The 56,016-nt window shown below is 65.1% G+C and carries 54 protein-coding genes and 1 pseudogene (2 of these 55 cut by a window edge); 27 read left to right on the top strand and 28 right to left on the bottom strand.

Annotated features, from left to right (window positions below):
- The 3 genes from PXJ20_RS24720 to PXJ20_RS24710 all read left to right on the top strand — a co-directional run.
- Positions 1-415, top strand: the end of a protein-coding gene (locus PXJ20_RS24720) for a PDR/VanB family oxidoreductase (protein ID WP_421031793.1). 533 nt of this gene lie to the left of the window's left edge; the window shows 415 of its 948 coding nt (coding positions 534-948); its start codon lies beyond the left edge, outside the window; the stop codon is at positions 413-415.
- 92 nt (positions 416-507) lie between these two features.
- A complete protein-coding gene (locus PXJ20_RS24715; RefSeq protein WP_421031794.1) occupies positions 508-1,569 on the top strand; it encodes a Rieske 2Fe-2S domain-containing protein in 1,062 nt (353 codons plus the stop codon).
- 293 nt (positions 1,570-1,862) lie between these two features.
- Positions 1,863-2,948, top strand: a complete 1,086-nt coding sequence (locus tag PXJ20_RS24710) for a porin (protein ID WP_421031795.1) — start codon at positions 1,863-1,865, stop codon at positions 2,946-2,948.
- A gap of 68 nt (positions 2,949-3,016) precedes the next feature.
- Here PXJ20_RS24710 and PXJ20_RS24705 read toward each other — a convergent pair whose 3' ends face one another.
- The 5 genes from PXJ20_RS24705 to PXJ20_RS24685 all read right to left on the bottom strand — a co-directional run bounded on the left by PXJ20_RS24705 (position 3,017) and on the right by PXJ20_RS24685 (position 9,001).
- Positions 3,017-3,934: a SphA family protein gene (locus PXJ20_RS24705; RefSeq protein WP_421031796.1), complete on the bottom strand. Its 918-nt coding sequence runs from the start codon at positions 3,932-3,934 to the stop codon at positions 3,017-3,019.
- Between the two features lie 80 nt (positions 3,935-4,014).
- Entirely contained in the window at positions 4,015-5,478 is a 1,464-nt protein-coding gene (locus PXJ20_RS24700) for an aldehyde dehydrogenase (protein ID WP_421031797.1), read from the bottom strand.
- A gap of 160 nt (positions 5,479-5,638) precedes the next feature.
- Positions 5,639-7,123, bottom strand: coding sequence for a carotenoid oxygenase family protein (locus tag PXJ20_RS24695; protein WP_421031798.1), 1,485 nt, complete (start codon positions 7,121-7,123; stop codon positions 5,639-5,641).
- Positions 7,124-7,150: 27 nt separating this feature from the next.
- On the bottom strand, positions 7,151-7,810 hold the full coding sequence (locus tag PXJ20_RS24690) for a glutathione S-transferase family protein (protein WP_421031799.1): 660 nt from the start codon (positions 7,808-7,810) through the stop codon (positions 7,151-7,153).
- A gap of 18 nt (positions 7,811-7,828) precedes the next feature.
- Positions 7,829-9,001 carry an MFS transporter gene (locus PXJ20_RS24685; RefSeq protein ID WP_421031800.1) on the bottom strand — a complete coding sequence of 391 codons (1,173 nt, stop codon included), beginning with the start codon at positions 8,999-9,001 and terminating at the stop codon, positions 7,829-7,831.
- A 184-nt stretch (positions 9,002-9,185) separates the two neighbouring features.
- Here PXJ20_RS24685 and PXJ20_RS24680 point away from each other — a divergent pair, with 184 nt between their 5' ends.
- Positions 9,186-10,121 carry a LysR family transcriptional regulator gene (locus PXJ20_RS24680; protein WP_421031801.1) on the top strand — a complete coding sequence of 312 codons (936 nt, stop codon included), beginning with the start codon at positions 9,186-9,188 and terminating at the stop codon, positions 10,119-10,121.
- 392 nt (positions 10,122-10,513) lie between these two features.
- Here PXJ20_RS24680 and PXJ20_RS24675 read toward each other — a convergent pair whose 3' ends face one another.
- The 3 genes from PXJ20_RS24675 to PXJ20_RS24665 all read right to left on the bottom strand — a co-directional run bounded on the left by PXJ20_RS24675 (position 10,514) and on the right by PXJ20_RS24665 (position 13,312).
- Positions 10,514-11,803: an SUMF1/EgtB/PvdO family nonheme iron enzyme gene (locus tag PXJ20_RS24675; protein WP_421031802.1), complete on the bottom strand. Its 1,290-nt coding sequence runs from the start codon at positions 11,801-11,803 to the stop codon at positions 10,514-10,516.
- Between the two features lie 186 nt (positions 11,804-11,989).
- A complete protein-coding gene (gene fnr / locus PXJ20_RS24670; protein ID WP_017774913.1) occupies positions 11,990-12,748 on the bottom strand; it encodes a fumarate/nitrate reduction transcriptional regulator Fnr in 759 nt (252 codons plus the stop codon).
- Between the two features lie 99 nt (positions 12,749-12,847).
- The gene (locus PXJ20_RS24665; RefSeq protein ID WP_017774914.1) at positions 12,848-13,312 is read right to left on the bottom strand and encodes a universal stress protein; all 465 of its coding nucleotides are present in this window, start codon (positions 13,310-13,312) and stop codon (positions 12,848-12,850) included.
- Positions 13,313-13,632: 320 nt separating this feature from the next.
- On the opposite strand from PXJ20_RS24665, the gene PXJ20_RS24660 reads away from it, so the two are divergent.
- A complete protein-coding gene (locus tag PXJ20_RS24660) occupies positions 13,633-14,325 on the top strand; it encodes a FadR/GntR family transcriptional regulator (protein ID WP_033351039.1) in 693 nt (230 codons plus the stop codon).
- 227 nt (positions 14,326-14,552) lie between these two features.
- Complete coding sequence (locus PXJ20_RS24655) at positions 14,553-16,073, top strand: MFS transporter (protein ID WP_421032632.1); 1,521 nt, start codon at positions 14,553-14,555, stop codon at positions 16,071-16,073.
- Positions 16,074-16,136: 63 nt separating this feature from the next.
- Here the strand turns inward: PXJ20_RS24655 and PXJ20_RS24650 are convergent, their stop codons facing one another.
- Positions 16,137-16,727, bottom strand: a complete 591-nt coding sequence (locus tag PXJ20_RS24650) for an acyl-homoserine-lactone synthase (RefSeq protein ID WP_026121461.1) — start codon at positions 16,725-16,727, stop codon at positions 16,137-16,139.
- Positions 16,728-16,889: 162 nt separating this feature from the next.
- On the opposite strand from PXJ20_RS24650, the gene PXJ20_RS24645 reads away from it, so the two are divergent.
- Positions 16,890-17,207 carry a hypothetical protein gene (locus PXJ20_RS24645; RefSeq protein WP_017774918.1) on the top strand — a complete coding sequence of 106 codons (318 nt, stop codon included), beginning with the start codon at positions 16,890-16,892 and terminating at the stop codon, positions 17,205-17,207.
- Here the strand turns inward: PXJ20_RS24645 and PXJ20_RS24640 are convergent.
- Positions 17,191-17,895: a helix-turn-helix transcriptional regulator gene (locus PXJ20_RS24640; RefSeq protein WP_413215849.1), complete on the bottom strand. Its 705-nt coding sequence runs from the start codon at positions 17,893-17,895 to the stop codon at positions 17,191-17,193. The two genes, PXJ20_RS24645 and PXJ20_RS24640, sit on opposite strands and share 17 nt — an antisense overlap.
- Positions 17,896-18,470: 575 nt before the next feature.
- Here PXJ20_RS24640 and PXJ20_RS24635 point away from each other — a divergent pair.
- The 12 genes from PXJ20_RS24635 to PXJ20_RS24580 all read left to right on the top strand — a co-directional run bounded on the left by PXJ20_RS24635 (position 18,471) and on the right by PXJ20_RS24580 (position 32,308).
- On the top strand, positions 18,471-19,424 hold the full coding sequence (locus tag PXJ20_RS24635) for a dihydrodipicolinate synthase family protein (protein ID WP_421031803.1): 954 nt from the start codon (positions 18,471-18,473) through the stop codon (positions 19,422-19,424).
- Between the two features lie 263 nt (positions 19,425-19,687).
- Complete coding sequence (locus tag PXJ20_RS24630) at positions 19,688-21,268, top strand: aldehyde dehydrogenase (NADP(+)) (protein ID WP_199540967.1); 1,581 nt, start codon at positions 19,688-19,690, stop codon at positions 21,266-21,268.
- Between the two features lie 225 nt (positions 21,269-21,493).
- Positions 21,494-22,435, top strand: a complete 942-nt coding sequence (locus tag PXJ20_RS24625; protein WP_421031804.1) for an SMP-30/gluconolactonase/LRE family protein — start codon at positions 21,494-21,496, stop codon at positions 22,433-22,435.
- Between the two features lie 293 nt (positions 22,436-22,728).
- Positions 22,729-23,907 (top strand): extracellular solute-binding protein, encoded by a 1,179-nt coding sequence (locus tag PXJ20_RS24620; protein WP_199540966.1) that lies wholly within the window; start codon positions 22,729-22,731, stop codon positions 23,905-23,907.
- Positions 23,908-24,074: 167 nt separating this feature from the next.
- On the top strand, positions 24,075-25,154 hold the full coding sequence (locus PXJ20_RS24615; protein ID WP_421031805.1) for an ABC transporter ATP-binding protein: 1,080 nt from the start codon (positions 24,075-24,077) through the stop codon (positions 25,152-25,154).
- A complete protein-coding gene (locus tag PXJ20_RS24610; protein WP_126876927.1) occupies positions 25,151-26,038 on the top strand; it encodes an ABC transporter permease in 888 nt (295 codons plus the stop codon). Before PXJ20_RS24615 ends, PXJ20_RS24610 begins: the two co-directional genes overlap by 4 nt.
- Positions 26,038-27,045: an ABC transporter permease gene (locus PXJ20_RS24605; protein ID WP_421031806.1), complete on the top strand. Its 1,008-nt coding sequence runs from the start codon at positions 26,038-26,040 to the stop codon at positions 27,043-27,045. The genes PXJ20_RS24610 and PXJ20_RS24605 overlap by 1 nt, the downstream gene beginning before the upstream one ends.
- Complete coding sequence (gene araD / locus PXJ20_RS24600; protein ID WP_421031807.1) at positions 27,042-28,784, top strand: L-arabinonate dehydratase; 1,743 nt, start codon at positions 27,042-27,044, stop codon at positions 28,782-28,784. Before PXJ20_RS24605 ends, araD begins: the two co-directional genes overlap by 4 nt.
- A gap of 257 nt (positions 28,785-29,041) precedes the next feature.
- Positions 29,042-29,275: a hypothetical protein gene (locus PXJ20_RS24595; protein ID WP_017774928.1), complete on the top strand. Its 234-nt coding sequence runs from the start codon at positions 29,042-29,044 to the stop codon at positions 29,273-29,275.
- 146 nt (positions 29,276-29,421) lie between these two features.
- Positions 29,422-30,351 carry a serine O-acetyltransferase EpsC gene (epsC, locus tag PXJ20_RS24590; RefSeq protein WP_017774929.1) on the top strand — a complete coding sequence of 310 codons (930 nt, stop codon included), beginning with the start codon at positions 29,422-29,424 and terminating at the stop codon, positions 30,349-30,351.
- Positions 30,352-30,370: 19 nt separating this feature from the next.
- The gene (locus PXJ20_RS24585; protein WP_421031808.1) at positions 30,371-31,192 is read left to right on the top strand and encodes an AraC family transcriptional regulator; all 822 of its coding nucleotides are present in this window, start codon (positions 30,371-30,373) and stop codon (positions 31,190-31,192) included.
- A gap of 126 nt (positions 31,193-31,318) precedes the next feature.
- Positions 31,319-32,308 (top strand): DMT family transporter, encoded by a 990-nt coding sequence (locus PXJ20_RS24580; RefSeq protein ID WP_421031809.1) that lies wholly within the window; start codon positions 31,319-31,321, stop codon positions 32,306-32,308.
- Positions 32,309-32,353: 45 nt separating this feature from the next.
- Here the strand turns inward: PXJ20_RS24580 and folE are convergent, their stop codons facing one another.
- A complete protein-coding gene (gene folE / locus PXJ20_RS24575) occupies positions 32,354-33,025 on the bottom strand; it encodes a GTP cyclohydrolase I FolE (RefSeq protein WP_421031810.1) in 672 nt (223 codons plus the stop codon).
- A 115-nt stretch (positions 33,026-33,140) separates the two neighbouring features.
- On the bottom strand, positions 33,141-34,064 hold the full coding sequence (locus PXJ20_RS24570; protein ID WP_421031811.1) for a LysR family transcriptional regulator: 924 nt from the start codon (positions 34,062-34,064) through the stop codon (positions 33,141-33,143).
- Positions 34,065-34,201: 137 nt separating this feature from the next.
- On the opposite strand from PXJ20_RS24570, the gene pobA reads away from it, so the two are divergent.
- The 6 genes and pseudogenes from pobA to pcaC all read left to right on the top strand — a co-directional run bounded on the left by pobA (position 34,202) and on the right by pcaC (position 39,883).
- Positions 34,202-35,392, top strand: coding sequence for a 4-hydroxybenzoate 3-monooxygenase (pobA, locus tag PXJ20_RS24565; protein WP_421031812.1), 1,191 nt, complete (start codon positions 34,202-34,204; stop codon positions 35,390-35,392).
- 323 nt (positions 35,393-35,715) lie between these two features.
- Positions 35,716-36,426: a 3-oxoacid CoA-transferase subunit A gene (locus PXJ20_RS24560; RefSeq protein ID WP_421031813.1), complete on the top strand. Its 711-nt coding sequence runs from the start codon at positions 35,716-35,718 to the stop codon at positions 36,424-36,426.
- A 16-nt stretch (positions 36,427-36,442) separates the two neighbouring features.
- Positions 36,443-37,084, top strand: a pseudogene (locus PXJ20_RS24555) (CoA transferase subunit B); the annotation flags it as partial.
- A 202-nt stretch (positions 37,085-37,286) separates the two neighbouring features.
- Positions 37,287-38,690, top strand: coding sequence for a 3-carboxy-cis,cis-muconate cycloisomerase (locus PXJ20_RS24550; protein WP_421031814.1), 1,404 nt, complete (start codon positions 37,287-37,289; stop codon positions 38,688-38,690).
- 18 nt (positions 38,691-38,708) lie between these two features.
- Positions 38,709-39,497, top strand: a complete 789-nt coding sequence (gene pcaD / locus PXJ20_RS24545) for a 3-oxoadipate enol-lactonase (protein ID WP_421031815.1) — start codon at positions 38,709-38,711, stop codon at positions 39,495-39,497.
- Complete coding sequence (gene pcaC, locus PXJ20_RS24540) at positions 39,494-39,883, top strand: 4-carboxymuconolactone decarboxylase (protein ID WP_042300228.1); 390 nt, start codon at positions 39,494-39,496, stop codon at positions 39,881-39,883. Before pcaD ends, pcaC begins: the two co-directional genes overlap by 4 nt.
- Before the next feature lie 69 nt (positions 39,884-39,952).
- Here the strand turns inward: pcaC and PXJ20_RS24535 are convergent, their stop codons facing one another.
- Positions 39,953-40,201 (bottom strand): hypothetical protein, encoded by a 249-nt coding sequence (locus tag PXJ20_RS24535; protein WP_199540952.1) that lies wholly within the window; start codon positions 40,199-40,201, stop codon positions 39,953-39,955.
- A gap of 171 nt (positions 40,202-40,372) precedes the next feature.
- Between PXJ20_RS24535 and PXJ20_RS24530 the strand changes: the two genes are divergently transcribed.
- The gene (locus PXJ20_RS24530) at positions 40,373-40,900 is read left to right on the top strand and encodes a DUF6496 domain-containing protein (protein WP_017774941.1); all 528 of its coding nucleotides are present in this window, start codon (positions 40,373-40,375) and stop codon (positions 40,898-40,900) included.
- A gap of 90 nt (positions 40,901-40,990) precedes the next feature.
- On the opposite strand, the gene PXJ20_RS24525 is transcribed toward PXJ20_RS24530, so the two are convergent.
- Complete coding sequence (locus tag PXJ20_RS24525; protein WP_421031816.1) at positions 40,991-42,319, bottom strand: aspartate aminotransferase family protein; 1,329 nt, start codon at positions 42,317-42,319, stop codon at positions 40,991-40,993.
- 203 nt (positions 42,320-42,522) lie between these two features.
- Here PXJ20_RS24525 and PXJ20_RS24520 point away from each other — a divergent pair, with 203 nt between their 5' ends.
- Entirely contained in the window at positions 42,523-43,926 is a 1,404-nt protein-coding gene (locus tag PXJ20_RS24520; protein WP_026121466.1) for a PLP-dependent aminotransferase family protein, read from the top strand.
- Here the strand turns inward: PXJ20_RS24520 and PXJ20_RS24515 are convergent.
- The 14 genes from PXJ20_RS24515 to atzF form a co-directional block, all read right to left on the bottom strand.
- Positions 43,907-45,517 (bottom strand): methyl-accepting chemotaxis protein, encoded by a 1,611-nt coding sequence (locus tag PXJ20_RS24515; protein WP_421031817.1) that lies wholly within the window; start codon positions 45,515-45,517, stop codon positions 43,907-43,909. The genes PXJ20_RS24520 and PXJ20_RS24515 overlap by 20 nt on opposite strands.
- Before the next feature lie 321 nt (positions 45,518-45,838).
- Positions 45,839-46,453: a LysE family translocator gene (locus PXJ20_RS24510; protein WP_017774945.1), complete on the bottom strand. Its 615-nt coding sequence runs from the start codon at positions 46,451-46,453 to the stop codon at positions 45,839-45,841.
- 123 nt (positions 46,454-46,576) lie between these two features.
- Positions 46,577-48,340 (bottom strand): arsenical pump-driving ATPase, encoded by a 1,764-nt coding sequence (gene arsA / locus PXJ20_RS24505; protein ID WP_421031818.1) that lies wholly within the window; start codon positions 48,338-48,340, stop codon positions 46,577-46,579.
- Between the two features lie 9 nt (positions 48,341-48,349).
- Positions 48,350-49,195 (bottom strand): arsenite efflux transporter metallochaperone ArsD, encoded by an 846-nt coding sequence (gene arsD / locus PXJ20_RS24500; RefSeq protein WP_421031819.1) that lies wholly within the window; start codon positions 49,193-49,195, stop codon positions 48,350-48,352.
- Positions 49,196-49,213: 18 nt separating this feature from the next.
- The gene (locus PXJ20_RS24495) at positions 49,214-49,744 is read right to left on the bottom strand and encodes an aspartate carbamoyltransferase (RefSeq protein ID WP_421032633.1); all 531 of its coding nucleotides are present in this window, start codon (positions 49,742-49,744) and stop codon (positions 49,214-49,216) included.
- Between the two features lie 19 nt (positions 49,745-49,763).
- The gene (gene arsB / locus PXJ20_RS24490) at positions 49,764-50,858 is read right to left on the bottom strand and encodes an ACR3 family arsenite efflux transporter (protein ID WP_421031820.1); all 1,095 of its coding nucleotides are present in this window, start codon (positions 50,856-50,858) and stop codon (positions 49,764-49,766) included.
- Between the two features lie 22 nt (positions 50,859-50,880).
- The gene (locus tag PXJ20_RS24485; RefSeq protein ID WP_421031821.1) at positions 50,881-51,375 is read right to left on the bottom strand and encodes an arsenate reductase ArsC; all 495 of its coding nucleotides are present in this window, start codon (positions 51,373-51,375) and stop codon (positions 50,881-50,883) included.
- 13 nt (positions 51,376-51,388) lie between these two features.
- The gene (locus tag PXJ20_RS24480) at positions 51,389-51,862 is read right to left on the bottom strand and encodes an ArsI/CadI family heavy metal resistance metalloenzyme (protein WP_421031822.1); all 474 of its coding nucleotides are present in this window, start codon (positions 51,860-51,862) and stop codon (positions 51,389-51,391) included.
- Positions 51,863-51,874: 12 nt separating this feature from the next.
- A complete protein-coding gene (locus PXJ20_RS24475) occupies positions 51,875-52,198 on the bottom strand; it encodes an ArsR/SmtB family transcription factor (RefSeq protein WP_017774952.1) in 324 nt (107 codons plus the stop codon).
- A 139-nt stretch (positions 52,199-52,337) separates the two neighbouring features.
- Positions 52,338-52,529: a Flp family type IVb pilin gene (locus PXJ20_RS24470; RefSeq protein ID WP_026121470.1), complete on the bottom strand. Its 192-nt coding sequence runs from the start codon at positions 52,527-52,529 to the stop codon at positions 52,338-52,340.
- Between the two features lie 222 nt (positions 52,530-52,751).
- Positions 52,752-53,669 carry an ABC transporter ATP-binding protein gene (locus PXJ20_RS24465; RefSeq protein WP_421031823.1) on the bottom strand — a complete coding sequence of 306 codons (918 nt, stop codon included), beginning with the start codon at positions 53,667-53,669 and terminating at the stop codon, positions 52,752-52,754.
- Positions 53,670-53,720: 51 nt separating this feature from the next.
- Positions 53,721-54,692, bottom strand: a complete 972-nt coding sequence (locus PXJ20_RS24460; protein WP_421031824.1) for an ABC transporter permease — start codon at positions 54,690-54,692, stop codon at positions 53,721-53,723.
- A gap of 54 nt (positions 54,693-54,746) precedes the next feature.
- Positions 54,747-55,814 carry an ABC transporter substrate-binding protein gene (locus PXJ20_RS24455; RefSeq protein WP_240658913.1) on the bottom strand — a complete coding sequence of 356 codons (1,068 nt, stop codon included), beginning with the start codon at positions 55,812-55,814 and terminating at the stop codon, positions 54,747-54,749.
- Positions 55,815-55,899: 85 nt separating this feature from the next.
- On the bottom strand, positions 55,900-56,016 hold the 3' portion of the coding sequence (atzF, locus tag PXJ20_RS24450) for an allophanate hydrolase (RefSeq protein WP_421031826.1). Its footprint extends 1,773 nt past the window's final position; 117 of the gene's 1,890 nt are visible here — the last part of the coding sequence; the start codon falls outside the window, past its right edge; the stop codon is at positions 55,900-55,902.

Genomic DNA, 56,016 nt, shown 5'->3' with positions numbered 1-56,016 from the left:
CAAGCCTGGCCCGAAGACACATCTGTACGTCTGCGGACCCGGCGGATTCATAGAAAAAGTCATACAGGAAGCGCAAGCAGCGGGCTGGGACCACGCGAACATACATCGAGAGTACTTCACGTCGACTGAATCCGGCTCCGGGCCGTCAACTGCTTTCAACGTAAAAATCGCAAGCACGGGAAAGGTCGTTCCCGTCTTGCCGGAGCAAAGCATCGTTGAGGCGCTTGCCGCCGAGGGTATCGATATTCCGACTTCATGCGAGCAAGGCATTTGCGGTACATGCCTTACGCGCCTGATTGCCGGTCATCCCGATCATCGTGACATGTACCTCACTGATGACGAGCGCGAGGCAAACGATCGGATTCTGCCGTGTTGTTCCCGCTCGAAGAGCGACCTTCTGATACTGGATCTGTGATGCGTCGACAGGGCGCCAATCTCGTTAGCGAAGAGGGCAGGTAGTCCTTTCTGGCCGTCAACCGTAAAGCGATTGAATTCGGAGAGTGGGATATGAAATTTCTGAAAAACACGTGGTACCCGGCGATGTGGGCAAAGGACCTTGAACCGGGTTCAATGGTCGGCCGAACCATCATCAATGAGCCCGTGCTGTTCGCCCGCAAGCCTGACGGGTCGCTCGCTGCGATGTCGGACGTGTGCCCGCACCGATACGTGCCGTTGTCTCTTGGCAGGATGCTCGAGAACGGAAGGGTTCAATGCGTGTACCACGGGCTTGAGTTCGACTCTTCCGGCCATTGCGTTCGCAATCCGCATGGCGAGGGGAAAATCCCGACCGGGCTGTGCACAAGAACGTATGCCGTTCAGGAGAAGCACACGATTATCTGGATCTGGATGGGCGAGCAGACGCCGGATCTCACGACGATTCCCGATTTCAGTCTCATGGATGACGCGGACGATGGAATGTCGCGCGGGCGAGACAGCATGGTCATCGAGGCCAACTATCTGCTGATCGCAGACAACCTGCTGGACCTGAGTCACGCGAATTTCCTGCATGACGGCATCCTTGGCCTGCCGGAGCATAGCAGCGCGAAGATCACTGTGGACCAGACCGGCAATACCGTGCGAACCGGAAGATGGATGCCAGATGTGCCTGTCGCGCGTCTGCATGATCTTCTGTTCAAGCGCGATGGTAAACGGGTCGATATGTGGAACGATATTCGCTGGGACGCGCCCGGTTGCCTCATTCTTACCCATGGTTTCGCAACGCCGGGTTGCGATCGTGCGGACGCGTTCGAATTTCGGGCCGTGCATCTGCTGACTCCGGAAACCGCGTGCCGCACGCATTACGCGTATGGCATTGTGCGAACGCCAACGGCGGACGAACCGGAGGTGCAGGCAGAGGTCGCGGAGACTCGTCGGTTCGTTTTCGAGCAGCAGGACAAGGTCGTCCTGGAGGCTCAACAGCGTCGACTCGGAAGCCGCTCCTTTTCCGACGCAAAACCGGTGCTGCTCTCGGTCGATGCGGCGTCGGTCAGAATGCGACGGATAGTGGACAAGTTGATCGCCGATGAAGAACGGTTGTCGATCACGGCGGGGGAGAAGACTGCCGTTTAAGGTCGCAGCAGAACGAGCGATTACCGTTGTTGTTGTAGTCGCGCCGGGTCGGAAGACGGCTTGATTGCGCGGCCATGCGGTTCCTGTTAAGCCAGGCGAGAGCCGTCTGGAACTGCAACGGGCCAGGAGCCCGTATTGCGCGCAAAGTCCGTCGCTTCGTTCTGAACGGTGAAAGGAGCGATCGTTCCGATACCCTGCCGCGGCGGCGAAATTGCGTCGGCAGGGCGATGCCCGTGGGCGAGGTGTTTGTTATTTAACTAGTACAACGAAATAAATATATAAATGGAGACAACATGAAAAATTGCGGTATGGCGGGAATCGTGGCCATGGTGATCGGCGTGCCATGTATCGCTCACGCGCAGGGAAGCGTAACCCTGTACGGAATCATCGATACGGGTGTCGAGTACGCCAGCGTCAGTGGGAAATCGACAACGAGGCTCGAAAGCAGTCCGGTGTATCCCACCCGTTGGGGCTTGACAGGTCGGGAAGAGTTGGGCGGCGGGACGGCCCTGATATTCAAGCTCGAAAACGGGTTTAACGTCGACAACGGCACGTCTCTTCAGAACGGCGCGTTGTTCGGCCGGGAGGCATGGATCGGCATCAAGAACAATCTCGGCCAGATACAGTTTGGCGTCAACTACACGCCATTTCATACCACGTTAGTTACCTATTCTCTGGGGGGAATCGATACTTTGGCGTGGGGTAACGCTGCAAACAATTTCGTTCTGCCCGCCACGCTGAGAACCAACAATTCTGTTCGCTACGTTTCACCCGCAATGGCAGGTTTCACGCTGAGAGCAGCGTATGCGCTCGGAAGCAATGGGGCAACAAATCTCCCTCGAACGTTCGGCAACACCATGGCTGTGGGAATCAGCTACTCGCTAAAGAATTTCTCGGCGGACGTTGATTTCATGACACAGGTCTATAGCACGGCCACCACACCAACGGCGGCGTCGCAGACGCAGACTGGAAACTACGCCCTCTTTGCGGCGAAATACGATTTCGGGCTGGTGCAGGCAGCCGTCCTGTTCGAAACGCATCGCGGGGGTTCTGCTCTGGGTTCGGCGGCCAACTACGCCAACGTCAACAACAATTTCTACGAAGTCAGCCTGGTCGTGCCGATCAAACTGAGTGGCTTGATGTTCAGCTTCGGACAATATAAGAATCTGGCCAATAGCGCGGGGAATGCAACGTCGTATGGCGTTCGGTATGACTATCCGCTCTCGAAGCGAACGGCCGTGTATGCCGGGGTGGCAGCGGTTGTGAATGGCAGTGCGGCTTCGTTCACCGTCAACGATTCGGCTGGCGCGGGTGTTTCCGTGGGTGCGCCGGGCCGCAACGTCGTAGCCGGATTGATCGGCATGAGCCATAAGTTTTGAAAGACCCGGGCGTTTCATGGCCGCTTCCCCATGAAGCGGCCTTTTTCAATGCGCAGCCGTAGACGCCGTCATTGAGGATGCGGCGCCCAGAGCGGGAAGGCGAGATTCAGCCAGACGTTGCTGCTTTTCGACGTATTGGCCGCATACACGCCTTGCTGGTAATTCATGCTGATGTTGTACCAGCGGCCGTCGTATGCGATGGACGGGCCGACGGCAAAACTTCGGTACCGGTTGCCGCCCGAGGCGACCGTCACGCCGTTGAGCTCGTCGTCGCCGAACTGGTTCACGTAGGCGCCCACCACCCCCAGCTTCCACTTGCCGAAGTTCCATCCCGCCTGAAACTCGCCGGCATAGCCCGTGCCCGATCGGTAACCGGTGTCGCCGTTTTTCTGGTTGAGCATGAGGCGGCTGGACAGACCGACGTCGATGCCGTTCGGCACGTTGTAGCGGATCGACAGCACGGGCTGTATCGACAGGTATCCCTCGGCCACGCTCGTCTTCGTCGGGCTGTAGGAGCCCGTTTCGAAGGCGAAGTCGAGGCCGGGCGAAATCGCGAAATTGGGCGTGACGTCCCATTTCAGGATCACCGGCGAAACGGTGATGTTGGACAGGCCGTTCTGTGTCGACTTGTTGCCGGCCACGTCGGTGTGCAGCCATACCACCGGCACGACGAGCTGCGAGTACACGTTCGCGCCCAGCACGGTCACCGGATAGGCGACGAGCACGCGCGTCGTTTCCGAGAACGCCGACGAATGAAACGGAACCGGCAGCTTCTTGCCGTCGTTTCCGTAGAGCCCGTTTGCAAAGCTGTAGTTGAATTGCTCGAGCGCGAAGATGCCCGGTATGGGCGGCATCGAGCCGATGTTGGTGCCCGCCGCGCCGGCCGGATAAGGCGCGACGTTGCCCTCGAAAGCGTGTGCCTTGCCCGCGAAACCTGCGGCCGCGATGGTGCCCGCCGCGACGGCGGCGATCGTTCTCGTATTCATGTCGTCTCCTCGACAGTCTTGTTGATGTAATGGCCCGGGCGGTGTCGTGAGTGAACACGCGTCCGGGAGGTGAAGCGACTTCAGAAGGGGTAGTGGCGCGGTGCGGTCTGTAGCGTGAGCCAACGCAGATCGGTGAAAGCGTCGATGCCGGCCTGACCGCCGAAGCGGCCCCAGCCGGATTCTTTGACGCCACCGAACGGCATCTGGGCTTCGTCGTGCACCGACGCGCCGTTGATGTGGCAGATGCCCGTCTGGATGCGCTGGGCCACGCGCCAGCCGCGCGCGACGTCGCGCGTGAACACGGCCGACGACAAGCCGAACGCTGTGTCGTTCGCGCATGCGATCGCGGCTTCTTCGCCCGCTACGTGCACGATTGCCTTGACCGGCGCAAAAGTCTCTTCGTGGTAGATCTTCATCGCAGGCGTGACGCGATCGAGCAGCGTGGCCGGCATGAGCACCGTGTCGGCCTTGCCGCCGCAAACGAGCGTTGCGCCCTTGGCCAGCGCATCGTCGATCAGTGCGTTGCAGCGATGGACCGTGGTCATGTCTACGACGGAGCCCAGCACGACCGCGCCGTTACGTGTATCGCGCGGGTCGCCCGACGGCAACGACGCGGCTTTCGCAGCCAGGCGGGCGACGAAGTCGTCTGCGATGGCGTCGTCCACGACGATGCGTTCTGTGGACATGCAGATCTGGCCGGAATTGGCGAACGCACCGAAGGCGACCGCGGCCACGGCATCGTCGAGGTCGGCATCGTCCAGCACGAGGACCGGCGCCTTGCCGCCCAACTCCAGTACAGCCGGCTTCAGGTAACGGGCGCAGGTGAGCGCAATGAGGCGGCCGACGCGCGTGGAGCCGGTGAAGTTGACGCGACGCACGGCAGGGTGGCCGATCATTGCTTCCACGACGGCCGCTGCGTCGTCCGGGGCGTTCGTCACGAAGTTCACCACGCCGGCCGGCAGCCCGGCATCCTCCAGTGCTTCGACAATCAGGCTGTGCGTTGCAGGACACAGCTCGCTTGCCTTGAGCACGACGGTGTTCCCGCAGGCGAGCGGCACGGCGATTGCCCGCACGCCGAGAATGACGGGCGCGTTCCATGGGGCTATGCCGAGCACCACGCCCGCCGGCTGGCGAACGGCGAGAGCGAGATTGCCGGGCAGGTTCGAAGGGATGAGTTGCCCTTCGATGCGGGTAGTGAGGGCGGCCGCCTCCTGCAACATGTCGGCGGCCAGCTGCACGTTGAAGGAGGCCCACAGCGCAGTCGCGCCGGTTTCCCCGGCCATGGCCGTGGCGAATGCGGGGGCTCGCGCGCGCAGCACGGCGGCCGCGGCGAGCAGCAGGGCGCGGCGCTCGCCTGGACTGGATGCCGACCACGCGGGAAAGGCGTCGGCGGCGCATTGCACGGCGCTCATGGCGTCTTCGGGCGTCGCCGCGGCGGCCACCGTCGCCACGGCGCCGTCCAGCGGATTGCAGCGCTCGAAGGTCGCGCTGTTGCGTGCGGGCCGCTTCTCGCCGCCGATGATCAATTGAACTCTCGTGGGCATGTGTTTGATAGTTTCGGTGTGGGTGGAGAGGACATGAGCGCCCCTCGGTGCACGCGAGAAAAAGGCGTGCGTGTAGCCACGCGCAGGCGAGGCTGCGCGGTCCAGAGGAGCGCGGAATGATCGCGAGGCCGATGAACGGCCTCGGGGCCGTCTGCGGTGTTTATCGGGCGAGCGCTTTAGCGCTCACCCATTGGCCGTGGAATCCTTCGTGCACGCGGCACGGGAATTTCACGACGGCGACGGGGCCGGCACTCAAGCGCAGCGCATCCAGAATCACGAGGTCGGTCCGGTTTTCCGCGCGGCGTCCCACCATGCTGAGCAGCCACCCGTCGCCTTCGGCAGCGTCGGCACTGCGCGGCACGAAATGGGGCTCTTCGGGGGACGAGTCCGCGCCGGCATACCAGAAGTCGAGCTTGCCGGCCGCTTCGTCGAGGTGCGCGAGACACGTGAACGGCGGTCCTTTGGGACCCCACTGCAGCATCGGTCCCAGGTCTGTGTTGGAGGTTCCGAACCAGTAATGCCGCGTGCGTTTCATGGCGTAGCGAGGGTCGATGGCCGGCATTTCGCCTACATGCTCGATGAACCGCTTCACTTCGAAGCCGTCGTGCGGGAGGCTGAGTTCCAGCGTCCAGCGCTCTCCGAACGGCGGCTTTTCCTCTGCCGACGGGTCGTGCAGATCCGGAAACTGGCTGAGCCATCCGGACTCCGTAATGAAATGTTCGAGATGAAGCCGCGTGCCGTGCGGACCGTCCTCTTCCCATGCGTTGAACGTGTGCGTCTGAAAAACCGGCCGCGCGCTCCTGAACCAGCGGATCTTGCCGACGCCTTCGCGGCGCGGGATTACGGCGACCCAGGTGGTGCGGGTGTTGTCCCAGTGCCAGTACGGCTCGCCGCGCTGGATGCGCGCGAGTTCGCTCGTCATCGGGCAGATGACGAAAGCGATGTAGTGGCGCGACACGAGCATGTCGTGAACCATCGAGCAATAGGGCGCCTTGAAGCGTTCGGTGCGGGCCAACGTGCCTTCGGGGGCGATCGTGTAAATCTCGATCCACGGGTCCGGTACGCCTTCTGTGTTGTAGCCGAACGCGATGCACTCGCCTGTCTCGGGGTCCAGCTTGGGGTGCGCCGTGAAGGTGCGGCTCTTGAGTGCGCCGTTGAAGTCGCGTTCGCCGAGCGTTTCGAGCGTCTCGGGATCGAGTTCGTAAGGACGGCCCGACTCCTTCAACGCGTAGAGCTTGCCGTGATGCCAGAGCACCGAGGTGTTGGCCGTGTTGTTGTCGCAGCCAGCCACTTCCGGCGAATCGGTAAACGAGTTGCGATAGGCGCCGAACAACGCGCGCCGGGCCTGTCGTTCCCGCTGGAATTTTTCCGTGCGCACGTAGCGCGTCTTCAGATCCGCGTGCCCGTTCTCGAAGCGCACGCAGTGCACCATGCCGTCGCCATTGAGAAAGATGTCCTTGCCGTGCAGCGGCGGATAGCAGTGGTCGGCGCTGTTGCGGAAGTACGCTCCGTTCAGGGCGGCCGGAATCTGGCCGATGACTTCCAGATCGTGCACGTCGGCTTCGATGCGCACAGGGGCGGCGTAACCGCGGAACACGATATCGTCCGGAAACTGCAGACCGGGGGGAAGCGCAGTGGAATCCATGAATGGCTCTCTGTGGTGATGGGTAAATCAGACGAACATCGCGAGCATGCCGAGCGCGTCGGCGGGGCGCGGCACGCTGAAGCTGACGTCGCGCCAGTCCGACGCGGCCGGGCGCGCGAGACAGCGTTGGTGCCAGTCCTGTAGCCGGGGCCACGGGGCGAGCGAGATCGCGCATTGAGGGGCGAGGTCCATGACCGTTGCCACGTTGAGATCGGCTACGGTGAAGCGCTCGCCCAGTAGCCAGGGTTGCCGGCTCAAGTGCTGGTCGAGCACGGTCCATGGGCGTGCCAGCTTGCGCAGCGCGATCGCGGCCTCTGCTTCGCGGCGTCCTTCGGGGGCGAACAGTGCGCGGTTGACACTGGCGAGCAACAGCGGCTTTTCCACCTCCGTCACGACCCAGAAGCTCCACTGCGTGGCGAGCGCGTCTTCGCGCCAGTCTTTGGGTCCCACGTCGTCGCCGTAGCGGCGGGCGAGGTACAGATTGATCGCCATCGATTCATAGATCACGAAGTCGTCGTCGCGCAGCACCGGCACGCGGCCGTTGGGATTGATGGCGAGGAATTCCGGCGTGTGGGTGCTGCCGTCGAGGAAGTCGACCGGCTCGTGCCGAAAGGCAACGTCCAGTTCCTTGAGCATCCAGATCGAGCGATGAGCGCGCGAGGCCATCGCGCCGTAGAGCGTGAGCATTCGTCGTCTCCTTGTCGTTCAGGCTTGCGCGCCCGCGAGCGTTGCGCGATGGCGCATCTGGCTACGCACTTGCGACATCAGCACGGCGGCCAGCAGCGCCATGGCGCATGCCACCGCGCCAAGACCGGCGTAGCTGGCGGTCTGCACCACGACACCGCCGAGTGCAGGACCGATGCAGGAGCCCGCCATCGTCATCGCCGGGGTGGCCGCGGCAGCGCGGCCCGTGCTGTCCAGCCGGTTCATGAGGCCGAAGAGGAACGTGTGCGTGAAGATCACGACCGACACGAACAGCGACGACGCGACGGCGTAAGGCCAGAACGTGGCGCTGTTCGACAGCGTGAGGGCGAGCGCGGCCTGCACCATGGGCCCGGCCGCGCCCACCGCTACCGACGAGACGCGCCGTTGCCACCAGGCCGCGAGCAATCCCGGCAGCAGGTTGACGAGTCCCATCACGATCAGCACGCCGTGAACCTTCTCTGTGCCAAAGCCGTGGGCGATGCCGATGCGCTCCATGAAGCTGAACACCATGGCCTGGGTGAGCGTCAGGCAGATCACCACGCCGATCAGCAGCCGCGCAGCGGCCGGTACCTGCGCGGACGATTCGTGCGCAGTTGCCGTGTCGGCACGAGGCACTTTCGGAAACGCGACGAACGACACCAGTGCCACGAAAGCCATCAGGGCCGCAAAGATTTCGAAGAGGAAGGTGGACCCTCCCTTTGCGATCCAGCCCGGCATGATGCCGAGGAACAGCAGGGCGAAGAGCCCCATGGCCGCGTTCACGAGACCGAACATGCGATGAGGATTGGCGCTGCGCCCGATACACCCGTGCGTGAACGACAGGGCCGTCCCCACGCCGAAGCCTGCGCTGGCGTGACAGAGCGCAACGGCCGCGAAGCTTTCCGGCGCCATCGGCCAGTAGCTTGCCAGCGCGAAGCTCGCAGCCGCGAGACCAAAGCCGCAACTCGTCGCGAGGCGATGCGCAAGGCGGTTGAAGAGGCGCGCGCTGATGACGCTGGCAACCAGCGCGCCGAGCATGAACAGCGTGACGGTAAGACCCGCCTGAGCCGGAGGGAAGCGATGGTGCTGCATCAGGGCGCCAACCCACAGCGGCAAGGCCACCATGTCGATCATGCCGATGACGTGGGCCAGGGTCAGGACGGCCCGGCCTGCGGGCGTGTCGGGGGTGCTCATGCGCGTCTCCATGGTGGACCGCCGTCTGGAGGCGGTCTTGTTGTTGTCCGGTGCCGTGACCGGATGGGTGCAGGAGCAGATGTTAGGAAGGTGCAGCTACAAAGAAAAACACTTCTTATCGTTGATTTGCATCAACGCTATCGATACCTTTGGAGGCTCTCCGTTACTCCACCTACGGTGTTTCATGCGCCTCGATCGATTCGACCTCAATCTGCTCATTGCGCTGGAGGCGTTGCTGGAAGAACGCAATGTCACGCGCGCCGCAGCCCGCATGCACGTGGGGCAATCCGCAGCCAGCGCCGCGTTGGGGCGCCTGCGCGATCACTTCGGTGACGAGCTGCTGATGCCGGTGGGACGCCGGCTCGTGCTGAGTCCTCTCGCGCAGACGCTTGTCCAGCCGGTGCGCGACACGCTGCGCCAGGCGAGAGAAACGCTTGCGTACCGCACCGGGTTCGATCCGGCACAGGCGCAATGCCGCTTTCGCGTGGGTGCGTCGGACTACGTCACGACTGTGCTGCTGGCTGGGCTGATGCAGACTCTGGCCGTTGAAGCGCCGGGCGTGGTACTCGACATCCGCAATCCGCCGGCTTCGCTGGAAAGCGCGATGGAGCAGGCCATGGTCGACCTGCTCGTCATGCCGCAGCAATACGCGCGTCCGTTGCCTTTTCCGCAGGAGGCTTTATTCGAGGACGAGCATGCGTGTCTGCTCTGGTCGGGACACGTGTTGGCGGATCAGCCAATGAGGTTCGAAGACTACGTGGGGCTCGGGCACGTAGCCGTGCGTTTCGGCGACGCACGCAGCATGACGTTCGAGGACTGGTTCCTGCCGCGCTACGGGCAACAGCGGCGCATCGAAGCGACGGTGGACAACTTCAGCACGCTCGGTTACCTGGTAGTGGGAACGCAGCGCGTGGCGACGCTTCACTGGCGCATGGCCGTGCACTTTGCGCAGCATCTGCCCGTCGTGGTGCGAGACGTGCCTGTCGATATGCCGCGCGTGGTCGAGACGATGGTCTGGCCACATCACCTTGACCAGGACCCGGCGCATGGCTGGCTGAGGAGGCGAATCGCGGAATTCGCCGCTACGTTGCCGATGCCGCGCGGCCAGTCCGGCGTGTAGTGGTCGCGCGGTGGTCGCGCGTGCAGGCGAGGGCAATCCGCTGGCCGATACTTTTTGCAGGGCGCTGCCGAAGTCGATTGGTCGGTGATGGCGTTATTCCGCAATAACGTGTTCCGGCTATACGGCGGGATAACGAAATTGAGGGGCTTTCTTTCAATCCGTACAACATCGTGGAGCGTGCCGGGCTGATGTTGTTCGAGGGTAGTCCAGAACATCGCGAGTACCTGCTTGTACGAAACCGCCTTTAGTGGAGGTTTCGTGGCCGTAGACGCGCGTCTGCGCCCTCGGCGACCCCGCAACCCATTTTTTTGGGGCACCGATGTCAACCGATAGCTGACCAGGCTTGCGTTAAAGCGATAGCTGACTTCTAGCGTCAAGTTTCGCTTTATTCGTCACGCTCTCACGCACCTGAACCCCGCATACACGTACTGATAACGCGGCTGAAACCAGTTGCGAAACGTGGGCCGCAGCATGCAGCGCGCGGTTCGCGCGGAGCCGCCCTTGAGCACGTAGTGCTGGCCGTCGAAGAAGTTCGCCGAATAGCCCAGGTAGAACGGGAACGGCTCGAAGCCGGGCAGCGGTTCGAACAGCGTCGAGGTCCATTCCCAGCCGTTACCGTGCAACCCTTCCGCGCCGAACGCGCTGCGACTTTCGGGGAAGGCATCCACCGGTTGCGGGTCCCAGCTGCGGAAATCGAAGTTGCCGCTGGTGGGCTGATCGATGCCGTGCGCGGCGCGCTGCCATTGCGCTTCCGTCGGCAGCGATTTGCCGCGCCATCGTGCATAGGCACTTGCTTCGGCGTGACTCACATACGCGGGCCATGCGGGCGGCAGGTCGATTTCGTCGAACATGGTGCGTAGGGTCCAACCGTCGCCGGCTTGCGACCAGAAGACGGGATGTTCGATCTGCTGCGCTTCTTTCCAGGCCCAGTCCTTGTCGTTCCACAGGGCGCGCTCGCGGTAGCCGCCGGCCTCCACGAACGCGCGATATTCGCCGTTCGTAACCATGTAGCGGTCGATCTCGAACGCGGGCACATCGATACGCGCTTCGCCGAATTCGTTGTCCCAGCCGAACCGGCCGCCTTCGCGCGGCATGCCGAGAATTGCCGTGCCCGCAGGCACATGGACCATTGAGGGCGACAGGGTGTGAGAGCCGTCGCTACTGCCTGCGTGCGCCGCATCCGACGGCGCATGCTTCTGGTCCAGCGGCAACTGATGCAGCATGTACGCGAGCGTTTCGACGTGCATCAGCCGGTGCTCGATCGCCACGTTCAGCAGTTGCGCGGGCGAACTGGTGTGGATGGCGCCGCTGCCCAGATCGAAGGCGCGCAGGCGGGCGTCGATCTGTTCGCGGGCGCGCTGCGCGTAATCGAGTACGACATCGAGCGGGGGCCAGTCACTCGGCACGTCGGTAGGCAAGCCGCCATCTACCGGGTCGATGCCGAACGCGAACAGCGCATCGAGCTTCGGATCGAAGGAAGGCAGATCGAACAGGCGTTCGCTGAACAGATTGCGATCGAACGCTTCCAGGTGCCCGATGTAGAACACGATGCGGTGCCGTTCGCCGATGGGCCGTTCGTAGAGAAAGTCGCGCTTCACGGCGGCGAACAACGCATCGCTCACGCGGCGCGCTTCGAGAAGACGTTGGACGAGCGGGTGAATTTCAACTGCGTCGCGGTTCATTGCGCCGGCTCTCCTGAAGGGAAGGTCGTGAAACTGTACCGTCTTCGCAGAACACGTGCCACGTCACGCGACAGCGCCGCGGCCTCGTGACGAGGTGCGCGGCGCACTGGATGGTGTGGAACGGAAAGGCCCTGAAAGCCAAGGCGGACGGCCGCGTCGAGACGTGAGCGGCCTGTGCGGAGCGGCTTAGATTTGCCGCAGCCCTTCAATGTCGACGATGCGGATGAACTTGCCTTGCGTGTCGATCAGGCCGCGCTTTTGTAATCTCGACAGGGTGCGGCTCACGGTTTCGAGCGTCATGCCGAGATAGCTGCCCATGTCTTCGCGCGTCATGCGCAGGTTGAATTCCGCGGACGAATAGCCGCGCTGCGCGTTGCGTTCCGAAATGTCGAGCAGGAACGCGGCCACGCGTTCGTCTGCGGAAAGCGAGCCGAGCACCATCATTTGCGCGGATTCGCGAATCAGCTGCTCGCTCATGAGCCGGTGCAGACGTTCCTGCATGGCGCTGACTTCGCGGCACATCGTCTTGAGCGCGCCGTAGGGAATGATGCAAACGGAGCTGTCTTCGAGCGCGATGGCGCTGCACGCGTGACGGTCTTCGCTGATGCCGTCGAGGCCGAGCGCCTCGCCTGCGAGGCGCAGGCCGGTGACCTGCTCGCGGCCGCCGCGGTGCGCCATGACGGTCTTCAGCGAACCGGACCGCACAGCATAGAGACTTTCGAACGGGTCGCCGATGCGATAAACCGCTTCGCCGCGCCGCACGGCGCGCGCCGTGCAGATCAGCGATTCGAGCTTCGGCATTTCGTCGGCGGCGAGGCCCTGCGGCATGCAGAGCTGACGCATCGCGCAGGTGGAGCAACGGGCGGCTGTGCGGGACGGCGTGGATGCCGCCACGTGCGTGGTACGGCGCACGGTGGTTTGCGGAATAGCGGTCGGGGTCAGCATGGCCTGCTCCTGGGAACGTTTGAAGAATTTTCCCATCGCACGCCGATGTTGATCAGCGACAAATCGACGCGCACCCGCCGCGCGGCCCTTTGCGCGAGGTCACACCTCCTGCACGCCGCTCGCGGCGGATGGAATCAGGAGCACGGGCAGGTTTGCCTGGCGCACGCAGTGTTCGGCGATGCTGCCGAGAATCAGACGGCGGAATCCGCGGCGGCCGTGCGTGCCCATTACCACGAGGTCGGCGTTGAACGCCTTCGCGCGCGCGAGGATCAGCGTGGGCACGTCGTCCAGCGACGACGCTTCGCCCGTCGCCAGTTCGCCTGCCACGCCCTTCGCGCGCATGGCTGCGCCAAGCTCCGCGGTGAGCGTCTTGCCTTGCTCGATCATCTGCGTGCGCAGGATCGACGGGTCGTAGCCGGGGGCCTCGAAGTAGAGCGGCGTGTTCTCGATCACATAGAACGGCTGCAGTTCGGCGCCCGTCGAGCGGGCCAGTTCGAGCGCGGCGTCGAAGGCGCGGCGGGATGTTTCGCTGCCATCGACCGCGACGAGAATGCGTTTGTACATGAGGAACCTCCACGTTGACAGGAAAGGACGCCGGGCAGCTTAAACGATCGCGCGGCGCGCCGCATCGAAAGACGCCTGAAAGCAGGATGTCAATTCGCCGCTTGCCAAGTTGAATCGCGCGGCCGGCGTCGCTCTCGGGTGCGTGCGTTCGGGCTTCGGGCAGCAAATCGATCGACATGGGTGCATCTTTGCGCATGATCGCGCCCGGGTTTGCCTTACAATCGACACCAATTTTTGACAAGCTGGCGGCTGTACGCCGCTGTTGCTTCGACCCGCGACCACCCGTGACCACGACAGGCGACGATCACAAGCAAGCGACCATGGCGAGCGAACGTAAGGCGACCGGTCTGCCGGAACAGATCTACACGGACATTCTCAACCGTATTCTCGAAGGCGAGTACAAGGAGGGCGACCGGTTGCCCACCGAGCACGCCCTCGCGGAGCGTTTCGAGACGTCGCGGCCCACCGTGCGCGAGGCGCTGGCGCGGCTGCGCGCGGACGGCATCGTGGTCACGCGGCATGGTTCGGGAACTACGGTTGCGCGCCGGCCCGATCCCGATGTGCGTCGCTTCGCGCCGCTCGAAACGCTCTCGGACATTCGCCGCTGCTACGAATTCCGTGTCGTCACCGAGGCTGGCGCCGCAGCGCTTGCGGCCCAGCAGGCGGAGCCCGAAGACATCGAGGCCATCCAGCAGGCATGGGACGACCTCGAGCGCGTGGTGGAAACGCAGGGCATCGGCGCGAAAGACGACTTCACGTTCCATCTCGCCGTGGCCCGCGCTTCTCGAAACCAGTTTTTTATTACGGTAATGTCCTTCATCGAAGAACAGATCGTGTTCAGCATGAATCTGTCGCGCAACCTTTCGCTGGTGAAGACGATCGAGCGTCAGCGCATGGTTCAGGCCGAGCATCTCGCGGTGCTCGAAGCCATTCGCCGTCACGACGCGGCGGGCGCGGCCGATGCTATGCGTCGCCATCTGGAGAACGCACGAGACCGGATGTTCGGTTCGTGATCGCATGGCGCGGCCGGTTTTCCGGTGCGCCAGCCTGTCCGCAGGGTTCGGTCCGCGGGCTTGCCCGGGGACCGGTCCATTGGGTCGATTTCCCGGTTCACGCCCCCGGCCTGTTCTTTCCCTTGCGTCTTTTTTGCGTCTTTTCCGCGCTCTATTTGCGCCGCCCTGAAGTGACTTCGTCTGCCTCCACTCCCGCCTCCCTGCCTTTTCGCCACGCGCTGCTCGCCATGCTGGGCATCGGTCTCGTCAACATGTTGGTCGCGCTCGACCAGACCGTGGTGAGTACCGCGCTGCCGTCCATCGTCGCCGAACTGCACGGCTTCGAGTACTACGCGTGGATCGCGAGCGCCTATCTGCTCGCCTCCGTCGTCACGGTGCCGGTGTTCGGGCGGCTGGGCGACTACTTCGGCCGCAAGCGCTTCGTGCTTGCCGCGGTGATCGTGTTCACGGCGGCCTCGGTGTTGTGCGGCCTTGCCACGAGCATGCCGTTCCTCGCCATCGCCCGCGGGCTGCAAGGCATGGGCGGCGGCATGATGGTGGGCACCGCTTTCGCGTCCATTCCCGACCTGTTTCCGGATGCGCGCGCCCGCGTGCGCTGGCAGGTCGTGATGGCGGCGGCGTACGGCATCGGCACGGCGGCGGGGCCGTCGCTCGGCGGATGGCTGAGCGAGCATTTCGGCTGGCGATCCACGTTCTTCGTCAACCTGCCGGTGGGCGCGCTCGCGTTCTACTTCATCTGGGCGCATCTGCCGTATTACCGCCGCGAACGCACGGGCGAGGTGCGCATCGACTGGGGCGGCGCAGTGTTGGTGGCGCTGGTGCTGGGCTGCTTTCAGGTGTTCATCGAGGCGGTGCCGAAGGACGGTTTCACCACGGGCAACCTGATTCTCGCGGCCGTGGTGGCGGGCGGCGCAGCGGCACTGCTCGCCTGCGAGCGGCGCGCGACGCATCCCATCATCCCGCTCGACCTCTTTCGCGACGCGCAGATCGTGACGCTCTTCATGCTGTCCACGCTCTCGGGCTTCGTGATGTTCTCGCTGATCTTCTTCGCGCCGCTCCTGTTGCAGGGCGGCTTCGGGCTGTCGCCGCAGCAGGCCGGTCTGCTCGCCACGCCGATTGCCGCGTGTATCGCTATCGGCAGCCTCATCAACACGCGCATCGTGATTCATCTGCCGAAGCCGACGCTGATCCTCTCGATCGGCTTTGCCTTGCTTGTTGCGGCCTCCGCGGGTCTCGCGCTCGCGACGCGGTCCACGCCGCACCTGTGGCTCGAAGTGGCGATGTCGGCCGTGGGCATCGGCCTCGGCTTCATTCTCAATAATCTCAACGTCTTCGGCCAGGAGATCGCTGGGCAGGAGCGTTTCGGCATCACCACGGCGCTGCTGCAATCCACCCGCATGGTGGGCGGCATGCTGGGCACGAGCATCGTGGCGACCATCGTGAACCGGCATTACGCCTCGGGCGTGGAGGACGCGCTTCAGGTGCTCGGCAAGCCGGTGGCGGCGCGCTGGCAGCCGGAGTTGGCCGATCCGCGCATTCTCATCGACGAAGGGTTGCGCGACAGTCTGCTGAACCAGCTGCGTGCGGCCGGGCTGGACGGGCCCGCGCTCATGGAGGCCGTCAGGCACATCCTCGTGCAGTCCATTCACATCGGCGTGGTGTTGACCGGCTGCGCGGCGCTTGCGGCCGTGTTGATCGTGCGACGCATTTCGCACATCACCTTTCGGCGCGCTCCGCGAGCCGGCTGAGCGGTTTTCACGACGGGCGGCTGCTTGCAGCGGCAGCCGCCCGTCTCGATTGTCAGACCACCGTCATGCTGCCGCCGCCATCGGTCCGAACAGTGCCACGCGGGTTTGCGGACTCACCGCGATGTCGAGTGCGATGGCGTTTTCCGTGCCGATGCGCATGGGCGGCCCAAGCCGCGCCAGCTCGATGCCGGTGCGGCGCAGCAGACGCTCGATAGGCGTCGTGGTCACCGTGACGTAACGCGTAATGCCCATGCGGTCCGCGAAGGTCACAAGGGCGTGGATGGCATGCATGGTCACGTCGGCGAAACCGAAAGACTGGTCGCCGCCCGCCTCGATGGCAAAGCGGCTCAGCTCCCAGATGGTCCGCCCCGTCGGCGCAGCCTTGCCGGCCAGCAGCTGCGGGAAGGTGTCGCGCAGCATGTTCGGCCCTTCGGTGGGCATCAGACGCCAACATCCGCGTACCTCGCCCGCCGGCTCCTGAATCAGCATGTAATGCGGCCCGAGCGCGTCGTAGCCGTCGATCTCCATGCCCGCAATGGTGGGGATATCCCAGCCCATGCGGTCGCGGAAGACGCGAGCCCTGAGCCGGTACATCTCGTTGATATGTTCGTTATCGAATTCCTGCCGCAAACCAATCCGGATTGTTGCTTGCATGATGTTCTCCCGACACGTGTTGATGGCCTAAATACGTGTCGAAAGTTATGCATTTTGGGTAGAAAAACTACCTACCTACCTGGATAGGTGCGCGCGTGCGCGCAAGTGCGGAGAATCGGTCCGGCAGCAATTAATCAACAGGCATAACGGGCAGGGACCACCATGGAACTTCTGGAAAATCACTGGCAACCCGCGACGGGACAGGTACGGACGACGGCCGAGCTCGCCTCGGCGATCGACCGCGTTCAAATCATTGCGTACCGCAAAAGAAAGAAGGAAAGCCAGCGGCGTTTCTGGGCGCGCTTTGGCGTGACGCAATCGCGTGGAAGCCGCTTTGAATCGGGTGCGGAAATTCCCGCGCCGGTATCGATTCTGCTGGGGCTTTATTTCAACAAGACGATCTCGGACGGCGACTTGGGCAGGGCGGAGCGCATGCTGTTCCGTCGTGATTCGGACGGCTCGATCAGCCCGGATCTATAAGGCCCAGCTGGGTGGCGATCACGGCGGCCGCCCGCCGTGAATTGACACCGAATTTCGCGCGAATGTTTTTCATGTGGAAATTCACCACGGCCTCGGAGCAATTGAGGATGTGCGAGATTTCCCACGTGGATTTGCCGAGCGCAGTCCACTTCAGGCATTCGCGCTCGCGCGGCGTGAGCTTGGGAATGAGCGTTTGTGCATGCGCACTCAAATGGCGTTGACTCGTGTCGATCACGAGGTCGCGCATCAATACGAGGTTCGGCAGTGCAGTGTCGATGTGCTGCCAGAACTTGTCATTCGGATTCGAATCGTTCACGAAGCACAGCATGCCGGCTTCCTGACGTGGCCCGTGAATGGGTAGCGTCACGCCGGCGCGCAGCCCGTGCGCGCTCGCTTCTTCGTACATGGACTTCTGCGGCGTCGTGGCGAACAGATCAGGCGACCATACGAGCGGCGACGAATGCGTCGTGCAGTGCGAGACGGTTGGATCGATATAGGCAAAACCTTGGTCTGTATAGGCTTGCCGCCACGACGACGCGTAGTTGCTGCGCACGTAGGCATCCTCGAGGCGCATGCCCGGGCGCGGCAGGATGGCGAGCAGAACCTGACTGAAGCCCCACGAGCCGGCGAGATCGGCAACGGCGTCGAACCATTGCGTCTCGTCGGATGCGGCCAGTATCGGCGACATCTGCTCAATGAAATGTAGCGGCACGGTATTACTCTCGATTCGCGGCTGGCCAATGCCGCAGGCGGCGCGGGGAGGGTTGCGCCCCCCTCTTCGGTTGTAACAATTTATCACTAAATTTCAGCGGGGTCGTTTTTGTTCCTCGTATTGACGTAACCGACCTGCCTCCGCTTGCGTGACAGGTCGTGCCGGAGCGGTCATGGCGCGGCACAGCGCCGCCACGTGGGACCGCGGCGCAACTGGTATGGGCGTTGCAGATATTTTTGCCCGTGATTATTACAGGGCCGCCACACTGAACGCGCAAATCCCTCGCGGGAAATCCCGGAATGTTGCGCACGGGAGACGTCTGTTTAAAAACGCGACCTGCGGATTAGATCCTTAAAAAGAATATTTTGCTTTGATCGCGGCTCAATATTCCGTTCACGGAGTTAATCACCCGCGGGGTTTATATATTCTTCGGTGTTTCGCCCATATTCCGAAGCGGCCCGCGCGCATCGCTGGTCGAGGATAAACTTGTTTGACAACTGGCGAGCGGAGGTGCCACACTGCGGCATCCCGAACACGCTGGCCGAGGTGTCATGAACGTCTCTCCGATCGTCGAAAGCGAATTCGCCGCCACGGTGATGGCCGTGCCGCCGCTGGCCCGTCGCGTCGACTACACGCTGGACGCGGCGCAGAACCTCGAGCTGATCCGGCACATCGAGGCGGGCGGCGTGCGCACGCTGCTGTACGGCGGCAACGCGAACCTGTACCACGTGCCGGTGAGCGAGTATCGCGAGTTGCTAGACATGCTCGCAGACAGTACCGCCGACACCACCCGCGTGATTCCGGCCATCGGGCCCGACTACGGCAAGATGCTCGACCAGGCCCGCATTCTCTCGCAGACGCCGTACCGCACCGCGATGGTGCTGCCGCTTGGCGGGTTCACCACGCCGGAGGGCGTCGAGACCGGACTTACGCGCATTGCGGACATTGCCGGCATTCCGCTCACGCTATATGTGAAGAGCGAAGACTACGTGGACGTCGATACGCTCGCGCGGCTCGTCGACAGGGGCACACTGATTGCGGTCAAGTACGCGGTCGTGCGCGACGATCCAGGTGATGACGCCTGGCTGAGGCGCTTATTGCAGAGCGTGAGCCGGGCCAAGGTGATTTCGGGCATGGGTGAGCGGCCCGCGCTCGTGCATGTTCGCGACTTCGGTCTTGCTTCGTGGACCACCGGTTCTGGCTGCATCGCGCCGCGCGCCGTGATGGCGCTGCTGCGTGCCGCGCAGCAAAACGGGCTGGGGGAGGCTGTGGGAATCTACGATGCCTTCATGCCGCTGGAGACGCTGCGCGACGAGATTTCGCTGATCCGCGTGCTTCACGATGCTGTCACGTTCTCGGGCATTGCCGACATGGGCGCCATGTTGCCCTTGCTCAGTTCGACGCCGGCCTCGGATCATGCGAATATCCAGGCGGCGGCGCAGGCGTTGCTTGCGTTCGAGCAGGAGCAGGGCTGGATTCACCCGGGCCAGTCCCGGGTTCACTGACAACGGCTCGGCTGCCGGCTGTGTCCGCATGGACACGAGGCCTGCATAGTACGAGCCGATGGACCGATTCGGCGCGCCGGCGGGTGCGCTGGTAAGCAAGCGCTTGCGACGCAGACGCACGGCACCCGCGGCGCCCGGTCCTGCCCGGATGGTCACCACGCATGGCCAACCGGCACAACCCTCTTCCACACACTACGCGCCAGGCGGACATGGCTGTGCCGTGACAGGTACCGCGGCCACCGGCGCTTCACAGGAGTTTGACGATGCAGATTACCGGAGAGATGCTGATCGGCGCGAGCGCCGTACGAGGAACGAAGGGCACGTTGCGTGCCTTCGACCCCGCGCGCAATGCCGAAATCGAGCCCACGTTCGGCGCGGGCAGCGTCACGGATGTGGACCGCGCGTGCGATCTGGCCGCACAGGCCTTCGACTCCTATCGCAGCGCGCCGCTCGAAACGCGGGCGCGCTTCCTGGAAGCCATCGCCGAGAACATCCTCGCGCTCGGCGATACGCTGATCGAGCGCGCTCAGGCCGAGTCCGCCTTGCCGCGCGCCCGTCTTGAAGGCGAGCGCGGACGCACCGTCGGTCAATTGAAGCTGTTCGCCTCGCTCGTGCGCGAAGGGCGCTGGCTGACGGCCACGCTGGATTCGGCGATGCCCGATCGCAAGCCGCTGCCGCGCTCCGACCTGCGCATGCAGAAGATTCCGGTGGGCCCGGTGGCGGTGTTCGGCGCCAGCAACTTCCCGCTCGCGTTTTCGGTGGCGGGCGGCGACACGGCTTCCGCGTTCGCGGCCGGCTGCCCGGTGGTTGTGAAGGCGCATCCGGCGCACCTCGGCACGTCCGAACTCGTGGGCCGCGCAATCCAGAAGGCCGTTGCGGACTGCGGCCTGCATGAAGGCACGTTCTCGCTCGTGATCGGTGCCGGCAATGAAATTGGCGAAGCCCTGGTCGCACATCCCGCGATCAAGTCGGTCGGCTTCACGGGCTCGCGCCGCGGCGGTCTGGCGCTGGCCGATATCGCATCGAAGCGCCGCGAGCCGATTCCCGTCTTCGCGGAAATGAGCAGCATCAACCCCGTGTTCGTCATGCCCGGCGCGCTGGCGGCACGCGCAGACTCGATTGCAACCGGCTTCGTGGAATCGGTCACGCTGGGCGTGGGCCAGTTCTGCACGAATCCGGGTCTCGTCATCGTGCTCAACGGACCGCATACCCAGGGCTTCATCGACGCCGCCGCTCAGGCGCTCGCGAAGAAGGGCGCGCAGACCATGCTGACCGCGGGCATCGCCGCCGCGTATCGCGAAGGCGTGGCGCAGCGCGCCGAAACGAGCGGCGTGAAGAGCGTGGCGCAAGGCACGACGAGCGACGCGTCGTGCTCCGCGCTGCCGGCGCTGTTCACGACCACGGCGGCCCAGTTCCTCGCCACGCGGGCGCTGGAGGACGAGATCTTCGGGCCGACGTCGCTGATCGTGACGTGCGCCGACGTGAGCGAAATGACGAAGGTGGCCGAGCAGATCGAAGGCCAGCTCACGGCTACGCTGCAGATCGAGCCTGCCGACTACGAACTGGTGCGCGGTCTGCTGCCCACGCTGGAGCGCAAGGTGGGCCGCATTCTGGCGAACGGCTATCCGACGGGTGTCGAGGTCTGTTACGCGATGGTTCACGGCGGACCGTTCCCGGCCACGAGCGATCCGCGTGCGACCTCGGTGGGTGCGACCGCGATCGATCGCTTCCTGCGTCCGGTCTGCTATCAGGACCTGCCGGCCGAGTTGCTGCCTGAGGCCGTGAAGGACGGCAATCCGCTGAAGCTCTGGCGTCTGCGCGACGGTCAGCTCGGACGCGACTGAGCGGACGGGGAGAACCGGGAGAGCGCCGTGTAGCGCGTTGCGGCGGTGACATCGGAGTTGCCGCCGCGATTCCTCGGTTCGCGTTCCTCGCGCCGCGTTGCCGACCCGCGTTGCCGACCCGCTTTGCCGACCCGCTTCTCCGGCCCGCTTCTCCGTCTTCGTTCGCGGCCGTATCGCAACGCTCCCCGCCACGGTGCTGCATCGCGCCCAAGCTTGCCTCTCACCATGACCGACCACCCCAGCCGCCGCTATCCCGACCCCGCCATCCGCGTGCTCGATCCGCGCTTCACGGCGCTGCGGCTCGCGTCGGCGTCGGTGGAGTGTCTCTATCAGGGCGCGCGCTGGTCCGAAGGGCCGGTCTGGTTCGGCGATGGCCGCTACCTGCTGTGGAGCGACATTCCCAACAACCGCATCCTGCGTTGGGACGAGGAAGCGGGCGCCGTGAGCGCCTTTCGCCAGCCGTCGAACAACGCGAACGGCAATACGCGCGACCGCGAAGGCCGGCTCGTCACGTGCGAGCACCTCACGCGCCGCATCACGCGCACGGAGTACGACGGCACCGTCACCGTGATCGCCGACCGCTATCGCGGCAAGCGCTTCAATTCACCGAACGACATCGTCGTGAAGTCCGATGGATCGATCTGGTTCACGGACCCCACCTTCGGCATCGACAGCTATTACGAGGGCGAGAAGCAGCCGTCCGAACTGCCGGCCTGCGTCTATCGCGTCGATCCGCACTCGGCGGAGGTGACGGTCGTGATCGACGATGTGGCGGGCCCGAACGGTCTCGCCTTTTCGCCCGACGAGTCGCTTCTCTATGTGGTCGAGTCGCGTTCCGAGCCGCGCAAGATTCGCGCGTTCGACGTGAGCGGCGACGGCCGCACGCTGTCGAACAATCGCGTTGTGATCGATGCCGGCCCCGGCACGCCCGATGGCTTTCGCGTGGACATCCACGGCAACCTCTGGTGCGGTTGGGGGATGGGTACCGACGAACTCGACGGCGTGCGCGTCTTCACCCCGCAGGGCGAAGCCATCGGCCATATCGCGCTGCCCGAGCGCTGTGCGAACGTCTGCTTTGGCGGGCGCCACCGCAATCGACTCTTCATGGCGGCGAGCCACGGCCTTTACGCGCTTTACGTGAATACGCAGGGCGTGAAGGGCGGTTGAGCCAAGGGGTTTCGCTGCCGTCAAGTTGCCAAACAAGTAAAGGTTTCCACTACCACGCCGCAGTACGATCCGCTCGCGGGGATTAAACGGAAACCCTTGCTGGTAAAGGTTTTGTGCGCACTCCAGCGGTCTCGTGCAGCCCTATCCGGTTCGGATAATTTGCTTGACATCGGCGCGCCGCGTTCGTTATTTTGCGGTAACCGGGGACCGGTGGCAGGGCGCCGTGCGAACCTGCCGCGCCTCATCCGCACCGTCCGCGGCGTCCATATCAAGAGAACAACCGAGGAGATGCGATGACCTTTTCTGGCAGATTGTCAGTCAGGCTGCTGGCAGCATGTGCCGTCGCGGTGGCCGCAGTGGCCGCGCAGGTTCCTGCCGCGCAGGCGGCGGACGCTGTGACGCTGAACATCGTGGACGTGGCGGGCGACCTCCAGCTCACGCAAAAGGGCTTCGAGGCGTTCAAGGCGAAGTATCCGAACCTGGTCTCGAACATCACGTACACCAACGCGCCCGCGCCGCAACTGCCGGGCAAGATCAAGGCGATGCAGGCGGCGGGCCGCTCCGACATCGACCTCGTGCTGACCGGCACCGACGCGCTCGCGGCCGGCATCGAACAGAACCTCTGGCTCAAGCTCCTGCCCGACCAGGCCTCGGTGTTTCCTGGCGTGCTGGACCGCTATGCGCCTGGCCCCCGCAAGATGCAGGACCTGGCGCAGGGCTTCGGGCTCGAAGTCGCGTACATGCCGGCGGGGCCGCTCATCGAGTACAACCCGGCCAAGGTGAGCAATCCGCCGAAGACGCCCGATCAACTGCTGCAATGGTGCAAGGCGCACCCCGACCGCCTGATCTACGCGCGTCCCGCCAATTCGGGTCCGGGCCGCACCTTCCTGATGGGCCTGCCCTACGTGCTGGGCGACAAGGACCCCATGGACCCGATCCACGGCTGGGACAAGACGTGGGCCTTCCTCAAGCAGTTGAACGACTGCATTCCGTACTACCCGGGCGGCACGTCGGCGGTGATGAAGGAACTGGGCGAAGGCACGCGCGACATGACCGTGACGGTGACGGGCTGGGACATCAATCCGCGTGCGCTCGGCATCGTGCCGGCCGACTATCGCGTGCAGGCCTTCGACAACATGACCTGGGTGAACGACGCCCACTACATGGTGATCCCGAAGGGCGTGCCGAAGGAAAAGCTGGACGTGCTCTTCAAGCTGATGAACTTCATGCTGGAGCCGGCGCAGCAAGCCCTGACCTGGGACGACGGCTACTTCTATCCCGGGCCCGCCGTGAAGGGCGTGACGCTCGAACAGGCGCCGGCGCACAGCCAGGACGTGCTCAAGAAGTACGGCCGGCCTGAGTATCCCAAACTGATCGCCGACCATCCGCAGGCGCTGCCGCTTTCCGCGCAGGCCATGGTGGCGGCGTTCCAGAAGTGGGACCGCGAGATCGGCGCACAGAAGACCAAATAGACCGGCAAGGCGTCCAGCGTGGCGCCATTGTCGCGACATCGATACGGGTGGCCGGCGCGGGTGGTATCGCCAGCGTCGGCCGCGCCGTGCAGACCAGGGCCAAGGGCCAGTCTCAAGGATCAGGACCCGGCCGTCCCCATACCGGACGGAAAGACGAGGAACGCACGATGAATCGTCACTTTGAGGAACTGCGTCTCGAATCCGTGAGCCGCAGCTTCACCAGCACAGAAGGCCATGCGGTGGCGGCCTTGCAGGGGCTCGATCTGAATATCCGCCGCGGCGAGTTCATCGCGCTGCTCGGGCCGTCGGGCTGCGGCAAGTCCACGGCGTTGAACTGCATCGCGGGACTGCAGCCGCTTTCGGGCGGCGGCATCTGGCTCGACGACCGGCGTATCGACGTGCTGCCGCCCGAGAAGCGCGGCTTCGGCATGGTGTTCCAGAACTACGCGCTGTTTCCGCACATGTCCGTGCTCGACAACGTGGGCTTCGGTCTCAAGATGCGCGGCGTGGCGAAGGGCGAAACGCAGCGGCGCGCGCGCGAGGCGCTGCAACTCGTTCAACTCGTGGGACACGAGCGCAAGCTGCCGGGGCAGTTGTCCGGCGGCCAGCAGCAGCGCGTGGCGATTGCGCGCGCCATCGTGATCGAGCCGCCGCTCGTGCTGATGGATGAACCGCTCTCGAATCTCGATACGAAACTGCGTATCGAGATGCGCGCGGAGATCCGGCGCATTCATAGCCAGCTGGAGCGCGCGACCCTCTACGTGACGCACGACCAGGACGAAGCGCTTTCGATGGCGGACCGCATCGTCGTCATGAAAGAGGGCGTCGTGCAGCAGGTCGCCACGCCGAAAGAGGTGTACGGGCGGCCGAAGAATCTGCACGTCGCGCGTTTCATGGGCTATCGCAATGTGGTGCCGTTCACGGTGGAAGCCGCCGAGGGCGAGCGGGTGCGGCTCGCGAACGGCAGCGTGCAACTGGTCGGCACGCCGATGGAAGCGTTCAGCGCCAAGGCCGTGAGCGTTGCGCTGAGACCCGAGGACATCGAGCGTGCCGCCCCCGGCGCCGAGAACGCCTTTGACGCCGAAGTGGAAACCGTCGAATACGGCGGCCGCGATTCGCTGATTCGCGTGCAGACCGCGTTCGGCGCACTATGGGCACGGCTGGCCGGCGAATTTTCGGAAGGCGAGCGCATCAGCCTGCGCGTGCCGGCCGCTCGCACGCTGGTCTACGACGTGGAGGCGCCATGAACGCGAACGCCGCCACGCTACCCGCAACTGCCGCAGCGCCCAGTGATCCGAAGCGCTGGCTCGTCACGCCCGCACTTGTCTTCATCGTCGCGCTGTTCATCTATCCGTTTGCGTACGGGCTCGTGCTGTCGTTCCAGCCGATGAACGGCGGCGGCATCTGGGCTAACTACGCCACGTTCTTTTCCGACACCTCACTCTGGCCGACGATTCTCGTCACGCTCAAGCTCGCCGTGCCGGCCACGCTCATCAACGTCGGTGTTTCGGTGCCGGTGGCGTTCGCGCTGCGCCGTCCGTCGCCGTATCAGAAGCTCGTTACCACGCTGCTCGTGATTCCGGTCACGCTCGGCACCGTGCTGATCGCGGACGGCATGCTCACCTACTTCGGCCCGAACGGCTGGTTCCCGCAGACGCTGCACGTGCTGCATCTCTATGCCGACGAAGTGCGGCTCACGCACAACTACTGGGGCGTGTTGATTTCGCTCGTGGTGTCGGGCTTTCCGTTCGCGTTTCTGCTCACGCTCTCCTACGTCACGGGCATCGACCCGACGCTCGCGAGCGCGGCCGCCACGCTCGGCGCCGGGCCGTGGCAGCAGTTCCGCCGCATCTATTTTCCGCTGCTCGTGCCCGGACTCACGATGGCGGCGTGCCTTTCGTTCGTGCAGGCGTTCTCGGTGTTTCCGTCCGCGGTGCTGCTCGGCGCGCCTGCGGGGCCGACACGCGTGATGTCGATTGCCGCCGCCGAGGCCGCGTTCGAGAACTACGATTACTCGCTCGCTTCGGCCGTCGCCATCGTGATGGGCTTCGTGCAGTTGATCGTCGTGGCCGCGATGCTGGGTGCGCGCCGCTTTTTCTATCGCGGACCCACCACGGGAGGAAAAGGCTGATGACGACCGATCGCGAGGCGAGGCACGCGTGGCGCCGCTCCGTGCCGCGCGAGCTGGCATCGAATGCCGGCGCGGCGTCGTCGTCGCCTGCCGCCATGAACCTGTCCGCGAGCAGCGAGGACGACCGCGCATCGCGCAACCACGGCCGCCGTGGCGAGCAGCCGGCGAGGCGAGGGCCGCGCGCGAGTCTGCCCGACCTCGTATGGAAAGCGCTCGTGTGGGGCGCGATGGCGTTCTTCCTGCTCAACGTGCTGCTGCTCATTGCCACCGTGGCGATCAACTCGATCGCGACGCGCTGGTTCGGCACGCCGCTGCCGCAAGGGTTCACGCTCCACTGGTACGCGCAGGCCTGGTCCGACTTCCAGTTGGCGAGTGTGCTGTGGGTCACGGTCGAAGTGGTGGGCGCGGTCGTGCTGCTTTCCATCGTGCTCGGTGTGCCGGCGGCCTACGCGCTCGCGCGCGTGCAGTTTCGCGGCAAGCGGCTTGCCATGCTCGTGTTCCTGCTGCCGTTGATGGTGCCGCCTGTCACGTACGGCATTCCGATGGCCACCGCCATGTACAAGTTCGGTCTCGCAGGCACGCTGAGCGGCGTGATTCTTGCGAACCTCGTGCCGGCGCTGCCGTTCGTGATTCTCGTAATGACGCCGTTCATCGAACAGATCGACCCGAACCTCGAAGCCGCTGCACGCATCTTCGGCGCGAACACGTTGCGCTATTTCCGCTACGTGCTGCTGCCGCTCCTCGTGCCGGGTATGCTCGCGGCGGGTCTGCTGGTGCTGGTGCGCACCATCGGCCTCTTCGAACTCACGTTCTTCACGGCGGGGCCCGCTACGCAGACACTCGTCGTCGCGCTCTATTACGCGGTATTCTCGACGGGCGTGCGGGCGCCGCAATCCATCGACGCCATGGCCATGATCTACATGGCGATCACGCTGATCTGGGTGATCATCGCGCTGCAGTTCGTGAGCCCGACCCAGATCGTTTCGCGTGTGAAGGAGAGAAAGTGACGAAGAGAAAGACCCCGGAAACGCTGCGCAGCCACCGTTGGTATGGCGTCAACGACCTGCGTTCGTTCGGCCATCGTTCGCGCACCTCGCAGATGGGCTACAGCCGCGAAGAATACGCAGGCAAGCCCGTTATTGCGATTCTCAATACGTGGAGCGAAATCAACCCTTGCCATACGCACTTCAAGCAGCGTGTGGAGGAAGTGAAGCGCGGCATCTGGCAGGCCGGAGGCTTTCCCGTCGAACTTCCTGTACAGACGCTTTCCGAGCCGTTCCAGAAGCCCACCACCATGCTCTATCGCAACTTCCTCGCGATGGAGGTGGAAGAGACGCTGCGCTCGTATCCCGCCGACGGCGTCGTGTTGATGGGCGGCTGCGACAAGACGACGCCTGCGCTGCTGATGGGCGCGATATCGATGGACCTGCCCGCCATCTTTCTGCCCGCCGGCCCGATGCTGCGCGGCAACTGGAACGGCGTGACGCTGGGCTCCGGCTCGGACACCTGGAAATACTGGGCCGAACTGCGCGCCGGACATATCACCGAAGACGACTGGCAGGGCGTGGAAGGTGGCATTGCGCGCTCGCCGGGCCACTGCATGACGATGGGCACGGCGTCTACCATGACGAGCGCCGCTGAGGCGCTGGGCTTCACGCTGCCCGGCTTCGCATCCATTCCCGCGCCCGATTCGCGGCACGCGCAAATGGCGGCGAAGACGGGCATGCGCATTGTCGAGATGGTGTGGGAAGACCTGAAGCCCTCGGACATTCTCACGGCCGGTTCCGTGGATAACGCGGTGACCACGTGCCTCGCGCTGTCGGGTTCGACCAACGCGATCGTGCACATGATCGCGGTGGCGCGCCGCGCGGGCATCGAACTTACGCTCGACCGCTACGACGACATTTCGCGCCGTACGCCGGTGCTCGCCAACATCCGGCCGACCGGCGAGTACCTGATGGAAGACTTCTTCTACGCCGGTGGCCTGCGCGCGATGCTGAAGGAACTGGGCGATCTGATCGACGGTACGCAGAAGACGGTAAACGGCAAGACGATCGGCGAGAACATTGCGGACGCGCAGGTCTTCAACGACGACGTGATCCGCCGCCGCCGCGCGCCGCTCCTGCCCGACAACGGCCTCGCGGTGCTGCGCGGCAACATTGCGCCGAACGGCGCCGTCATCAAACCGGGTGCGGCCGAACCGCATCTGCTCGTGCACACGGGCCGCGCCGTGGTGTTCAAGGACTACAACGACATGGCGGCACGCATCGACGACGAATCGCTCGACGTCGACGAACACAGCGTGATCGTGCTGCAACACGCGGGTCCCGTCGGCGCGCCGGGCATGCCCGAGTGGGGCCAACTGCCTATTCCGAAGAAGCTGTTGCAAAAGGGCGTGCGCGACATGGTGCGCATCTCCGACGCACGCATGAGCGGCACGAGCTACGGCGCGTGTGTATTGCACGTGGCGCCGGAGTCGTTCATCGGCGGACCGTTTGCGCTGGTGCGCGACGGCGACCTCATCGAACTCGACGTGCCGCAGCGCAAGCTGAACGTGCTGGTTTCCGACGAAGAACTGGCGCGCCGCAAGTCGGAGTGGGTGGCGCCGCCGCCGCGCTTCACGCGTGGCTACGGCGCGATGCATCAGATCCACGTCATGCAGGCCGACAAGGGCTGCGACTTCGATTTCCTGCAACGAGGCGGGGCAGGTGGCGCGCAGCGTGCAGGCGAACCGGAGATTCACTAAACGCGCAAGAGACATGACGTCCTGGTACTTTTCCTGATGGCTTTGCGCCCTACCACCCGTGCCTTTGTTCGCGACTTGAACGGCTCGCGGTAATTTGCTTTTTTCCTTGGATCGCCAATTTTCTTGAGAGTATGATCCTCTTTCGACAGTTGGCGCGTGCGTAATAACGGCCTCATCGAGCGGCCGGGTGTGGGTTTCACGGCAGTTCCCGACGCGCCTTTTGAACCAGACAAGGGCAGTCAGGGCGGGTGACACTCATGCACTTCGACGCTGCATTCACGCATCGCGGCTATCTGCTGAATTGCGCCCCGGCGCGCGCCGGCGACGGCAGCTGGCAACCCTACGTGGTCATTTCACGCTCGAGCGACGGCGAACTCGTCGCTAACCGCTTCTTTCCCACCGACCTGCGCTTCACCGACGAAGCCGCCGCCATCGCCCACGCGCGCGACTGGGCCGTGCGCTGGATCGACGCCAGCAGCATAACCATCTGAGGCGCGCGAAGGCGCGTCTTTCCGCTTGCATCGCACGTCGACACGACGCGCGCATGCCCCGCCCGCGCGGCGATTCACGACAAAACGCGGTAATCTCTGGGGACACTTCACTTTTCGCCGTGCCACGCGCGGCTGTCGTTGTCACCATGTCAAATCCGTCTTCTTCGAACTGGGGCCTGGAGCAGATCGTCGCAGAGCTGCGCGCGTCGCGCGAGGAACTGCATCGAACGCGCCATCCGCGCGGTATTCGCGAATTGCCGTCGCGCGACGCGATGGTCGGCATCGTCAACGGCCTGCGCGCAGCGCTCTTTCCCACGCACTACGGCGCGCCCGATCTGACGGACGAAAGCGTCGACTATTACGTTGGACACACGCTGGAAAGCACGCTGCGACTGCTCGCTGAGCAGATTCGCCGCGCGCTGCGCTTTTTGCCCGAGCATGCGGAGACACCGAACGAATTGCTGCGCGTGCGTGCCTTCGACGTGGCGCGCGAGTTCGGCAAGCAGTTGCCCGGCATTCGCGCGCTGCTGGTCAGCGACATTCAGGCCGCCTATGCCGGCGACCCGGCCGCGCAGCACATCACCGAAATCCTGCTGTGCTACCCGGGCGTGCTCGCGGTCACGCATCATCGGCTCGCGCATGCGCTGCACCGGCTCGGCGTGCCGCTGCTCGCGCGCTTTATCAACGAGATTGCGCACTCGGCCACCGGCATCGACATTCACCCGGGCGCGCAGATCGGCCCCAGCTTTTTCATCGACCACGGCACGGGCGTGGTGATCGGCGAGACCGCGATCATCGGCGAACGCGTGCGGCTCTACCAGGCGGTGACGCTCGGTGCGAAGAGCTTTGCGGCGGACACCGACGGCACGCTCGTGAAAGGCAACGCGCGGCATCCGATTGTCGAGGACGACGTCGTGATCTATGCCGGTGCAACGATTCTGGGCCGCGTCACGATCGGTCGCGGCTCGGTGATCGGCGGCAACGTGTGGCTCACGCACAGCGTGCCGCCGGGCAGCAGCGTGACGCAGGGCAAGGCGCGCGAAGTGGAACGCAACGAAGCAGGGCGGCCGACGTGAACGGTCCGCATGCGCGGCCATGAAACGCGCGCCATCAGGCCGCGTGCGCATGCTGCGCAGCGCGATTGCCGGCGTCGAGGCCACCGCCGCCGCCACGTCACACACGTTCGCACGGCACTCGCACGACCACTTCGGCGTAGGCGTCATCACGCACGGCGGGCATCGCTCGGCGAGCGGGCGCGGACCGGTGGAGGCGCGCACGAACGACGTCATCACCGTGAATCCTGGCGAGGTTCATGACGGCCGACCCTTCGACGAACGCGGTCGCACATGGCAGATGCTGTACTTCGAGCCGTCGCTCGTCTTCGATGCCGCGCGCGAGCTTGCGGGCACGAACGCATGCAACCTCGAATTGACGCGTCCCGTCGTGTACGACCCTCGATTGAAAAAGCTGTTCGAGCGACTCTTTGCGATTGCCACCGGTCCTGTGGCGTACCCGGACGCACTTGTTCGCGACGAGGCATTGGCCGCGTTCTTCGAATGCGCGATCGAGTCGCACGCTACGTTGACGCCCCGACGTCTCGCGCCCGGGTCGGTCGCGCACGCCAAGGCCCGCATCGACGACGATCCCTCGGCATCACACACACTCGCAACGCTCGCCGCGGATTCCGACATGAACCGCTTCCAGCTGCTGCGGGCATTTGCACGCGACGTCGGCATGACGCCGCATGCCTATCTGGTCCAGCGTCGCGTCATGCTGGCGCGGCGATCAATTGCGTCTGGCCTTGCGCTCGCCGATGCGGCCGCCAGTGCAGGCTTCGCGGACCAAAGCCACATGACGCGCGCGTTCGTGCGCATGTTCGGCGTGACGCCGGCCGTCTACGCCGGTGCAGTGCGATAAGCAGCCACGTGGGCTGCGGTACGTTGCACGCGGTACGTCGCACCCTCACGCTGCAATTTCGTTCAAGACCCTCCACGACGCTGGACCCTAAGCTGCGTCTCCATTCCCTGTCATGGAGCGCGCAGCATGAATTCGAGGCACGTGGGCTATCTGTTTTGCGGACTCGCGATGATCGGCGTGGGCAGCACCGTAGTGGTGAGCCGCGAGATTGCGGCGGGGCTCGCGCCGTTCTCGGCTACCGCGTTGCGTTTCGCGATCGCGTTTCCGTTGTTCCTCGCGATCATGCGTCTGCGCGGCGTGCGCTGGCCGCGTCTGGATCTGCGCGATGCGTTGCTGGTTTTCGCGCAAGCCGGCGCGGGCAGCGTCGGTTATACGGTCCTGCTCATTAGCGGAATGAAGCTCGCGTCTGCCGCCGATGCGGGCGTGATTGCGGGCACGTTGCCCGCGGTGTCGGCACTCGTGGCGGTGGTTGCGCTGGGCGAGCGGATGAGTGCGGCGCTTGCCGGTGCCGTCGCGCTGGCGACGGCGGGGGTGCTCGTGTGTACCGTGCCGCTTCCAGCGTTGAGCGCGGCCGGCACGTCGTGGATTACCGTGGGCAACGAACGCGCGCCCGAGGCGCTCGCGGGCAATGCGCTCGTGTTCGCGGCGGTGGTGTGCGAGGCCCTGTTCATCCTCATCAACCGGAAGCTGCGCGCAAGGGTGACGCCGCTGCAACTGTCCGCGTTGATGAGCGGCATCGGCTTCTGTGTGGCCATCGTGCCCGCGCTGCTCGAAGCGCCCTGGCGCGCTGCCTTTGACGCGCCCGCCGTCATGGGCGTCGTCTACTACGCGCTGGTGCCCACGGTGGCGGGCTTCATGCTCTGGTACGCGGGCTCGGAGCGCGTGACCGGCGGCGAGGCCAGCGTGACGACTGCGCTCGTACCGGTGTCGTCGCTCGTGTTCGCGGCGCTGTTGCTGCACGAAACGATCAGGCCGGCGCAACTGGCCGGCATGGCCTGCGTGCTCGGCGCCATCTTGCTGGCCACGGTGGGACGTGCGCGGCAGCGCAGCACGGCGCAAGGCACTACGTCGGGCGGGACGCCGCTGCATGCGGCGCCACGCGAAGCGCGCGATTAGCGGGACTAGTGCGACCGGTGCGACCAGCGCGAGCCTCGCGCCGCCTCACGTATTGGCGATACTCGTCCCCACCGGATTACCGACGATGGAAAGGAATTCGCGACGCGTCGAGGGATCGGTGCGGAAGGTGCCCAGCATGCGCGACGTGACCATTTCCACGCCGGCCTTATGCACGCCGCGCGTCGACATGCATTGATGCGACGCTTCGAGAATCACGCCCACGCCGCGCGGTTGCAGCACCTCGTTGAGCGTATCCGCGATCTGCACCGTCATCTTTTCCTGGATCTGCAGGCGTTTCGCAAATGCGTCCACGAGGCGCGCGAGCTTCGAAATGCCCACCACGCGACGATCCGGCAGATAGGCCACATGCGCGCGCCCGATGATCGGCACCATGTGGTGCTCGCAGTAGCTCTCGAAGCGGATGTCCTTGAGCACGATCATCTCGTCGTAGCCGTCCACTTCGGCAAACGTGCGGGCCAGAATCTCGCGCGGGTCGGTGGCGTAGCCCGCGAAGAATTCCTCGAAGGACCGTACGACGCGCGCCGGAGTGTCCACGAGACCTTCGCGCCTGGGGTCGTCTCCGGCCCAGCGCAATAGCACGCGCACCGCGGCTTCGGCTTCTTCTCGTGTGGGCCGCGGTTCCGCGCCGCTCTTCGCGGCATCGGTTTCCTGCGGCGCGGGTTTCGCGTGACTTGCGGTCCTCGTTGCGTCGGTCATCCATCCACTCCTGTCTGCTGGTCCGTCTGGCGTTGCGCCGTTAGGGTGTCGGCCATTGTTCCACGTTTTGTGTCCGCACGTGCCTGGCGAAAGCCCCCATCTGGATGCCCGGACGTCATTTGGGCCACTCGTCCATGGCGTCGTTGAAGAGTTCGGAGACGACGCTGCGCAGCCATCCCGTGCGCACGTCGTTGTTGAATTTGCGATGCCAATGCTGCTTGAGATCGAAGCGCGGCAACGGAATGGGCGGCTCGACGAGCTTGATGGACGCGTGTTCGGCCACGTACGCGAAGCCGATGGCGTGCGGCACGGTGGCGACGAGATCCGTGCGCGCGAGAATGAAGGGCAGGCTCATGAAGTGCGGCGTTTCCAGCACGGCGCGGCGGTGCAGGCGCTTCTTTTCGAGGAAGCGTTCGAGCACTTCCTGGCTGCGGCCCTCGGCGCGCACCACGGCGTGGCCGAGCGAGAGGAACTGTTCGAGCGTGAGCTTCTCGCCCGCCTGCGGATGGTTGCTGCGCATGAGGCAGATGAAGCGGTGCGTGAAGAGACGCTGCTGGAAGAAGTTGCTCGCGGTGAGATCGGGAAAGTAGCCGACGGCGAGATCCACGTCGCCCGATTCCAGTCCGCGTTCCACCTGGGCCGGCGGCAGCGAGACCGAACGCAGGCTCGCACGCGGCGCGCGCTCGGCAAAGAGTTGCAGCAGACGCGGCAGGAACACGATCTCGCCCACGTCCGAAAGGGCGAGCGAGAACGTGCGCGTGGTCGTGGCCGGGTCGAAGTCCTGAGCTTCCAGCATGCCTTTTTCGATGCGCACGAGCGCGTCGCGTGCGGCCGGGATTAAGGCGAGCGCGCGCGGCGTGGGCTCCATGCCGCGCGAGGTGCGCACGAACAGCGGGTCGCCGAAGTATTCGCGCAGGCGTCCCAGCGCGGTGCTGACGCGCGGCTGGCTTACGCCGAGGCGCTCGGCGGCGCGGCTCACATTGCGCGTGTCTTCCATGGCAACGAGGTACGGAATCAGGTTCAGGTCGAGGTCGGTCATCGGCAGGGTGAAGCGTGGCGGGCGGCGCGGCACTATCGTGTTCGCGTATACAAGCTATGCCCGGAATGCGGTTGCCGCATATTGGGGAAAGCGCCGACAATCGCTCCACCATTCGAAAAATTGTTCAGGAGACGAACATGCGCACCCAGGTTGCCATCGTCGGCGCAGGCCCGGCGGGCTTGCTGCTTTCCCATCTGCTGCGGCGCGAAGGCGTCGATTCGATCCTCGTGGAGGCGCAGTCGCGCCAGTACTGCGAGCAGCGCATTCGCGCCGGCGTGCTGGAGCAGGGCACCGTCGATACGATCAACGAAGCGGGGCTCGGCGCGCGCATGCAGCGCGAAGGGCTCGTGCATCACGGCATCGACCTGCTCTTCGGGCGCAAGCGCCATCGCATCGACATGACGGGGCTCACGGGCGGCCGCGCTATCACGATCTACGGCCAGCACGAGGTGGTGCGCGACCTGATCGACGCCGCCGACGAGCACCGCCACCCCATGTTTTTCGAAGCGAGCGGCGTATCGCTGCACGGCCTCGCAGGCGATGCGCAGCGCGACCGCCCCGAGGTGCGTTTCACGCACCAGGGCGTGGAGCAGCGCATCGAGTGCGACTACATCGCGGGCTGCGACGGCTTTCACGGCGTGTCGCGCAACGCGATTCCGGCCTCGGTGCTGCGCACCTACGAGCGCGTTTATCCGTTCGCGTGGCTCGGCATTCTGGCCGAGGCCGCGCCCAACGCCGCCGAACTGGTCTATGCCCACCACGAGCGCGGCTTCGCGTTGTACAGCATGCGTTCGCCCACTATCACGCGGCTCTATCTGCAATGCGCACCGGACGAGGACCTCTCGCAATGGTCCGACGAGCGCATCTGGTCCGAACTGAAAACGCGTTTTGAGAACGACGGCGGCTGGCAGCCCGCGGAAGGCGCGATCCTGCAAAAGGGCGTGACGCCGATGCGCAGCTTCGTGGCCGAGCCGATGCAGTACGGCCGGCTGTTCCTCGCCGGCGACGCCGCGCACATCGTGCCGCCCACGGGCGCGAAGGGCATGAATCTCGCGGTGGCCGACGTGCGCGTGCTCTCGAAGGCGCTGGCCGCGCGCTATCGCGACGGACGCACAGACCTGCTCGACGCCTATTCGTCCACGTGTCTCGAACGTGTCTGGCGCGCCGAGCACTTCTCGTGGTTCATGACGAACATGCTGCACCCGTCGGCCGACGACACGCCGTTCGTCAATCGCCTGAAGATGTCGGAACTGAACTACGTGACGAAGTCCGAGGCGGCGGCGCGCTCGCTCGCGGAAAACTACGTGGGCCTGCCGTTCGCTGCGTAAGCGGATTGCTGCCCGTATCAGACGCCTATCAAGTATCAAGACAGAGGAGGCCGTCCCGCGAGGACGGCCTTTTTGCTCATGGAAGCCCCTGCCTTGACAAGGCGCGTCAGCGCCTCCGATAATGCGCCGAGATGTTCGTTAATCGAATCGTAGTTCTATATACGAACAACAACGCGAGACGAACACTTCCAGCGCACGCTGCCGTTTCTTGTGAACCAGCAGCGTGATTCGCGGTTGGAGCGGTGCCCGTGTAGTGAATGAGCGGCGCTGCGCAGCAACGTCGGGCATCGCCCGGAATGGCATGGAATGGCCGAGGACCTGGCATGATCAACAAGATTTTCGAGTCGCTTCAGTCGGCCGTGGCCGATATTCACGACGGCGCCACCGTGATGATCGGCGGCTTCGGTACGGCGGGCATGCCGTCGGAACTGATCGACGTGCTCATCGAGCAAGGCGCGCGTGAACTCACCATCGTGAACAACAACGCCGGCAACGGCGACACCGGTCTCGCGGCTTTGCTGAAGGCCAAGCGCGTGCGCAAGATCATCTGCTCGTTCCCGCGGCAAACGGATTCGTGGGTGTTCGACGGCCTCTATCGCGCCGGCGAAATCGAACTGGAACTGGTGCCGCAGGGCAATCTCGCGGAACGCATTCGCGCGGCGGGCGCGGGCATTGGCGGTTTCTTCACGCCCACGGGCTACGGCACGAAGCTGGCCGAAGGCAAGGAAACGCGCCTGATCGACGGCAAGCACTACGTATTCGAATCGCCGCTGCATGCGGACTTCGCGCTCATCAAGGCGTATAAGGGCGACCGCTGGGGCAACCTGGTCTACCGCAAGACGGCGCGCAACTTCGGGCCCATCATGGCGAGCGCCGCGAAGGTCGCCATCGCGCAGGTTTCGGAAGTTGTGCCGCTGGGCGGGCTCGATCCCGAAGTGATCGTCACGCCCGGCATCTTCGTGCAGCGCGTGATCGAGGTGCCGCAGGCGGCGCACGCCGCGCAACGGTCGCCACGGTCGCAACAGGCAGCCTGAAGGACGGAGACACTTCATGAAACGACTTACCCGCGATGAAATGGCGAAGCGCGTCGCACGCGATATTCCCGAAGGCGCCTACGTGAACCTCGGCATCGGTGTGCCCACGCTGGTCGCGAACCATCTGGATGCCGACAAGGAAATCTTCCTGCACAGCGAGAACGGACTGCTCGGCATGGGCCCCGCGCCCGCGCCGGGCGAAGAGGACGACGAACTCATCAACGCCGGCAAGCAGCACGTCACGCTGCTCACGGGCGGCGCGTTCTTCCACCATGCCGATTCGTTCGCGATGATGCGCGGCGGCCATCTCGACTACTGCGTGCTGGGCGCGTTCCAGGTATCGGCGACGGGCGACCTCGCGAACTGGCACACCGGCGCACCGGATGCGATTCCGGCCGTGGGCGGCGCGATGGACCTCGCCATCGGCGCAAAGCAGGTCTTTGTGATGATGGAGCACCTCACCAAGCAAGGCGAAAGCAAGATCGTTCAGACGTGTTCGTATCCGGTCACGGGTGTGGGCTGCGTGGACCGCATCTATACCGATCTCGCCGTGCTCGACGTGACGCCCGAAGGCCTGGCGGTGCGCGAGATCTTCCCGGATATCGGCTTCGACGAATTGCAGCGTCTGACGGGCGTGCCGCTCATCGACGCCACGCAGGGCCGCCGCGCGGCCTTAACGGGCCGCGCGGCGCGTCACTGCCCGCGGCGGCGCGCACGAGCAAGCGGTCAGCGCACGGTAGTTGGGCGACAATGAGCGTCACGCTGCCGTCTGCGTGGCGATCTGACTGGCGCTTCGCCTGCCGACGCATCCGCACGGCGCCGCCACGCTCCATCCGACTGCCAACGGGATTTCCGTCACCATGCCCGAACGTCTCGACCGTATCGAACGCCTGACCGGCCTGATCTGCGGCACGCAGGCGATGAACGACATCTGGTCGCCGCGCGCCACGTTGCAGCGCATGCTCGATGTCGAAGCCGCGCTCGCGCGGGCGTGCGCCGCGCACGGCGTGATTCCGCCGCAAGCTGTGGCGCCCATCGTCGCGGCTTGCCAGGCCGATGCACTCGATGCCGATGCCCTCGCCCGCGATGCCGCGCTCGGCGGCAACCTCGCCATTCCGCTCGTTCGCCAGCTCACGGCGCGCGTCAAGGCCGCCGATGCCGAAGCCGCGAAGTACGTCCATTGGGGCGCGACGAGCCAGGACATCATCGACACGGCCACCGTGCTGCAACTGCGCGCCGCGCTCCACCTGATCGACCACACGCTGCAATCCACCTGCGCGGTGCTCGCCAACCTCGCGCGTGCGCATCGTGCGACGCCGGCGGTTGGGCGCACGTGGCTCCAGCAGGCGCTGCCTATCACGCTCGGCCTCAAGTTCGCGCAATGGCTCGACGCCTTGCTGCGCCATCGCGACCGTCTTGCTGCGCTGCGCGAGCGGGCGTTGGTGCTGCAATTCGGCGGCGCGGCGGGCACGCTGGCGAGTCTGCGCGATGCGGCTCCGGCCATAAGCGCATCGCTCGCGCAAGAACTGCGGCTCGCGCAGCCCGCGTTGCCGTGGCACACGCAGCGCGACCGCATCGCGGAGGCCGCCTCGTTCTTCGGCATGTTGATCGGCACGCTCGGCAAGATTGCGCGCGACATCTCGCTGCAGATGCAGACCGAGATCGGCGAACTCGCGGAGCCTGCGGCGGCCGGCAAGGGCGGATCGTCCACCATGCCGCACAAGCGCAATCCCGTGGGCTGCGCCGCGGTGCTCACCGCCGCGACGCGCGCGCCTGGACTCGTAGCCACCGTGTTGGCCGGCATGGTCCAGGAGCACGAGCGCGCCCTGGGCGGCTGGCAGGCCGAGTGGGACGCGCTGCCCGATCTCGCGCGGCTGGCGGGCGGTGCGCTCGCGAACATCGAACAGATTGCCTCGGGGCTCGAGGTGGACACTGCGCGCCTTGCCGCGAATCTCGACGCCACGCACGGGCTGATTCTGGGCGAGGCCGTGATGCTTGCGCTGGGCGATCGCATCGGCCGGCTCGATGCGCATCATCTCGTGGAGAAGGCATCCAAAGCCGCCGTGCAGGCGCGCCGGCCGCTCTTCGACGTGCTTGCTGAAGACCCCGCCGTCACGCGTCATCTCGAAGCCGCGCAGCTGCGCTCGCTGCTCGATCCGGCCCATTACGCAGGCGAGGCGCAGGCCTTCGTCGATGCCGTGCTTGCGCGGCATGCGGCCTGGGCGCCGCCGTCATCCGTGGCTGCGTCGAACGAACAACCCTGAAAAAAGGAGTAGCGATTCATGCCGTACGCCACCGTAAATGGCACGAAGCTGCACTACCGCGTCGACGGCGAGCGCAGCGACGCGCCCTGGCTCGTGCTGTCGAACTCGCTGGGCAGCGACCTTTCCATGTGGACGCCGCAGGTCGCCGCCTTCGCGAAGCACTTCCGCGTGCTGCGCTACGACACGCGCGGTCACGGCCATTCCGACGTGCCGCCGGGCCCGTACACCATCGAGCAACTGACGGGCGACGTGGTGGGTCTGCTGGATGCGCTCGACATCGAGAAGGCGCATTTCTGCGGCGTCTCGATGGGCGGCCTGACGGGCGTGGGCCTCGCCGCGCGGCACAGCGCGCGCATTGGCCGCATCGCGCTCTGCAATACGGCGGCGAAGATCGGCTCGCCCGAGGTGTGGGGCCCACGTGCCCAGCGTGCGCGCAGCGAAGGCATGGCCGCGCTCGCCGACGCCGTGCTCGCACGCTGGTTCACGCCGGCGCTCGTCGCGCGCGAGCCGCTCGTTTTCGCGTTCATTCGCGATGTCTTCGTGCATACCGACAACGAAGGCTACGCGTCGAATTGCGATGCGCTCAACGCGACCGACCTGCGCGGCGAAACCTCCGCCATCCGCACGCCCGCGCTCGTCATCTCCGGCACCCACGACGTGGCCGCCACGCCTGCGCAAGGCCGCGAACTGGCGGCGTCGATTGCCGGGGCGCGCTACGTCGAACTCGACGCCTCGCACATTTCCAACATCGAGCAGGCCGACGCGTACACGAAGACCGTGCTCGACTTCCTCACGGAGCAGGCATGAACGACGACGAACGCTATCAGGCCGGCATGGGCGTGCGCCGGGCCGTGCTGGGCGACGCGCACGTCGACCGGTCGCTCGCGAACCGCACGGAATTGACCGAGGAATTCCAGAACTTCATCACGCGTTATGCGTGGGGCGAGATCTGGACGCGCGAAGGCTTGCCGCGCCACACGCGCAGCCTCCTCACCATCGCGATGATGGTGGCGCTCAACCGGGGCGAAGAGCTCGCGCTGCATCTGCGCGCCGCGAAGAACAACGGTGTGACGCGCGACGAGATCAAGGAAGTGCTGCTGCAGACCGCGATCTATTGCGGCGTGCCGGCGGCCAATTCCGCGTTTCACCTGGCGGACCGCCTCTTCCGCGAAGAGGACGAAGCGAAGTCCTGAAGACGTCGCCGGCCGGCAGAGCGGCCGGCGCTGCCTGCGGTGCCGGCGCGTCGATCAGTACGCCTGCGCTCACGCTTCGCGATTGTGCTCCGCGACGTACTGGCGCAGGCTCGCAACGAGCGCTGCCTCGATGGCGCGGTGATCCGCGTTGCTGAGCGAGCCCGCCTCCTGTTCGTCGCCGAACAGCGTGGGCGGCGCGTCGTACACGCCCACCTCGTGGCCTTCGCGAAACACGCGTATTTCATGGCCGTTTTCGCTGTATTCGGCCATCCAGTGCGCGCCGTCGATGTGCGTTCCTGCCCGAATCGATGTTTTCATGATGTCCTCCGCGGAGTCGCTCGTTCACGCCTTGCGCTTCGCATGCGCGCCGCGTGCCTTGGCACCTGCCGCCACGATACGCCGTCGACGCCCCGAACGCACCCTCCAGCACAGGCCGGGCATACCCGTTGCTCGCTTGACTGATGCCAACAGCCACTCTGGAGGACTGTCATGCCTGAAAAGAAAACCATGGAACGAGCCCGCAGCGCGAAGCGCGCGGGCAAGGCGCCCAGCACCCAGGCGGGCGCGTTCGTGAAGGAAGAAATCGACCACGTGCGCGAAGGCAAGCACGGCGTGAAGTCGGCGAAGCAGGCCGTCGCGATCGGTCTTTCGAAGGCGCGGCGCGCCGGCGTCGACATGAAGCCGCCTGCCCAGGGCAAGACGAGCACGGCGACGCGCAAGAAGGCCGAGAAGGACTACGAGGCCGGCCACAAGCCCGCGTCGAAGCGGGCGAAGAGCGCGAGCACCGAATCGAAGACGAAGCGTTCGCGCACCACCACCGCGGTGCTCAAACGCGAGAGCGGCGAGGGCGCCTCGCATCGCGCGATGTCGAAGCAGTCGCACTCGGCCGCGAACCGCCGTTCGGCGTCCAGCCGCTCGGCCGCCGCGAAGAAGGCGGCGCGCACGAAGGGCGCCGCGGGGCGTTCAGCGGCCGCAAAAAAGGCGGCTCATACGCGAGCCGCCCGGACACATCACTGAAGCTTGAGTTAAGCGTTTTGAGTGAAGCGTTTCGAGTGAAACCGCCACCGCGGCGCCTGATGAGCCACCAGGCGCCGCGGCGGTACAGCCTCAATCCACGCTGGCGAGCGCCTCGCGCACAGTGCCGAAGAGCGTGTCGATCTGTTCCTCGCTCACGATCAGCGGCGGCGAGAAAGCGAGGATGTCGCCCGTATAGCGGATCAGCACGCCGGCTTCCAGACACTTGAGGAACGCTTGATAGGCCCGCGCGCCCGGGGCGCCGTCGCGCGATTCGAGTTCGACGCCCGCCACGAGCCCGAGGTTGCGAATGTCCTTCACGTACTTCGCGTCGCGCAGGCTGTGGGCCGCGGCTTCGAACTTCGGCGCGAGGGCGTGGGCGCGTGCGAACAGGTCTTCGCGCCGATACAGATCGAGCGTCGCCACGGCCGCTGCCGCCGCCGCAGGATGCGCGGAGTAGGTGTAGCCGTGGAACAGCTCGATGGCGCCCGGCGCGCCGCTATTCACCACTGTGTCGTGGATCTGGCGGCTCGCGGCGACCGCGCCCATCGGAATGGCCGCGTTGTTGATCGCTTTCGCGAGCGTGATGAGGTCCGGCGTCACGCCGAAGAACTCGCTGGCCGTGGCCTTGCCGAGCCGGCCGAAACCCGTAATGACTTCGTCGAAGATCAGCAGGATGCCGTACTTCGTGCAGATCTCGCGCAGCCGCTGCAGATAGCCCTGCGGCGGAATCAGCACACCGGTGGAGCCCGCCATGGGCTCCACGATCACCGCGGCGATGGTCGACGCATCGTGCAGCGCGACGATGCGCTCCAGTTCGTCGGCCAGATGCGCGCCCCACGCCGGCTGGCCCTTCGAGAACGCGTTGTGTTCGAGGTTGTGCGTGTGCGGCAGGTGGTCCACGGCCGGCAGCAGCTGGCCCGAGAACGTCTTGCGGTTCGGCGAGATGCCGCCCACCGAAATGCCGCCGAAGCCCACGCCATGGTAGCCGCGCTCGCGGCCGATCAGCCGGGTGCGCTGGCCTTCGCCGCGCGCGCGGTGGTACGCCAGTGCGATCTTGAGCGCCGTATCCACTGACTCCGAACCCGAATTCGTGAAGAAGATGCGGTCGATCCCGGCCGGCATCAGTTCCGCCACCTTGCTGGCCGCTTCGAAGGCGAGCGGGTGGCCCATCTGGAACGTCGGCGCGTAGTCGAGCGTGTTGAGCTGCTGCGTGATGGCGGCAATGATCTCTTCGCGGCCGTGACCCGCGTTCACGCACCACAGGCCGGCGCTGCCGTCCAGCACCTGGCGGCCGTCGGTGGTGCGGTAGTACATGCCTTTGGCCGACTCCAGCAGGCGCGGTGCGGCCTTGAACTGGCGATTGGCGGTGAAGGGCATCCAGAAAGACGCCAGATCGTCGATGACAGGGCGCGAAGTCATGGTTTTTTCTCCTCGAACAGGTAGCGAAACTGTAGCGCCCAGAGTTAAATGTCGGCATATACAGTTCACGTACTGCGCTGATAACTGTGCTGGCCGATCTGCGCGGACTGTGTTGGTTTCCAGCCGCGTGTCCGCGCCTGGCGAACCCTTCCCCAACGAACTCAACTCAACCCAGCCGCCTTTGCCGCTGGGGTGCCGTGACGATGATCGAACTTCAACTGGAGCGCGGCCGCCGCACGGCGCCCACGCTCGTAGACCAGGTGGTGCAAGGCTTTGCCGCGGCTATCCAGGCGCAGACGCTGCGTGCAGGCGCGCTGCTGCCTTCCGTGCGCCAGCTTGCGCAGACGCATTCGCTTTCCACCTTCACCGTGACCGAGGCCTACACCCGGCTCGTGTCGATGGGCCTCGTCGTTGCCCGGCGTGGCTCGGGCTACCGCGTGGCGCCGCGCGCGCAGGCCGCGCGGCCCAGCCCGGCCGGCTGGCAGCCGCCCAGCCTCACGGCGACGTGGCTGCTCTCGGACGTATTCGCCGATCACTCCGTGCCCATCAAGGCCGGCTGCGGCTGGATGCCGGCCGAATGGATCAACGAAGGCGGCCTGCGGCACGCGCTGCGTGCCATGACACGCGTGCCGGCCGCGCGGCTCGGCGACTACGGGCACCCGTACGGTTTCGCGCCGCTGCGCGAGCGCCTCGCCGAGCAGTTGGACCGCCACGGGCTGCCCGTCGAAGTCTCGAACGTGCTGCTCACGCATGGCGCCACGCAGGCGCTCGATCTTGTCGTGCGCACGCTGCTGCGTCCGGGCGATGCGGTGGTGGTCGAAGATCCGGGCTACTGCAATTTCCTGCAGATCCTGAAGCTTGCCGGCCTCGCCGTGCACGGCGTGCCGCGTACGCCGGCCGGCATCGACGCCGACGCGCTGGAGCGCGTCGTAGCCGCGCACGCGCCCAAGGCGCTCTTCGTCAACACGACGCTGCAGAATCCGACCGGCGCCACGTTCACCATGGCCAACGCGTTCCGCGTGCTGCAGATCGTGGAGCGGCAGCAGATGTGGGTGATCGAAGACGACGTGAGCCGCGAGCTGGCGCCCGCGGGCGCTCCGATCTTCGCCGCGATGGAGGGCCTGCAACGCGTGCTCTACGTGGGCGGTTTTTCGAAGACCGTCACGCCCGCGCTGCGCTGCGGCTACGTGGTGGCCGAGCGCGACGTGCTGCGCGAACTGGCGCGCACGAAGATGGCGGTGGGGCTGACGTCGTCGGAGGCCATCGAGCGCATTGTCGACAAGGTGCTCGTGGAAGGGCGGTACGCGCGGCACGTCGAAAGCGTCAACGAACGGCTGAAGGCTGCGCACGCGACCGTGGAAGAGCGCCTCGACGCACTCGGGCTCGACGTGTTCCACCGGCCGCGCGCGGGGCTCTTCGTGTGGGCGCGGCTGCCCATCGAACCCGGGCGCGCCGCCGAAGTGGCGACCGACGCATTGCGCGCCGGCATCTGGCTTGCGCCCGGTTCCTACTTTCGTCCCGACGATGCCGCGAGCGCGTGGTTCCGCTTCAACGTGCCGTATTCCACGGACGACGCGCTGTGGAAGTTCATCGCGTCGGTGCGGTAAGCCGCGGCAGGTGCGACGTGTGCGATGCGTGGCGCGAGCCGTCCGTATTGAACACGGAAACGGCCGCGCTCAGACGCTGCGCCTGATCTTCGAGCGCACTCGCCGCCGCGGCCGCCTGTTCCACCAGCGCCGCATTCTGCTGCGTCACCTGGTCCATCTGTGCGACGGCGCGATTCACCTGGTCGATGCCCGTGCTTTGCTCCGATGCCGCCGCCGCGATCTCGCCCATGATCGAACTCACGCGCGTAATGGCGTTGACGATCTCGGACATCGTGGAACCCGAGCGTTCCACGAGTTGCGAGCCGGATTCGACGCGTGCTGTGGAGCTGTCGATCAGCGTCTTGATTTCGCGTGCCGCAGTCGCGCTGCGCTGCGCGAGCGAACGCACCTCGCTTGCCACCACCGCGAAACCGCGCCCCTGCTCGCCGGCCCGCGCGGCTTCCACCGCCGCGTTGAGCGCGAGGATGTTGGTCTGGAACGCGATGCCCTCGATCACGCCCACGATGTCGCCCACCTGGCGCGAATCGTCGACGATCTGGTGCATCGTGCCCACCACCTGCTGCGTGAGTTCGCCGCCTTGCGCCGCGAGGTCCGAGGCGTTGCGGGCGAGCGAGCTGGCCTGCGTCGCGTTGTCCGCGGTTTGCTTCACGGTGGAGGTGAGTTCTTCGATGCTCGCCGCCGTTTGCTGGAGCGAGGCCGCCTGCTCTTCGGTGCGCTGCGAGAGGTCCGCGTTGCCCGACGCGATTTCGCTCACGCCCGTATTGATCGATTCGGTGCCTTGGCGCACCGTGTTCACGGTGCTGACCAGCGATTCCTGCATGCTGCGCAGCGCTGTGGCGAGGCGCCCCATTTCGTTCTCGCCGGTCGTGGCGATGCGGCCCGTGAGGTCGCCGGCGGCGATGCGCTCGAACTGCGCGACCGTTGCGTCGACTGGACCCACGATTGCGCGGACCAGCACGATGCGCGCAATCCAGACCAGCACGAGCGAGAACGCCATGCCCGCGGCCACCGCGATGCACACGGCGTAGAAGCGCGCGTGCGCTTCCTGGTAGCGCTGCGCGCCATGATCGATCTGCAGCTTTTCGAGCGTGAGCATTGCCTTTTCGTAGGCGCTGTAAAGCGAGGGCAGCTTGTGGCCCTGAAGCTGCTGGAACGCGTTGCGGTCGCCGGCCTTCAGTGCCGCGAGCGCGGGTTCCGCGCCTTCGTGCAGGAACGTGTTGCGCTTGTCCTGCATGTCTTTGATGAGGCGCTGCTCTTCGTCGCCTGCGCCCGCAATGCTCAGATAGTGGGAGAGGCGCTCGTCCGAGTTCTTCTGGTACTGATCGAAGCGCTGCAGGACGGCCGCGGCGCCCTTTTCATCGTTCAGATCGACGAGCGACGCGTAAGTGGCGAGCGCGAGGCGCAGCCGCAGCAACTGGCCGGAACTGCCTTCCAGGTCGGCCACGGCTGGCGTGTCCACCGTGTACATCTGCTGCAGCGAGAGATTGCTCGCGCGTAGCGACAACAGGCCGGCCGCCGCGCCAACCAGCAGCGCGAGGCCGAAGAAGGCCACCATCCAGGTGAGCCAGGCACGAATCGACAGCTTCTTCAACGTGGTCTCCTTTCACATTCGTCGATGTATTTCGCGATGCGCCGCGCAGCGGCACGACAACGTGCCGCGGGCAATGGCCTGCCATGGGCGCGATGGCGGCCTTGCTGATTCTGTGTTGCGGGGAAGCTGTTAAGAGAAGTCTGAATACGGGATATCGACATTCGTCCGACAAAACTTGAGGACGGCGGCGCGGGACTGGCCGAAGCGGCGAGAGGGTGGGGAGGGGGGAATAAAGCAGAGCCGCAGAGCGGGGCCAGGCAGAAACAAGACAGCAGAAACGAAACGAGGCGGCAGAAACGAGGCGGCAAAAGCCGCCATCGTTCAGCCGAGCAGATGCAGCGCGGCGGGATACATCGAAGCCACGAGCAGCAGCGCCATGACCACGTTGAAGACGCGCAGCCGCCGCGAGTCCGCGAGAAAGCGCCGCAATGCCGTGCCGAACGCGGCCCACAGGCAGATGCACGGCAGACCGATCACGTAGAAGAGCGACGCCATGATCACCGCGTTCACGCCGAAGTCTGCGGAGAGGCGGATCGTGGTGGCGGCGGTGAGCACCATCATCCATGCCTTCGGGTTGATCCATTGAAACGCAATGGCCTCGTGAAAACGCATGGGACGACGTTCGCCCTTGCGCACCTGGATCTCGCCCGAGGTGCCGATCTTCCACGCGAGATAAAGCAGATACGCGATGCTCGCCACTTCGAGCACGCTATAGAGCATCGGGAAACGCCGGAACGCTTCGCCCAGCCCGAAGCCGACGGAGAGCATCAGCAACACGACGCCCGCACTAATGCCGAGGATGTGCGGCAGCGTGCGGCGAAAGCCGAAATTGACGCCGGAGGCCAGCAACATGGTGTTGTTGGGACCGGGCGTGATGGTGGTAACGAGCGCGAAGAGGATGCCGGCGGGCAGCGCGCTCAGGAGTTCTGCGGACATGTGGGGCTGCTCCTGGCTTGTTGGCGATTTCGAGCCAGTTTAGCGGCAGGAGCCAGTACGGTACCGGTACAGATTGACGGATGGTGAGCGGTACGGATCAGGGATCAGGCGATGATCGACGCGCTACGTGGTCGCCCGCGACGTGATCACGTGTTCGAGGCCGGTTGCCCCGACCGGTGCCTCGGCGAGCCACGGAATCAGTGCGGTGCGCTGCGCCAGATCGTCCGCCACGCGGCGCACGAACGGCACCTCGTAAGTGCCCCGCTGGCACAGCATCGGGTCGGTCGTGCCGCTCGCCAGCAACGACTGATTGATGACCCACGCGTACGGCGTGATTCCCGCCCGCGCGAGGTCGGCGCTCAGGCGCTCCGCTTCGTGAACGGGCGTCGCTTCCGGCAACGTGACGATCAGGATGCGGCTGTAATCCGGGTCTCGCAGGCGCGGCAGCAGTTGACGGACCGACTCCGGCATGTCGCCCTGGGTGCGCATTACTTCGCGGTGATAAGCCTCGGCTGCGTCCAGCAGCAGAATGGTGTGCCCGGTCGGCGCGGTGTCCAGTACCACGAAGCCGGACTTGCCTTGATCGACCGTGCGCGCGAAGGCCCTGAAGACGGCGATTTCCTCCGTGCAGGGCGAGCGCAGATCTTCTTCGAGCATCGCCCGGCCGCCCGCATCGAGGTGCGATGCCGCTTTGGCCAGCACCTCTTCGGTGTACTGCTGCACTTCGCGCGCCGGGTCGATGCGCGTGACGCTCAGGCCAGGCACGACGCCATCGACAGTGGCGGCCACGTGCGAGGCCGGGTCGGTGGTCGAGAGAATCACGTCGTGTCCGCGGCCGGCCAGCGCAACGGCGATCGCGGCCGCTACCGTGGTCTTGCCCACGCCGCCTTTACCCATCGTCATGATCACGCCGTGGCCCGCAGCCGACAGTTCGTCGACGAGGCCGCCCAGACCCGGCGGCAACGCGGTGTCGGGCATCCGGCGTTCGGTCGGCATGCGCACGCGTTCGGGATGCGCCATGTCGCGCAGCGCATCCAGCCCGACCGTGCCGCGCGGCAGAAACGGAATGCGCGTCTGCGGCAGGCCCGCCAGCTCGTGCGGCATGTCGGCCAGCGCCTGTTGCGCGCGCTGGGCCATGGCAGTTGCAATCGCGTCGTCGTTGCGGTCTGTGGCAAAGAGGCCGTTGATTGCCAGCACCTGGTTGCGAATGCCGAGTTCGGCCAGTTCGTGCCGCGTGCGATTCGCTTCGCGCAGCGCGGCGACTTCGGGGCGGCTCACCAGCACGACCGTGGTTTGCGCTGCGCTCGACAGCCGTTCGACGGTCGCCGCGTACAGCGCCTTCTGCTTCTCCAGCCCCGCCAACGGCCCGAGGCACGAGGCACCTCCCGTCGACGACGAGATGAACTCGTTCCACGCCGAAGGCAGCGTCAACAGGCGCAGCGTGTGGCCGGTCGGGGCGGTATCGAAAATCACGTGATCGAAATCGGCCGTTGCGGCGGGGTCGCCGAGCAGTTTGGAGAATTCGTCGAAGGCCGCTATCTCGACCGTGCACGCCCCGGAAAACTGCTCTTCCATGTTGCGGATCGCCGCGGCAGGCAAGACACCGCGATACGGTTCGACCATGCGTTCCCGGTAGGCCTGCGCGGCCGCTTCCGGATCGATGTTCAACGCGAACAGGCCCGGCGCGCCCGGCACCGCGGTCGGCAGCTGACTCAGACGGACGCCGAGCACCTCGTCGAGATTGGAGGCCGGGTCGGTGCTGACAATGAGCACCCGCTTGCCGGCATCGGCCATGGCAAGGCCCGTGGCACAGGAAAGCGATGTCTTGCCGACGCCGCCTTTACCGGTGAAGAAGAGATATCGGGTCTGCGTTTCGGGAAGGGACATGAGCGCTCCCTAGCAGCAGCCCGACCCCGGCGTGCAGCAGCTGCCGGCCTTGATGTGCGGTTTTTCCGCCGTCGTCAGCGCAATGCCGAGTTTTTGCGCGAGTTGCTGACGCGACGGATACATCCCCGTCGACACGATATGGCCGTCGACCACGAGGATCGGCAACCGCTCCATGCCGGCCTCCATTTCCTTGACCACGGCGGCGTTGGCGGCGAACGCCTGCGGCGCCTGGCCCAGGTTGTAGCGGGCCACCGTCACGCCGTGCGCCTCGACCCACTTCAGATCGGCGGCGAATTGCGCCAGCACGGGGTCGACGTCCACGCCGCAAACGCCGGTCGAGCAACACATGGCGGGATCGAACACTTCGAGTTTCTTCATGGCAGGCACCTTGGAGCAATCGGGATTCAGCGGTTTCCACAAGCACGGGTGCGTCTGCGGGCAGAGATGCGTGAATTCAGGCAGACCGCGGATCGCTTCGGGAATGTGGGTTCGCTCGATGCGAGTGAATCCGCGCCGCGCGAAGAACGTGTGGGCGGGTTCATCGTTCGGAATAAGGTAAAGCGCTTTGAGCGATCGCTTTTGCGCTAGCGCAATGGAAGCGTCGACAAGGCGCGTGCCGAGGCCGGATGCGCGCAGCCGCGGGTGAACGGCGACCGAACGCAACAGGGCCGCATCGCCGGCTTGCTCCAGTCCCGCTACCCCGACGATGGCGGCATCGCGCACGGCGACGTGGAAGCCGTCGAGGCTTTGCGCCGTGAGGTCGCTGGCCGGTAGCCCGCAGGTATCCAGCAACGCGAGGACGCCGTCGAAGTCTGTGGCGGTGGCCGGGCGAATTTCGTCATCAGGTGTGCTCATGCCGACGCTCCTCTACGTTCACTGCCCGGACATGTCCGCCGGATGGTGGTGCATTGCGCCCGCGTCGTGCCCTGCCATCGCGTCGTGCCCATGATCGGACAACTGCGCGTCGAACCACTCGTGCAGCGCGGCCACGAGACGAGGCTGCTCGCTGCGATACACGATTTCGCCGCCGTCGCGCACGTCGCGATAGTCGATCTTCAACTCCCCGGGCTGTGCCGTACGCAATACGGCGAGGCCGGGCATGTCGTTGCCGTGAATCTGCTCCGGCGCACCGAAGTCACCCGCCGAAAACCGACGGGCGATCGCGGCGAGATGCCCGCGGATCAGCGCGGTCTGCTTCGGGTCGGGATGCTTCGTGACGACGCGCTGGATGCCGCCATCGGCCGTCTTCGTAAAGATGTGAGTGGTTGCCGTGAGCGAGAACGGCATCACGTCCGCACCGTGTTGCGCGACTTCTTTCTGGCGCGCCGTGACGTCGGCAAGGGTGAGCGGCGCAACAACCGCCGTGCCGAGCAGTACGGCAGCCGATGCCGCGAGGCCTTTCATCCGACGGTTCGCGAATATCTTACGCACGCTCGTACCACTCCTTTGAACGGTTGACGATACGGACCACGAGCAGCATGACCGGCACTTCGATCAGCACGCCCACCACCGTGGCCAGCGCCGCGCCGGAATTGAAGCCGAACAGGCTGATGGCGGCCGCAACCGCCAGCTCGAAGAAATTGGATGCGCCAATGAGCGCCGACGGGCAGGCCACGTTGTGTTTCTCGCCCACTGCGCGGTTGAGCCAGTAGGCAAGCGCCGAGTTGAAGAACACCTGGATCAGGATGGGCACCGCGAGCAGCGCGATCACCAGAGGTTGATCGAGGATGGCTTCGCCCTGGAACGCGAACAGCAGCACGAGCGTGGCGAGCAGCGCCGTGATGGACCAGGGGCCGATCTTTGCCATCGCGGCATCGAATGCCGCCTGGCCTCTCGCGAGCAGCGCCTTGCGAAGCATCTGCGCAAGCGCGACCGGGATCACGATATAGAGCACCACCGAAGTCAAGAGCGTCGCCCATGGCACGGTGATGGCCGAGATGCCGAGCAGCAGGCCGACGAGCGGTGCAAAGGCGACCACCATGATGCTGTCGTTGAGCGCCACCTGCGAGAGCGTGAAGAGCGGATCGCCCCCGGTCAGCCGGCTCCAGACGAACACCATCGCCGTGCAGGGCGCGGCAGCCAGCAGGATGAGGCCCGCAACGTAGCTGTCGAGTTGCGCCGCAGGCAGCATCGGCGCAAAGAGATGCTTGATGAAGAGCCAGCCGAGAAACGCCATCGAGAAGGGCTTGACGAGCCAGTTCACGACCAGCGTGACGCCGATTCCCTTGATGTGCTGGCGGACCTCGTGCAGCGAGCCGAAGTCCACCTTGACGAGCATCGGGATGATCATCACCCAGATCAGCAGGCCCACCGGCAGGTTGACCTGGGCGTATTGCATGCGGCCAACGGCCTGGAAAACGGCCGGGAAAAACTGTCCGGCGAGGATGCCGGCAACGATGCACAGCGCGACCCAGACGGTGAGGTAGCGCTCGAAGAAGCCGATGGGCGGCTTGGCAGGCGGCTTTGCAGGCGGTTCCGCAGGCGGCTTGTTCGAAGCGGTGACGTTGGTGGCGGTCATGAGGCGATTCGCAAAAGAAGGCTCAGCTTTTCAGGATGTCGTTCAGCGCATGCTGAAGCTCGGCATCGTTCAGACGATCCAGGGGAAGCGCGAGCAACTGCAGCATGCGATAACCGATGGCCTCGCGCGTGAGTTCGAACGCCTGCCGTTTGCCTTCGTCGCCGCCCGGCGCATTGGACGGATCGGCGTAGCCCCAATGGACCTTGACCGGGCTTCCCGGCCAGAACGGACATTGTTCCGCGGCCGCGCTGTCGCACACCGTGATGACGATGCGCATTCGGGGCGCGCCGTCTGCCGCGAATTCGTCCCAGCTTTTGCTGCGATAGCCCTGGGTATCGACGCCCGCGTTTGCGAGCGCTTCCAGCGCAAACGGGTTGATACGGCCGCTTGGCGCGCTGCCGGCGCTATAGGCGCGCACGTCCTTGCCGAGCTTGTGCGCCCAATGGTTCAGCATGCCCTCGGCCAGTACGCTGCGTGCCGAATTGTGGGTGCAGAGAATGAGTACGTTGATGGTCATCGCGGCCATCGCCTCATTGCTCGCCAGCGGCGGGTGCCGCGGCCGCACATGAGGTGTTGCCACGCGGGGCGCAGCAAGCGGCGGCGCCTGAAGCCGGCAATTGCCGGTTGCTCTCGCCATAGACGAGCGCGCTGCCGAGGCTATGAAAATGCTCCCAGGCGATGCCCTGCGGATCCACGATCCAGTGCTTGTCGCTGCGCGCATAGCAGCAGGTGGTTTCGCCCTGGTCCAGCAAGGCCATGTCCGCAGCCTGGGCGCGCTGCGCGAGTTCGGCGAGTTCGTCGGCGTGGTCCACCTGGAAGCCCAGATGATCCACGCCGGCCTTTGTGCCGCGCGTCGAAATGGCGAAGTTCACGCGGGGATCGTCCAGCATCCATTTCGCGTAGTCCGCTTCCACCCTCGCGGGTTCGGCGGCAAACAGCTTCGTATAGAAAGCGACACTGGCTGCAAGGTCCTCAACGTGGACGTGGACGTGAAACCGCTTCATGAACGTTCTCCTTCAGCATTTGCAGGAATCGGCGCCGGGCGTGAGGCACGTCTCGCCCTGGCAACAGTTTTCGGTCAGAAAGCCGAGCAGCGCATTCATCTGCTCGAAGGCGGTTCGATAAATCAGGCTGCGCCCATCGCGTTCCTGCGTGACGAGCCCCGCGTGCATCAACTCCTTCAGATGAAAGGAGAGTGTCGCGTTGGGAATGTCCAGTTGCCCCGCGATGGCGCCTGGCGTGAGTCCTGCCGGACCTGCCACCACCAGCATGCGGAACACGCGAAGCCGAAGCGCGTGAGCGAGCGCCGCCAAGGCGCGAATGACGTCGTTTTCTTCCATATTTCCAATATAGTCGAAATTAACGGCCGACGCCAGCAAATGATGAAGAGATGAAGAGGCCATCCGCTAAAGGCCGCGCTCTCGCCAGGCCGCACGTGGACGAAGCCCGTGCAGCCCGGCGCGCATCAAATCATCCCGTTTAGCTGGAACTGCCGGAGTTCTGCGCCGCGGTCACCTGCGTGAACAGGTTCGTAAAAAGCGCACCGATGTTGTTGCTAAAGGCCACGCCGACAGCCGTCAGCGCCACCGCCACAATGCCCGCCATGATGGCGTATTCCATGGCGCTTACGCCGCGCTCGTCGCGTGCGAAGAGGCTCAATGCGTGTTTCATGGCTGCAATCCCCAGGATGTCTCTGTTTTGGTGCCCTGCGGTGTCGCCGCATGACGCGGATACCGTGTGGGCCTCGACGATTCTATCGGCGGCATACCGGAAGAAGTTTTCGAAATCAGCTGTCCTGATAGAACCGCGTCCGGTGGGCCGACAAACCGCTTATCGGCGGGGCTGCACAAAACTTGAGCGAGTGAAGTGTTGCTATTTGCGGCGCGCCTGTGCTCACTCCACCTCGTCGTTGACGTCCGTCATGCGGATCATGTGCGGGCTCACGCGCGCTTCGTCCTCGGGCGATTCGTGCGATTGCGACGGATGGATCAGCGCGTCGAGCCTCGCGCGCGTGGCGAGAAATTCCGGCGACGTGAACTGCTCGTAGCTGCGCGGCCGTGGCACGGGTACTTCGATCAACTCCTGCACCTCACCCGGATGCGCCTTCAGCACGAGAATGCGGTCGGCGAGAAAGATAGCTTCGTCGAGGTCGTGGGTAATGAACAGGATCGTGATGTCGACGTTGCGCCAGATGTCGAGCAGATGCGCCTGCATCTTCGCGCGGGTCTGCGCGTCGAGCGCGCCGAACGGCTCGTCCATGAGCAGGATGCGCGGCCGGTTCGCGAGCGCGCGCGCAATCGCCACGCGCTGCTTCATGCCGCCCGAAAGCTGATGCGGGTACGCGTTCGCGAATTTCTCGAGGCCCACCAGATCGAGCCATTGCAGCGCTTCGCGTTCCGCTTCCGCCGCGCCCTGGCCGTTCATGCGCAGCCCGAACATCACGTTCTTCTTTACCGTGAGCCAGGGGAACAGCGTGTAGCCCTGGAACACCATGCCGCGGTCGGCGCCGGGGCCGTCCACGGCTTTGCCGTTCACGCACACTTCGCCGCTCGTCTGCGTTTCGAGCCCCGCGAGAATGCGGATCAGCGTGGATTTGCCGCAACCCGACGGTCCGATCACGCAGACGAACTCGCGCCGGTGCGTCGTGAAGCTCACGTTGTTGAGCGCGACGTGCTCGCCTTGCGGCGACGCGAAGCGCTTGCCCAGATTGCGAACCTCCAGCACGGGTTCGCGGGCCTTGATGCGCGCAAAGCGCGCCCGTACCGCATCGGACTGCAGGAGGTAGTCGGGTATGGATTGCGGGGACAGCATGTTGCGCTCCTTGAGAGTCGATGCGAATACAGCGAACCGTGCAGCGAAACCTCACGCCTTGAGCGTACGGTCCCACGGAAACAGCTTGCGGCCGAGCAGCGCGAGCACGAGGTCCGTGCCGAGCCCGATGATGCCGATCATCATGATGGCCGCGTAGACGTTGTCGAAATGCTGGTAGCGCGCCTGCTGCGTGATGTACCAGGTGATGCCCGAACTCGTGCCCACCAGTTCCGCGACGATCAGATAGGTCCACGCCCAGCCCAGCAGAATGCGCTGATCGCGGTACAGGTCCGGCAAGATGCCGGGCACCACCACGTGCGTGAGCAGCTTGAGGCGCCGCGTGCCGAGCGTCATCGCTGCTTCCAGCAGCCCGTATTCGAGCTTGCGCGTGGTGTTGGCGATGATGAGCACCTGCTGAAAGAGCGTGCCGATCACGATGATGGCGATCTTCGGCGCGTCGTAGATGCCGAGTATCGCGACCATGAGCGCCCCGAACGCGGGCGCAGGCAGATAGCGGAAGAACTCGAAGAACGGCTCCTGAAGCCGCGCGAGCGCGCTATACGTGCCGCACACAATGCCGAGCGGCACGCCGATTACCGACGACACCACGAAGCCCCAGAAGATCACCTGGACACTGTGCCAGAGGCTCTGGTGCAGCCACACGCCGTCCTGGCCCGCGGGCGGCGTGGTGAACGCCGTATAGAACGCGCGCAGCACTTCGTGCGGCGCCGGCAGATAGACGGGATTCGCGCTCACGCCCACGGGCAGCGCGGCGTGTGTTTGCCGCGCGTGCTCCAGTTCGTCGGCGAACACGGCCTTGTCCACGCGCATGCCGGGCTGGAAATAGTCCACGCTGCCCGGGGTCGTGATGAGCATCTGAGGATGCCAGACGAACGGCACATAGCTCACGATGCACCACACGATAAGCGGCAGCAGGAACGAGCCGGCCCCGAGCATCCACTTCGCGCGCGGCGGCAGTTCGCGCCGCACGGCAAACCATCCCGTCTGACTCATTCCGGCCATGGCGTTCTCCAGCAATGTTCTTTGGCGGTCACGGGCGCAGTGCCCGTGGCCGTGTTACTTCAGCGCCGCCGTCAGCGACGGATCGATATACGCATTCACGTCCTGCGGCGTCTTGTACACCGCGTACTTCACGTTGAACGCATCGGCGGTGCGGCTCGAGCCGTACAGCGACTTGAAACCGTCGCCCTTCACGTAGGCTGCGCGCGCTTCGGGCAGCGTGAGCAGCTTCGTGCCTTTGAGCAGCGGCAGATATTGCTCCGGCTTCAGGCCCACGCGGTTCGCCATGATCTTCACGGCGTCGGCTTGCGTGGCCGGATCGCCGATGTAATGCACGACGCGGTACCAGACCTTCGCGAGCTTTTCCCAGTCCGCGCGATGCGAAGCGAGGCTCACGGGATTCACGGCGAGCACGTCGTAGATGAGCCCCGGTTCGTCGGCCGACGTGAACACCGGACGCGAACCCGGCACCTGACGCAGCGCCTCGCCCGCGTTCGGCTGCCAGGCGGCGATGGCGGAAACGTCTGCGGAGGCGAGCACTTGCGGCGTCTCGTTGGTCTTCGCGTTCACGAGCGTCACGTCGCTTTCCTTCATGCCGTTGCGCTGCAACGCGTCGAGCAGCAGCAGATGGTCGACCACACCGAACTCCACGCCGATCTTCTTGCCCTTCAGGTCTTTCAGCGTGCGCGCGGGCGGCTTCGCGACCACCATGTCGTTGCCGTTCGAGTAGTCCGTGATGAGCGCCATCACGTTCTTCGCGCCGTTCGCGCCCATCGTGAGCGCGTCGCCGTTCGTGACGAGCACAGCGTCGAGCTTGTTGGCGGCGTAGGCGTCCATGGAGGCGGCGTAGTCGAACCATTCGAACTGCACGTCGAGGCCGGCTTCCTTGAACCAGCCCTTGTCGATGGCGACTTGCCATGCGACCCAGCCCGGCCAGTCGCTGTAGCCCACGCGCAGCGGCGCGGCGGCAGCGGACTGCGCCGCGGCGGCGAAGAGCCCCGTGGCGAGCGCGGCGGCCCCGGCTGCACGCGCGAGCCACCGGCATACCGAGCGCTTCGCGAGAACCGCGGCGCTCGTGGCGGCTCGCGAGGGCGAGCCGGATGCGATTGCGAACTTCGTCTTCATGGGTGATCTCCAGGCAGGATGGTCAACGGCTTGCTTCAGTGAATCGGTTGGGTTGGGTCTCGTTTCTTTTCGGTGACGGTGCGACTCATGGCGTTTCGGCGGCACGGGCGTTCTCGCGGGCTGGCGGCTCAGCGGCCTGCGAAACATGACGCCGATAGGCGCGCCAGCCGCCGAATGCGCTGATGTCCTCGGCGCCTGCGAG

It is taken from the genome of Paraburkholderia sp. A1RI_3L (genome assembly GCF_048957895.1).
Classification (GTDB): Bacteria; Pseudomonadota; Gammaproteobacteria; order Burkholderiales; family Burkholderiaceae; genus Paraburkholderia; species Paraburkholderia kururiensis.
The sequence above is the reverse complement of the archived record's forward strand: the minus strand, read 5'-3'. Positions and strand labels throughout refer to the sequence as shown.

Bases quoted from the DNA above. Each gene is read 5' to 3' on its own strand.
- fnr (WP_017774913.1), bottom strand. From the start codon at position 12,748: ATGCTGACCCCGACCGCTATTCCGCAAACCACCGTGCGCCGTACCACG.
- PXJ20_RS24620 (WP_199540966.1), top strand. From the start codon at position 22,729: ATGACCTTTTCTGGCAGATTGTCAGTCAGGCTGCTGGCAGCATGTGCC.
- PXJ20_RS24715 (WP_421031794.1), top strand. From the start codon at position 508: ATGAAATTTCTGAAAAACACGTGGTACCCGGCGATGTGGGCAAAGGAC.
- PXJ20_RS24705 (WP_421031796.1), bottom strand. From the start codon at position 3,934: ATGAATACGAGAACGATCGCCGCCGTCGCGGCGGGCACCATCGCGGCC.
- PXJ20_RS24700 (WP_421031797.1), bottom strand. From the start codon at position 5,478: ATGCCCACGAGAGTTCAATTGATCATCGGCGGCGAGAAGCGGCCCGCA.
- PXJ20_RS24640 (WP_413215849.1), bottom strand. From the start codon at position 17,895: ATGTCGCCGATACTGGCCGCATCCGACGAGACGCAATGGTTCGACGCC.
- pobA (WP_421031812.1), top strand. From the start codon at position 34,202: ATGCGCACCCAGGTTGCCATCGTCGGCGCAGGCCCGGCGGGCTTGCTG.
- pcaC (WP_042300228.1), top strand. From the start codon at position 39,494: ATGAACGACGACGAACGCTATCAGGCCGGCATGGGCGTGCGCCGGGCC.
- arsA (WP_421031818.1), bottom strand. From the start codon at position 48,340: ATGTCCCTTCCCGAAACGCAGACCCGATATCTCTTCTTCACCGGTAAA.
- PXJ20_RS24650 (WP_026121461.1), bottom strand. From the start codon at position 16,727: ATGCAAGCAACAATCCGGATTGGTTTGCGGCAGGAATTCGATAACGAA.
- PXJ20_RS24695 (WP_421031798.1), bottom strand. From the start codon at position 7,123: ATGGATTCCACTGCGCTTCCCCCCGGTCTGCAGTTTCCGGACGATATC.
- PXJ20_RS24550 (WP_421031814.1), top strand. From the start codon at position 37,287: ATGCCCGAACGTCTCGACCGTATCGAACGCCTGACCGGCCTGATCTGC.
- pcaD (WP_421031815.1), top strand. From the start codon at position 38,709: ATGCCGTACGCCACCGTAAATGGCACGAAGCTGCACTACCGCGTCGAC.
- PXJ20_RS24610 (WP_126876927.1), top strand. From the start codon at position 25,151: ATGAACGCGAACGCCGCCACGCTACCCGCAACTGCCGCAGCGCCCAGT.
- epsC (WP_017774929.1), top strand. From the start codon at position 29,422: ATGTCAAATCCGTCTTCTTCGAACTGGGGCCTGGAGCAGATCGTCGCA.
- PXJ20_RS24465 (WP_421031823.1), bottom strand. From the start codon at position 53,669: ATGCTGTCCCCGCAATCCATACCCGACTACCTCCTGCAGTCCGATGCG.
- PXJ20_RS24605 (WP_421031806.1), top strand. From the start codon at position 26,038: ATGACGACCGATCGCGAGGCGAGGCACGCGTGGCGCCGCTCCGTGCCG.
- PXJ20_RS24675 (WP_421031802.1), bottom strand. From the start codon at position 11,803: ATGAACCGCGACGCAGTTGAAATTCACCCGCTCGTCCAACGTCTTCTC.
- PXJ20_RS24510 (WP_017774945.1), bottom strand. From the start codon at position 46,453: ATGTCCGCAGAACTCCTGAGCGCGCTGCCCGCCGGCATCCTCTTCGCG.
- PXJ20_RS24615 (WP_421031805.1), top strand. From the start codon at position 24,075: ATGAATCGTCACTTTGAGGAACTGCGTCTCGAATCCGTGAGCCGCAGC.
- PXJ20_RS24470 (WP_026121470.1), bottom strand. From the start codon at position 52,529: ATGAAACACGCATTGAGCCTCTTCGCACGCGACGAGCGCGGCGTAAGC.
- PXJ20_RS24485 (WP_421031821.1), bottom strand. From the start codon at position 51,375: ATGACCATCAACGTACTCATTCTCTGCACCCACAATTCGGCACGCAGC.
- PXJ20_RS24480 (WP_421031822.1), bottom strand. From the start codon at position 51,862: ATGAAGCGGTTTCACGTCCACGTCCACGTTGAGGACCTTGCAGCCAGT.
- PXJ20_RS24570 (WP_421031811.1), bottom strand. From the start codon at position 34,064: ATGACCGACCTCGACCTGAACCTGATTCCGTACCTCGTTGCCATGGAA.
- PXJ20_RS24535 (WP_199540952.1), bottom strand. From the start codon at position 40,201: ATGAAAACATCGATTCGGGCAGGAACGCACATCGACGGCGCGCACTGG.
- PXJ20_RS24635 (WP_421031803.1), top strand. From the start codon at position 18,471: ATGAACGTCTCTCCGATCGTCGAAAGCGAATTCGCCGCCACGGTGATG.
- PXJ20_RS24710 (WP_421031795.1), top strand. From the start codon at position 1,863: ATGAAAAATTGCGGTATGGCGGGAATCGTGGCCATGGTGATCGGCGTG.
- PXJ20_RS24690 (WP_421031799.1), bottom strand. From the start codon at position 7,810: ATGCTCACGCTCTACGGCGCGATGGCCTCGCGCGCTCATCGCTCGATC.
- PXJ20_RS24475 (WP_017774952.1), bottom strand. From the start codon at position 52,198: ATGGAAGAAAACGACGTCATTCGCGCCTTGGCGGCGCTCGCTCACGCG.
- PXJ20_RS24680 (WP_421031801.1), top strand. From the start codon at position 9,186: ATGCGCCTCGATCGATTCGACCTCAATCTGCTCATTGCGCTGGAGGCG.
- PXJ20_RS24685 (WP_421031800.1), bottom strand. From the start codon at position 9,001: ATGAGCACCCCCGACACGCCCGCAGGCCGGGCCGTCCTGACCCTGGCC.
- PXJ20_RS24665 (WP_017774914.1), bottom strand. From the start codon at position 13,312: ATGTACAAACGCATTCTCGTCGCGGTCGATGGCAGCGAAACATCCCGC.
- PXJ20_RS24595 (WP_017774928.1), top strand. From the start codon at position 29,042: ATGCACTTCGACGCTGCATTCACGCATCGCGGCTATCTGCTGAATTGC.
- PXJ20_RS24580 (WP_421031809.1), top strand. From the start codon at position 31,319: ATGAATTCGAGGCACGTGGGCTATCTGTTTTGCGGACTCGCGATGATC.
- PXJ20_RS24625 (WP_421031804.1), top strand. From the start codon at position 21,494: ATGACCGACCACCCCAGCCGCCGCTATCCCGACCCCGCCATCCGCGTG.
- PXJ20_RS24495 (WP_421032633.1), bottom strand. From the start codon at position 49,744: ATGAAAGGCCTCGCGGCATCGGCTGCCGTACTGCTCGGCACGGCGGTT.
- PXJ20_RS24655 (WP_421032632.1), top strand. From the start codon at position 14,553: ATGCTGGGCATCGGTCTCGTCAACATGTTGGTCGCGCTCGACCAGACC.
- arsB (WP_421031820.1), bottom strand. From the start codon at position 50,858: ATGACCGCCACCAACGTCACCGCTTCGAACAAGCCGCCTGCGGAACCG.
- PXJ20_RS24520 (WP_026121466.1), top strand. From the start codon at position 42,523: ATGATCGAACTTCAACTGGAGCGCGGCCGCCGCACGGCGCCCACGCTC.
- PXJ20_RS24460 (WP_421031824.1), bottom strand. From the start codon at position 54,692: ATGGCCGGAATGAGTCAGACGGGATGGTTTGCCGTGCGGCGCGAACTG.
- PXJ20_RS24660 (WP_033351039.1), top strand. From the start codon at position 13,633: ATGGCGAGCGAACGTAAGGCGACCGGTCTGCCGGAACAGATCTACACG.
- PXJ20_RS24525 (WP_421031816.1), bottom strand. From the start codon at position 42,319: ATGACTTCGCGCCCTGTCATCGACGATCTGGCGTCTTTCTGGATGCCC.
- PXJ20_RS24585 (WP_421031808.1), top strand. From the start codon at position 30,371: ATGAAACGCGCGCCATCAGGCCGCGTGCGCATGCTGCGCAGCGCGATT.
- PXJ20_RS24560 (WP_421031813.1), top strand. From the start codon at position 35,716: ATGATCAACAAGATTTTCGAGTCGCTTCAGTCGGCCGTGGCCGATATT.
- PXJ20_RS24630 (WP_199540967.1), top strand. From the start codon at position 19,688: ATGCAGATTACCGGAGAGATGCTGATCGGCGCGAGCGCCGTACGAGGA.
- arsD (WP_421031819.1), bottom strand. From the start codon at position 49,195: ATGAGCACACCTGATGACGAAATTCGCCCGGCCACCGCCACAGACTTC.
- PXJ20_RS24645 (WP_017774918.1), top strand. From the start codon at position 16,890: ATGGAACTTCTGGAAAATCACTGGCAACCCGCGACGGGACAGGTACGG.
- PXJ20_RS24530 (WP_017774941.1), top strand. From the start codon at position 40,373: ATGCCTGAAAAGAAAACCATGGAACGAGCCCGCAGCGCGAAGCGCGCG.
- folE (WP_421031810.1), bottom strand. From the start codon at position 33,025: ATGACCGACGCAACGAGGACCGCAAGTCACGCGAAACCCGCGCCGCAG.
- PXJ20_RS24455 (WP_240658913.1), bottom strand. From the start codon at position 55,814: ATGAAGACGAAGTTCGCAATCGCATCCGGCTCGCCCTCGCGAGCCGCC.